Below are 55230 nucleotides of genomic sequence, written 5' to 3'. Positions count from 1 at the left end.
ACATCGGCCTGATGGTGATCGGCGTGCTGCTGGGCATTCTGGTCGGCGTGTTGCCCGGCCTCGGCGCCCCCAACGGTGTGGCGCTGTTGCTGCCACTGACGTTCACCATGTCGCCGGTGTCGGCGATCATTCTGCTGTCGTGCATGTATTGGGGTGCGCTGTTTGGTGGCTCGATCACCTCGATCCTGTTCAACATCCCCGGTGAGCCCTCATCGGTGGCGACGACGTTTGACGGCTACCCGATGGCCCGCGAAGGTCGCGCCGCCGAGGCCCTGACCGCTGCGTTCAGTTCGGCACTGCTCGGCGCGCTGGCCGGGGTGTTGTTGCTGACTTTCCTCTCGACCAAGATTGCCGCGTTCGCCATGTCATTCAGTTCACCCGAGTTCTTCGCGGTGTACCTGTTGGCGTTCTGCACTTTCATCGGCATGAGCAAGAACCCGCCGCTGAAAACCGTGGTGGCGATGATGATCGGTTTCGCCATGGCGGCGGTCGGCATGGACACTGTGTCCGGCAACCTGAGATTGACGTTTGATCAACCGATCTTGATGACCGGCATCAGCTTCGAAGTGGCGGTGATTGGTCTGTTCGGTATCGGCGAAATCCTCTGCACGGTCGAGGAAGGCCTGGTATTCCGTGGCGAACATGCGCGCATCACGCCGATGGTGATCTTGCGTACGTGGGCCAAGTTGCCGCGCTACTGGTGGACCATCGTGCGCAGCACCCTGGTCGGTTGCTGGATGGGCATTACGCCTGGCGGGCCGACCGCTGCCTCGTTCATGAGCTACAGCCTGGCGCGGCGTTTCTCGAAAAACCGCGACAACTTCGGCAAGGGTGAACTGGAAGGCGTGATCGCCCCGGAAACTGCCGACCACGCGGCCGGCACCAGCGCGCTGTTGCCAATGCTGACCCTGGGCATTCCCGGCTCGGCCACGGCGGCGGTGATGCTCGGCGGTTTGATGATCTGGGGCCTGCACCCCGGCCCGACGCTGTTCGTCGAGCAGCATGATTTTGTCTGGGGCCTGATCGCCAGTATGTACCTGGGCAACGTGGTGAGTCTGATCGTAGTGTTGGCCACCGTGCCGCTGTTCGCCTCGATCCTGCGCATTCCGTTCTCGATCATCGCGCCGATCATCATTATGGTCTGCGCCATCGGTGCCTACTCGGTGCACAACTCGTTCTTCGACGTGGTGCTGATGCTGGGCTTCGGCGCGCTGGGTTATCTGTTCAAGAAACTCGGCTACCCGATCGCGCCGCTGGTACTGGCTGCTGTGCTGGGCGACAAGGCCGAAGACGCGTTCCGTCAGTCGATGCTGTTCTCTGACGGGCACCTCGGGATCTTCTGGTCCAACCCATTGGTGGGCAGCCTGACCACGGCAGCGCTGCTGATGCTGTTCTGGCCGCTGATTTCCAAGGCCTTGGCAACGTTGATGGGCCTGCGCAAACCTCACGTCGCCAAGCCAAAATCGGTGCTGTGACACGCAATGCTGGCAACGCCTGACATTTGTTGTCAGGCTTGCCGCAGTCCCTTTTGCGAGCACGGCCCAATGTCCCGAATTCCTGATGCCAACGTGATCCACAGTCGACTGCGTCTGCGCCAATTGCGGCTGATGCTGGCACTCCAGGAATTCGGCTCGTTGCGCCGCGCCGCCGACCACATCGGCATGACCCAACCGGCCGCCACCAAGATGCTGCACGAGGCTGAGGATTTGCTCGGCGTCGAGCTCTTCGAACGTCTGCCTCGGGGCATGCGCTCTACCCCGTTCGGGGAAACCGTCATCTACTACGCACGCATGGTGTTTGCCGAACTCAGCGGCATGCGCGAAGAGCTGGTGGCGCTGCAATCGGGCAACCTCGGCCGAGTCGCCGTCGGCGCCATTCCGGCGCTGGCCTCGGGGCTGTTGACCCGCACCATCGCCACGTTGAAGCAAAGCCATCCACGCTTGTCCATGAGCATTCAGGTCGATACCAGCGACGTGCTGGTGCAGGCGCTGTTGCAAGATCAACTGGACATCGTGCTGGGCCGGATTCCGCCCGGTGCCCGAGCCGAAGAACTGCTTTTCGACAGCCTTGGTGAAGAAGAACTGTGCGTGATTGCCGGTGCGCAAAATCCGCTGGCGCAGGAGAAGCATCTGGGTTGGGCGGAATTGCAGAACATGACTTGGGTACTGCAACAGCAGCCAAGCCCGATGCGCGCGATCATCAATCAGGTGTTCCACAATGCGCGGGTCGACATCCCCAACAGCATCGTCGAAACCACTTCGATCATGACCCTGCTCTCATTGATTCAGCAGACCGATATGCTCGGTGTCACCCCGGTGTCGGTGGTCGAGGATTATCCCGGCCGTGATCTGCTGGCGGTGTTGCCGATCAAGTTCGAAGCACGACTGCCGCCGTACGGGCTGATCACTCGCCGCCATCGCATTCAATCCTCGGCGATGCAGGCGTTCATGAACTCGGTGCGCGCCGAACATGCGCTGACAAAATAAAACGGTTCTTCACGGATAACGCAAAACCTGTAGGAGCCGGCTTGCTGGCTCCTACAAGGGTGGCGAGTTTTAACCGGTTTTACGGAACACGAACACCAGACCGACGATGATCAGCAACATGCCGAGGATGCTCAACATCGCGAGGCGATTGCCGAAAATCAGGTAGTCCATGACTGCCGTCACCGCTGGCACCAGGTAAAACAGACTGGTGACATTCACCAGATTGCCCCGGGCGATCAAGCGGTAAAGCAACAACGTCGCCAGCACCGACACCACCAGCCCCATCCACAACACCGGCACGATAAAACCACTGCTGTGCTCGAAGTGGAACGGCTGGAACGGCACGAAAATCCCGCACAGCAACAGCCCGGCCAGATACTGCACCGGCAACGTGCCGAGAGGATTATCGGTGATGCGTTTCTGCATGATCGAGCCAAACGTCATGCTCGCCAGCGCCAGCAGACCGAAGAGCATCCCGGCAAGCGACATGCCGGCCAGACCGATGCCCTGGTAGACCACCATGATCAACCCGGTCAGCCCCAGCAACAGGCCGAAGATCCGGCTGGCCGAGCGCTGACGCTCCATGATCACCACTGTGAGAATCGGTTGCACGCCCATGATCGTCGCCATCACCCCCGGCGTCACTTTCAGGTCGAGGGCCAGCAGATAAAAAATCTGATAAGCCCCCAGCAACACCACACCCGTGGCCATCGCATACAACATCGGCTTGCCGCCCTTGGGCAACTTCAGCTTGAGCAACGGCACCAGCAGGATCAAACCGCACAAAGCGATGGCGAAGCGAATCAGCAGAAACGCAAACGGCGACGCATGGGCCAGGCCCCATTTGGAGAAAATCGCCCCGCTGCTCCACAGCAAAACGAACAGGCTCGTGGACGCCGCCGCGAGCGCGGATTTTTTCGTAAGGACAAACATGAATACCACCTGTAGTCAGGCAAAAAGCCAACTCAGCCGAAGCTGAAATTCAGTCGTTTTGTTTAGATGGGCGCAGGTAACAGCAGAAATCGCTGATCAGCCCGAAACGCCAACACCCGGCGGCGAGACCACCGCGCACACTGGCGTGCGACTGACAGGAGGGGGGTAATGACTGATCTGCCCCGGCTGCTGATTCCCGCACGGCACGACGCCAGCGTTGATCGCTGAATCGACTACCGCGTTGACGAGGGATGCAGGCATTGGGTTGATCTTTTCTTGAGGGATAAAAAAGTGAGTCCTGAAACTCACTGCGCGCTGACTATAACCAGCGCTCGACACATATTGCAATGAGTTGATTGAACTCGCCGCAGACCTGTAGGAGCCGGCTTGCTGGCGATAGCGCAATGTCTGCGATATCAAGGTTGATGGTTCGGCCGCGATCGCTGGCAAGCCAGCTCCTACAGATCTCACCCAAACAACCAACACCCCAACAACGTCAGTACCGCCACCGCCAGCACTGGACGCAAGACTCGGTAGGCCTTGGAGTTACGACGCTTCCACTGCTTCACCACATCGCTGACCTTGTCGCTGAATTTTTTGCTCCAGGCGTAAGCCTGATTGATCCCGCCAACGGGTTCGTCATCGAGGTTCTGCGGGGCGGTGGCGCGGCCCAGAAGATCGCTGATCCAGCGGTTGATGCCCGTCATCAAGCGGTTGCTCAGTGGCCGCTCAATGTCGCAGAACAGGATCACCCGCGTCTTGTCAGTTTCGTTCTTGACCCAGTGCACGTAGGTTTCATCGAACATCACATCTTCACCGTCGCGCCAGGCGTAAACCTGACCGTCGACGAAGATGCGGCAATCGTCGGAATTGGGTGTCGACAGGCCCAGGTGATAACGCAGGGAACCGGCAAAGGGATCGCGATGGGGATTGAGGTGGCTGTTGCCCGGCAGCAGCGCGAACATGGCGCCGCGGACTTTGGGAATACGGCTGAGCAGGGCCACGGTGTTCGGGCACAGGAGATCTGCCGAGGGCAGCGATTTGTCATACCACTTGAGGTAAAAACGCTTCCAGCCTTTCTTGAAGAAAGAACCGAAACCGGCGTCATTGTTCTTCTCGGCGGCGCGGATGTAGCCCTCGTCGAACAGGTGCATCGCTTCCTCGCGAATGACCTGCCAATTGTCCTTGAGCACGTCCAGTTCAGGGAACTTGCTACGGTCCAGATAGGGTTTCGAAGGTACCTCGGAAAACAGGTACATCAGAGCGTTATAGGGTGCGAACAGCGCCGAATGGTTAACGAATTGACGCAGGACCGGCAAACGCGCCTTGCCACGCAAATGCACGTAGAGGGTACTGCCGAGAAACAGCAGCAACAGCGACGCCTTGGCGACAAATGAAAAGGTCATCAACAACTCCTTGGCAGTAGACTCTTTGCACAACGCCATTTACCCGACGTCGCAGGCGGCATGATAAATACTGCCAACCCATGAAAAAACTGCCTGTCTCAGCATTCACTCTTAACGGTTGTGCAATAAAGCACTGATTAACACAGCGGTCCTGAACGCCGGCTGACCCGAATCAAACTCGCCGTGGTGGGAGGATTTACCCCCCCTCCACTCTCTTTCCAAAAGAAGCTGTTACTGCTGATTCTCCTGGTCGGTAAACAGATCGCTGAACAGCATGCTCGACAGGTAGCGCTCACCAGAATCCGGCAAAATCACCACAATGGTCTTGCCCTGCATCTCCGGGGTCTCCGCCAGGCGTACCGCCACCGCCATCGCCGCACCGCAGGAAATACCGCACAAAATGCCTTCTTCCTGCATCAAGCGCAGAGCCATGGCCTTGGACTCCTCGTCGCTGACCAACTCCACGCGGTCGACGATCGACAGATCCAGATTTTTCGGCACAAACCCGGCGCCGATGCCCTGGATCTTGTGCGGGCTCGGCTTGATCTCTTGACCGGCCAACGCCTGGGTGATCACCGGCGACACCACTGGCTCCACCGCCACCGAGATAATCGGTTTACCCTGGGTATTCTTGATGTACCGCGAAACGCCGGTAATGGTTCCGCCTGTGCCGACGCCTGCCACCAGGACGTCAACAGCACCATCGGTGTCATTCCAGATTTCCGGCCCGGTGGTTTTTTCATGGATGGCGGGGTTGGCCGGGTTATCGAACTGTGCCGGCATGAAATATTTCGAAGGATCGCTGGCAACTATTTCGCCCGCCTTCTCGATGGCGCCTTTCATGCCCTTGGCCGGCTCGGTCAACACCAGCTCAGCACCCAGCGCCTTGAGCACTTTACGGCGCTCGATGCTCATGGACGCCGGCATGGTCAGCATCAATTTATAGCCACGCGCGGCGGCCACAAAGGCCAGGCCAATGCCGGTATTGCCGGAGGTCGGTTCGACGATGGTCATGCCAGGCTTGAGTTTGCCGGTGCTTTCGGCGTCCCAGATCATGTTGGCGCCGATCCGGCACTTGACGGAATAACCCGGGTTGCGCCCTTCGATCTTGGCCAGGATGGTCACACCGCGCGGGGCGATACGGTTGATCTGCACCAGCGGTGTATTGCCGATGGAATGGGCGTTGTCAGCGTAAATGCGGCTCATGGCTGGGTCCTTACTACAGCATTTAATAAGCGCACAAAGGTATGCCTGTTACCGTTAGGCGTCCAGTCAGGTCGAACGTCCGGAGCCCCGCGCAGTCAATGGCTTTAGAACGCCAGAGATTTGCCACCATGAAACGTCGATACAGCTGGCCCCTATGGACCTTCGCCGGCCTCGTTGTGCTGCTGATTGCCCTGCACTTCGCGCTGCCCTACCTGGTCCGCGATTACCTCAATGACCGATTGGCGGACATGGGCGACTACCGCGGTCAGATCACCGATGTGGACCTGGCGCTGTGGCGTGGGGCCTACAAAATCAACGGCCTGAAAATCGTCAAAGTCGACGGCAAGGTGCCGGTGCCGTTCGTCAATGCGCCGTTGATCGATCTCTCGGTCAGTTGGCACTCGCTGTGGTACGACCACGCGGTCGTAGCCGAGGTGCGGTTCGTCAATCCCGAAGTGAACTTCGTCGACGGTGGCGCCAACAAGAAAAACTCCCAAACCGGTCAAGGCACCGACTGGCGTGCCCAATTGGGCAAATTGCTGCCGATCACGTTGAACGAAGTAAAGATCGATGACGGCAAGATCACCTTTCGAAACTTCAACTCCAAACCGCCCGTGAACATGAACGCCACCAAGGTCAACGCCAGCATTTACAACCTGACCAACGTAGTCGATACCGAAGGCAAACGCGACGCGCGCTTCGAAGGCAAAGCCCTGCTGCTGGGGCACGCGCCTCTGGAAACCACAGCAACCTTCGATCCGCTGAGCAACTTCGAGGATTTCGAATTCCGCCTGCGAGCCAGGGACATCGAGCTCAAACGCATGAACGACTTTGCCTCGGCCTACGGCAAATTCGACTTCAATGCCGGCCATGGCGACGTGGTAATCGAAGCACAGGCCAAAAAGGCGAAATTAACCGGCTACATCAAACCGCTGCTCAAAGACGTCGACGTGTTCAACTGGCAGCAGGACGTGGAAAACAAGGACAAAGGGATTTTTCGTTCCATATGGGAAGCCATCGTCGGTGGCTCCGAAACGGTATTGAAAAATCAGGGCAAGAACCAGTTTGCCACCCGCGTCGAACTGAGCGGCAACGTACATCGGCAAGATATCAGCGCGTTCCAGGCGTTTTTGCAGATTTTACGCAATGGTTTCATCCAGGCCTTCAATGCGCGTTATGAACGACCCAAGCCAGATGCCGGTTAACGTTTGCGCGTGACGGTGTAGCGGCCGGAGTCCTCGGCCGCGCGTGGCTGCTTCGTTTGCTGTTGCAGAAAGTCCCAGCCAAGGCAGGCCAGGGCAAGTGATCGGGGCACCGCTTCGCGACCGCTGCTGTACCGGCTGATGCTGCGGGCACTGACCCCCAATGCCTCGGCCGCCTGGTTGAGGGGCAATCCAGTACGAGCACGCCAGTCAATGAAGATTCGGGTGTTTTCATCCGAAGAGTTTTGCGCGAGTGCATCCAGGTACAAAGTGTCGGCGCCAATCTGAATGTCCAGCTCTGGCCACTCCACACACCAGCCATCATCACCGAGCGTCGCATCATTGAATGCGTTTCCCTGTAATGGCTGCAACCCTGGAAAGGTCTCAAGATCGCGGCTCAGGTCGAGCGTCAGTTGCTGGCCGTCGATAAAGGTCAGCGCCAGCCGGTGATTCGGCAATGCCCGCACCGCCGACAGCCGTGGTCGTTTCATGGGTAACATCGTTTCCAATCCTCCAGCAATTGCGTCTGGTGGGCCCTGACCCATTCCAGTGCTTCCTTGATAATCAGCGGCGGTGCCTTGCCTACCATCACTTCGACGGTTTCCAGGCTCAACATGACGTCCAGCCCGCCACCGGTCAGGTGTACATGGGGCGGCGGATGATCCTTCTCGCGCAACTGAATGCGGTACGTATCGCGAAATCGATATTTAGTAGACATGCCCGGCAAGCTATCGCCAAAATGGCGATATCTCAATACTGGCCAGCCGCCGAAACCAAGTCAAGATGTGACGCCCCATTCAGAGACTGAATAAGCCGTCTGCGTTCACAGTCGACCGGGCAGCGCGTTATAGTCGGGTACTACAATTATTGCGCCCCGCCCTGCCTCGTTCAGGTCGGCGTTACCGTTCGAGGATTAGCAGATGAAGTTCGAAGGCACCCAGGCCTACGTCGCCACCGATGACCTGAAGCTGGCAGTCAACGCCGCCATTACCTTGGAACGGCCATTGCTGGTCAAGGGTGAGCCGGGCACCGGCAAGACCATGCTCGCCGAGCAACTGGCCGAATCCTTTGGCGCCAAGCTGATCACCTGGCACATCAAATCCACCACCAAGGCGCATCAGGGTCTTTACGAGTACGACGCGGTCAGCCGCCTGCGTGATTCGCAACTGGGGACGGAAAAGGTCCACGACGTTCGCAACTATCTGAAAAAGGGCAAGCTCTGGGAAGCGTTCGAATCCGAAGAGCGGGTGATTCTGCTGATCGACGAAATCGACAAGGCCGACATCGAGTTCCCTAACGACCTGTTGCAAGAACTCGACAAGATGGAGTTCTACGTTTACGAGATCGATGAGACCATCAAGGCCAAGAAACGCCCGATCATCATCATTACCTCCAACAACGAAAAAGAGCTGCCAGACGCCTTCCTGCGCCGCTGCTTCTTCCACTACATCGCCTTCCCCGACCGCACCACCCTGCAGAAAATCGTCGACGTGCACTACCCGGACATCAAGAAAGACCTGGTCAGCGAAGCGCTGGACGTGTTCTTCGACGTGCGCAAGGTGCCGGGCCTGAAGAAAAAGCCTTCTACGTCCGAGCTGGTGGACTGGCTAAAGCTGCTGATGGCCGACAACATCGGCGAAGCGGTGCTGCGTGAACGCGATCCGACCAAAGCCATTCCTCCGCTGGCCGGTGCGCTGGTGAAGAACGAACAGGACGTGCAACTGCTTGAGCGCCTGGCGTTCATGAGCCGTCGCGGCAGTCGTTGATCATCCGGGGCAAATACCATGCTGCTCAACCTGTTCAATGAAATGCGCGCAGCCAAGGTGCCGGTCTCGGTACGCGAGCTGCTGGACCTGATCAACGCGCTGAAACAGCGCGTGACCTTCGCCGACATGGACGAGTTTTACTACTTGTCCCGGGCGATCCTGGTGAAGGACGAAAAGCATTTCGACAAGTTCGACCGGGCCTTTGGTGCTTACTTCAACGGCCTGGAAAAACTCGACGATCACTTGCAGGCCCTGATCCCCGAAGACTGGCTGCGCAAAGAATTCGAGCGCTCGCTGACCGACGAAGAGCGGGCGGCGATTCAGTCGCTCGGCGGGCTGGACAAGCTGATCGAAGAGTTCAAGAAACGCCTGGAAGAACAGAAGGAGCGCCACGCCGGCGGCAACAAGTGGATCGGCACCGGTGGCACCAGCCCGTTCGGTTCCGGCGGTTTCAACCCGGAGGGCATTCGGGTCGGCGATGCCGGCAAGCGCCAGGGCAAAGCGGTCAAGGTCTGGGATCAGCGCGAATACAAAAACCTCGACGATTCAGTGGAACTGGGCACGCGCAACATCAAGGTCGCCTTGCGGCGATTGCGCAAGTTTGCCCGCCAGGGTGCGGCGGAAGAACTGGACATCGATGGCACCATCGACCACACCGCCAAAGATGCCGGGTTGCTGAACATCCAGATGCGTCCAGAGCGGCGCAACACCGTGAAGCTGTTGCTGCTGTTCGACATCGGCGGCTCGATGGACGCCCATGTGAAAATTTGCGAGGAGTTGTTCTCAGCCTGCAAGACCGAGTTCAAGCATCTGGAATATTTCTACTTCCACAACTTCATTTATGAATCGGTGTGGAAGAACAACATGCGCCGCACCTCCGAGCGCACGTCGACCCAGGACCTGTTGCATAAATACGGCGCCGACTACAAAGTGATTTTTATCGGTGACGCCGCCATGGCGCCCTACGAAATCACCCAGGCCGGCGGCAGCGTCGAGCACTGGAACGAAGAAGCAGGTTACGTGTGGATGCAGCGGTTCAAGGAGAAGTACAAGAAGCTCATCTGGATCAACCCGTATCCGAAGGACACTTGGGGCTATACCTCGTCGACCAATATTGTGCGGGATTTGATTGATGACCAGATGTATCCGCTGACCCTTCGCGGTTTGGAGGAAGGGATGCGGTTTCTTTCCAAATAACACACTGAACCTGTGGCGAGGGAGCTTGCTCCCGCTGGGTTGCGAAGCGACCCCTTTTCTCAAAAAAATGGGACTGCTGCGCAGTCCAGCGGGAGCAAGCCCCCTCGCCACAGTTAAAAGCGCTGTAGATATTCGACGTGCTCCCGATGCGCCACTTCCTGCACCACCGGCCGTAACCGCACCTGCGCCCCCGGCAGACACTGCGCCAGCCGCGCCAATGCCAACGGCGTCAACGCTCCCAACCGTGGATAACCGCCAATGGTCTGCCGGTCATTGAGCAACACAATCGGTTGCCCGTCCGGTGGCACCTGCACCGCACCCAGCGGAATCCCCTCGGAAATCATCGGTTTGCCCTGGTACTGCAAGGGCGTGCCCAACAGACGAATGCCCATTCGGTCGGCGCGGCTGTCGAGGCTCCACACGCTGTTGAACGCGTCGAACAGACTTTGCCCGCTGAACTCGCCGATCTGCGCACCGAGCACCACGTCCAACGGTTCGTTGAGGTTCAGAACCGGTCGCTGCTCTGACGACAACTCCCGCAACAACATGACCGAATTCCCCGAATAACCCAGCGACTCGCCCCTGCCCAGCGCTCGGCCCATCCCGTCCAGTCCACCAAGCTCTTCACGCACTACCGTCGAGCTACTGCCCAATACCCTCGGCGCATCGAAGCCACCCGGCGCGGCCAGATAAGCGCGGGCGCCGAGCAATGGCTGGGTGAATTGCAATCGCTGGCCCTTATGCAGCCTGAAACTGCGCCACGGAGCCAGCGGCTCGCCGTTCACCTGCGCGCCAAGATCCGCCCCCGCCAGCGCCAGCACGCAATCGTCTTCGGCCACGACACTGAACCCGCCCAGGGTGATTTCGATCACCGGCGCATCCAGTCCATTACCCAGCAACCAATTAGCCCACGACATCGAACGCCAATCGGCCGCGCCGCCCTGGGTCACGCCCAGATGCCGCACGCCGAAACGACCGGCATCCTGCAACAGGCACAACGGCGTACTCGCTTCAATCGTCAGTCGGCTCATGCCTGCGCCTCCAATGGCGTGTCGTCGCCGCCCAGGTTGATGAACTCGGCATGGCCGATCGCTTCGAAACGCACGGTGTCACCCGGTTGCATCAGGCTGTAGCCGTCGCGGTGGCGGTCGAACAATTTGGCTGGCGTTCTGCCGATCAGGTTCCAGCCGCCCGGAGAAACCACCGGATAGGCCGCCGTTTGCCGCTCAGCGATGCCGACGCTGCCAGCGGCGACCCTCTTGCGCGGTGTGTTCAGACGCGGTGCGGCCAGCACTTCTTCCACTAAACCCATGAACGCGAACCCCGGCGCAAAGCCCAAGGCGAACACCTGATATTCACGCTCGCAGTGCCGACGGATCACCTCCGCCACCGCCAAGCCGCTGCGCTGCGACAACAGGTTCAGCTCCGGCCCGACGCTCAAGTCGTACCAGACCGGCAGCACATGACATTTGCCACCTGTGCGTGCATTGGGCGATAGATCGATTAACGCTTCAGCGATTAATTCCCGAGCCTGGACCGGGCTCAACGCGGTCAGGTCGTAATGCACCATCAACGTGGTGTAAGACGGCACCAAATCGATCAAATGCTCACCGAATGCAGCCCGCAGACTTTCGCTGGCAGCAAGCATCCAAGGCATGTTGGCTTCGGCAATTTCATCGAACAGACGCACCATCAGGCAATCGAGCGCGACCACTTCTACCCGCAGTTTCATGACGCGCTCTGCTGATTCAGGGCTTCACGAATGCGCTGCACGGCGGCCACCGAGCTGGTGTTGTCGCCGTGCACGCACAGGGTGTTGGCCTGCAAATGCAAGGCGCTGCCATCGCTGGCGGTAAGGTGATCGCCACGGGCAATGATCAGCGCCTGCTCGATGATTTTTTCCGGATCGTGATGCACCGCCCCCGGCAATTGACGCGACACCAGCATGCCGGCGCTGTCGTAGGCGCGGTCGGCGAAGGCTTCGAACCACAACGTCACACCGTACTCCTCGCCCAACTGCTGCGCGGCGCTGTTGTCGCGGGTGGCCATCAGCATCAACGGCAAGCTGCGGTCATAGGACGCCACGGCTTGCAGCACCGCACGCAATTGCGCCGGGTTGGCCATCATGTCGTTGTACATCGCACCGTGGGGTTTAACGTAGCTGACGCGCCCGCCCTGGGCCCGGCAAATACCGTCTAGGGCGCCGATCTGGTAATGCAGAATGTCCTGAAGTTCCTGGGTGGAATAAGCCATGGAACGACGGCCAAATCCCACCAGATCCTGATACGCCGGGTGCGCACCAATCTGCACGCCGTGGCTGAGGGCCAGGCTGACGGTCTTGCGCATGATGCTCGGGTCGCCGGCATGGAAACCGCAGGCGATGTTGGCGCAATCGATGAAGGGCATGACCTCGGCGTCCAGACCCATGGTCCAGTTGCCGAAGCTCTCGCCGATGTCGCAGTTCAGTAGCAGGCGGCTCACGATGAACACTCCTGTAGGCTTTATTCTTTTTAGCTGCGGGACACATCCGTAGGACATGCCCGCAGGTTATCAGTTACTGGGCGTCGAGTTGCTTGCCACGGGTTTCCGGCAGGCTAAGCGCCGCGAGGATGACCACGCCGTAGGAAACCGCCGCAAAGGCACCGATTCCTACACTCAGCGGCACTGTCTGGCTGAGCAGGCCGATTAACAGCGGGAACAACGCCGCCAGCGCCCGACCGATGTTGTAGCAGAAACCCTGGCCCGAACCGCGAATGCGCGTAGGGAACAATTCGGTCAGAAACGCACCCATGCCGCTGAAGATGCCCGAGGCGAAGAAGCCCAGCGGAAAGCCCAGCCACAGCATCACGCCGTTACTGACTGGCAGTTGGGTGTACAGCAAGACGATGGTGAACGAACCCACCGCGAACAGGATGAAGTTCTTTTTGCGCCCGAGGATGTCGGTCAAATAGGCGCTGATGACGTAGCCGACGTAGGAACCAATGATCACCATCGCCAGATAACCGCCGGTGCCGAGTACGCTCAAACCGCGTTCGTTCTTCAGAAAAGTCGGCAACCAGGACGTGATCGCGTAATAGCCGCCCAATGCGCCAGTGGTCAGCAACGAAGCGCGAATCGTGGTGAAGAGCATGCCAGGGGCGAAGATCTCGTAGAACTTCGACGGGTTGCTCGGTTCCTGCCTGGCTTTGGCTTCGCGGTAGATTTCCGGGTCTTTCACCAGGCGGCGCACGAAGATCACGAAAATCGCCGGCACGATGCCGAGGATGAACAGTGCGCGCCAGGCGTCTTCCGGCGGCATGATCGAGAACAGCAGCGCATACAGGATCGCCGTCAGTCCCCAGCCCAGCGCCCAACCCGATTGCACCATACCCACGGCCTTGCCACGGTCCTGAGCGCGAATGACTTCGCCGATCAGCACCGCGCCGGCCGTCCACTCACCGCCGAAGCCGAAGCCCATCAATGTGCGCGCGATCAGCAGCTGCTCGTAGTTTTGCGCGAAACCGCAGAGGAAGGTGAAGAAGGCAAACCACAGCACCGTCAGTTGCAAGGTGCGCACGCGACCGATGCGGTCAGAGAGAATCCCCGCCACCCAACCACCGATGGCCGAAGCGATCAGCGTGCTGGTATGAATCAGCCCGGCCTGGCCGGTGGTGATGCCCCACATGGCAATCAGGGTTGGCACCACGAAGCTGAGCATCTGGGTGTCCATGCCGTCCAGGCCATAGCCGATCTTGCAGCTCCAGAAGGTGCGGCGTTCCTGCTGATTGATATTGCGATACCAGTCGAAAGGTCCCGGGCGAGCCGAGGCTTTCGGAATGAAGGGGGTGTCGGGCGCACTCATGGCAAATCTCCGCGCTGATTTTATTGGTATTGTTCTGAGCCCCGACGACGCCTATCGTGGGAACCGGATGGCCTGATTCTTGGGCGCCTGCCCCCGCTGCGTCCAACTAATAAAAACCCGCCTTAGGCATAAGAAATCTTTATCCCATGAACCTGAAGTTTCTCGAGACCTTCGTCTGGGTCGCACGACTCAAGAGTTTTCGCCTGACCGCCGACAAGCTATTCACCACCCAGGCGTCGATTTCCAGCCGCATCGCCGTGCTCGAAAGCGAGCTCGGGGTGAAGTTGTTTTTGCGTGACTCACGCGGCGTGAGCCTGACGCCGGAAGGCTTGAAAGTGCTCGATTACGCCGAGCAGATGATGGACACCATGCAGGCGCTCAAGCAGTCGATCGAGACCCGTTCGAGCAAGACCGGTCGCGTGCGCATCGGCGTGATGGACACGGTGATCCATACCTGGCTGAGTCCGCTGGTGGCGCAGATGACCGATCACTACCCGCTGGTGGAAATCGAGCTGGTGGCCGATACCTCGCTGAACCTCTGCGATCAGCTGCAAAAAGGCTTTCTCGATGTGATCCTGCAAACCGACCTGCTGCGCCAGGAAAGCGTGCGCAGCCTGGAACTGGCCAGCCACCCGATGGGCTGGATCGTCGCCAGCAATTCCCTGTACAACCGTGAGTATTCGGGCATCGCCGACCTGGCGAATGAGCGGATCATCACTTACTCGAAAAACTCCCATCCGCACCAGGAAGTGCTCGCCTTGATGCAGGCCAACGGTGTCATGGCGCCGCGATTGAACTGCGTGAATTCGGTGTCGGCAATTACCCGGTTGCTGCGTGACGGCTTCGGCATCGGCGCGCTACCGCCGGTGCTGGTGGCCGAGGAACTGGCGCGTGGCGAGTTGACCTTGCTGGACATCGAGCAACGACCACCGAATTTGCAGGTGGTGGTGTCGTGGCGGGTAGGCGCGGAATGGGTCGAGGAGATTGTGGCGTTGTGTCAGCAGGTGCTGGAGGGGTATGCGCGCAGGGTGGGTGAGGGTTACATCGTTTTGAATCGTTGAAGCAAGACCAAAAGATCGCAGCCTTCGGCAGCTCCTACAGGGGAACGCGTCGGGGGCGGATCCCTGTAGGAGCTGCCGAAGGCTGCGATCTTTTGATGTTGATCTTACAACCCGCGCAAATCCCGCTCTTCAATCGGCCGGCTCTGGCGCAAACGCTTGCCGCCCAACACCACCCAGTCGATCAAGCGGAACAGGCATTCAATCCCGAACGACAGCAGTAACGCCCCGCTCATGCCCCAGACCATCGCTTCCGGCGTCAGCAGGATCTGGTAGCTGTAGCCATTCCAGGTTTCCTTGCGGATGTCCGGATCGGCGGCCAACACCACTTGCAGCACGCGGATGTACCACGGCCCCTGCATCGCCTGGAATTGCTTGTCCAACGCGACCTGACGAGTCAGCAGGTTACTCAGGCTGTCGGCGTCGCTACGGAAAATCGGGTCTTCGCTGGCGCGATAATGCGCCACCAGTGCCTGCATATCGCCCTTGAAGAACTGATTGGCGGTGCCTTGAAAACCGCTGAGGCTGGTCTGCGCTTCAATCAAATGCGCTTCGACCCGCTTGGCGTAGTCGTTGATGAACCCCGGCACCTGGACACCGATCAACAGGCCCGCCGCGAACAACACCAGCCGTAGATAACTGAGCAACATGGAGGAGAATCCTTATTCGGTCTTGCCCTGGCTGACGCATTCGCCGCGTCGCCACAGGCTCCATTGGCCCGGTTCGTAGCGGGTCCAGGTTTCGTTTTCGGTCAAGGGTTCGGTAGCGATCACCGTGACCACGTCGTTGGGCGTGGTTTCGGCCTGGAAGTCGACGATCACATCGACATCCTTCAAGCGGGCCGGGCCGAACGGGGCGCGGCGGGTGATCTGCGCCAGTTTGGTCGAGCAGTAGCAGAACAGCCAGTCGCCGTCGCTGAGCAGGCAGTTGAACACGCCCTTGCTGCGGTATTCGGCGCAGGCGGCCACCAGGTCCGGCAGCAGTTCTTCGACCTCGACCGGCTCGGGGAAGGCCGCGCGCACGCGGTTGAGCAAGTCGCAGAACGCCGCTTCGCTGTCGGTATCGCCAACGGGGCGGTAGAAACTGGCGGTCGGTTGAAAGTCCGCCAATTGACCGTTATGAGCGAAACACCAGTTACGGCCCCACAGCTCGCGCACGAACGGATGGGTGTTGGAGAGACAGACTTTGCCGACGTTGGCCTGGCGAATGTGCCCGATCACCACTTCACTCTTGATCGGATAGCGCTGCACCAGGTTGGCGACTTCCGACTCGCAGCTTGCCGCCGGGTCCTGGAACAAACGCAGGCCACGGCCCTCATAGAAGGCAATGCCCCAACCATCACGGTGCGGACCGGTACGGCCGCCACGCTGCATCAGCCCGGTGAAGCTGAACACGATGTCGGTCGGCACATTGGCGCTCATGCCCAATAACTCACACATGCTCGGAATCTCGCTTCAAGCCAGGGGCAACGTTACAAACGCGGTTCGACGCGCATACGCTGGGGATTGCTCGGCACAGGCGGACGTCCGTAACGATCATCACCGGTACCACCGAAAAGATGCTCTTCTTCCTCCGCTTCTTCGGCACGGGCGGCGGCCTTGGCAGCGGCGGCCTGTTCCTTGCGCGCATTGGCTTTGCGTTCGATCGGAAAGCGGATCGCCACGAACACCAGGTAAATGCCGAAAGCGATCATGCCGTACATGAACAGATCGGAAATCGCCCGCCATGCGTTGTTGCCAACCTTGAACAACAGGTCGAGGGCGGTGATGGCAATGGCCGGGGCGACCTTTTCTTTCACAGGGTCAATGATGGTCGGCGAAAACAGCAGCACCGCCACCAGCAAACGCAGTGGCTCACGCAGCCAACGCCACATCCAGCGGGTGATACGCATCCACACCAACAGGCAGCCCAAAGCGGCAAAGGCGTAGAGGCCCCAAGCGATCAGATAGTCGTTCTCGGTCATGGTGTCCATGGCAAGGCAGGCAAAGAGGCGCTTATAGTAACGACTTTTCGCACGTCAGGCTTGCCCAATGGCATCGGTCAAGACGCAGCCCTGTAGGAGCAAGCTTGCTCGCGATGAGGTCGGCACATTCAGCATCAATGTTGACAGTCGGGCCGCCATCGCGAGCAAGCTTGCTCCTACAGGCTCTGCACAGGCCAGCGGTCTGCGAAGCCCCCTATTCCGTACATTGTTCGAGAGCCCTCCATGTCCCTATCCGCCAACGTTTCCGACGCCCCAATCGCCCACAAGGCCGAAGGCTGCGACCCGTATGCCTGGCTTCAGGAGCGCGACACCGCTGCGGTGCTCGACTACCTGAAGGCTGAAAACAGCTATCAGGAGGCGCAAACCGCCGATCAGGCCGAATTGCGCGAAACCCTGTTCGAAGAGATCAAGGGCCGGATTCTCGAAACCGACCTGTCCCTGCCCTCGCCGTGGGGGCCCTATCTGTATTACACGCGCACCACGGCGGGTGACGAATACGCTCGTCACTACCGCTGCCCACGTCCGGCAGACGACAGCCTGACCCTCGATGAAAGCCGCGAACAACTGCTGCTGGACCCGAACGCGCTGGCCAACGGCGGTTTCTTCTCACTTGGTGCGTTCAGCATCAGCCCGGACCACCAGCGCCTGGCCTACAGCATCGACTCCTCGGGCGATGAGATTTACACGCTGTTCGTGAAGGAATTGTCCGACGGTCGTATCAGCGAACTGGAATTCCAGGACTGTGACGGCAGCATGACCTGGGCCAATGACAGCCTGACCCTGTTTTTCGGCGAGCTGGACGACACCCATCGCCCGCACAAGCTGTACCGCTATCGCCTCGATGGCACGGCGGCCGAAGAAGTGTTCCATGAGACTGACGGCCGCTTCTTCATGCATTGCTACCGCTCAAGTTCCGAGCAGCAACTGCTGCTATCCCTGGGCAGCAAGACCACCAGCGAAGTCTGGGTGCTCGACGCCAACCAGCCGCAACAAGCCTTTACCTGCATCGCGCCACGGGTCGAGGACCATGAGTACGACGTCGACCACGGCGCGCTCGACGGCGAGTGGACCTGGTTCATTCGCACCAACCGCGACGGTATCAACTTTGCCCTGTACACCGCAGTCGATACCGGCGTGGCGCCAATCGAGGCAGAGTGGCAGAACCTGATCCCCCACAGCGACACGGTGATGATCGACGGCATGAGCCTGAATGCCGGCGCCATGACCCTGAGCCTGCGGGAAGGTGGTCTGCCGATCATCGAAGTCCATCCGCAAGACCTGCCGAGCTACCGGGTACAGCTACCGGATGCAGCGTATAGCCTGCACGTGCAAAACAGCCTGGAGTTCGTCAGCGACAGGATTCGCCTGCGCTACGAAGCGTTGAACCGTCCGGCGCAAATCCGCCAATTGCTGCTGACCAACGGCGAACAGAAAGTCCTCAAGGAAACCCCGGTACTCGGCCCGTTCGACGCCGATGCCTATGTCAGCCAACGTCTGTGGGCGACGGCGCCCGACGGCACGCAAGTGCCGATCAGCCTTGTGGTCAAACGCGAAGCTCTCGGTAAGCCGACGCCACTTTATCTGTACGGTTATGGCGCCTATGGCGAAAGCCTCGACCCTTGGTTCTCCCATGCACGCCTCAGCCTGCTGGATCGCGGCATGGCGTTCGCCATCGCGCACGTGCGTGGCGGCGGAGAACTGGGCGAAGCCTGGTATCGCGCCGGCAAGCAGGAGCACAAACACAACACCTTCAGCGATTTCATTGCCTGCGCCGAACACCTGATCACCAACGGTTTCACCAGCGCGCCACAACTGGCGATCAGCGGCGGCAGTGCCGGCGGCCTGCTGATCGGTGCGGTGCTTAACCAGCGGCCGGAGCTGTTCGGCGCGGCGATTGCCGAAGTTCCGTTCGTCGACGTACTCAACACCATGCTCGACCCGGACCTGCCTCTGACCATTACTGAATACGACGAGTGGGGCAACCCTGAAGAGCCGGATGTCTATGATCGGATCAAGGCCTACGCACCGTACGAAAACGTCACCGCACAAGCCTATCCGGCGACCTTGGTGATCGCCGGCTACAACGACAGCCGCGTGCAATATTGGGAAGCGGCAAAATGGGTGGCCAAATTGCGCGCGACCAAAACCGACACCAACCCCCTGCTGCTCAAGACCGAACTGGGCGCCGGGCATGGCGGTATGAGTGGCCGATATCAAGGATTGCGTGACGTAGCACTCGAATATGCATTTTTGTTCAAGGTATTGGGCGTTGCCTGAGGAACTTGGCTTGGTCCTCCGGTCTTAACTCCGGACACCAGTGGCCGATACAACGCTGCACCCTGTAGGAGTCGCCGCAGGCTGCGATCTTTTGATCTTGAAAATTAAAGTCAAAAGATCGCAGCCTTCGGCAGCTCCTACAGGGGTTTGCGGTAAATCCGGATCAGAACCAGACAACAAAAAGACCGCACGACATGTCAGAACCGACCTTCCTGAACAACGAAATCCGCGACTGGCTGATGGACTGCGGCCTGTTCAATCAGCTGCTGCCGGCCGACTTTGCCGCCGCTTCGGGCTACTTCAGCATCAGCACCATTGCCCAGGGCGAAGAAATTTTCCACGAGGGTGATGCCGGCAGCTTCATGTGCATCATCCATACCGGCCAGGTGGCGGTGCAAAAAACCACCAGCGACGGGCAACGGGTGACCATCGCCACGTTGCGCAGTGGCCGCTCGTTCGGCGAAATGGCCGTGCTCGATGGCGAACGCCGATCGGCCAGTTGCGTCGCCGCGAGCAACTGCCAACTGCTCAACCTGGGCAAGGATTCGCTGGAAAAGATGCTCAACGACGCCCCGAAAATCGCCGCAAAGATTATCCGCGCACTCGCCGTCTCGCTGTCCAAACGCTTGCGCATGGCCGACGGGCAATTGCTCGCGCAGCAGGTTTAACCGCCGGGCGATTTAACTTTCGGTGGATTCTGCTCGATGCCCGGCACCGGTTGATCCTTGGTGGGCGGGCTTGGTCGCTCGATCGGCACCAACGGCGGACCGCCACTGCCGGGGCCGACTCTGGGCAATGGGGCGGGGCTGATTTGCGGATACGGCGTTGGCGTCGCGGTGCCAGGCGAGCCTGGCGTCAGCGCGGGGCTCACGGGAATGCTTTGTAACTGTTGGGCCTGCGCTGCAGTTATCGAGAGCGCGGCCCAGGCAATGACCGTTAGAATGGTGCGCTTCATCAATGGCTCCGTTGGCCTTGTTGTCTGTTGCAGGCTACTCCCAACTGCGTCCGTTTGCCTTCCCCTCTGCTGCCAATTTTTCTTCAAGTGAGTCCCATGAAACGTTTCGTTCTGCTCGACACCGCCCCAATTCCCGAGAACGGCGGTGCCCTGTGCCTGTTCGAATACGGTGAGGATTTCGTCATCAAGATCCAGGGCGGCGACGGCGGGCAGCTGATGAACACACGCATGCACGGCTCCGAAGACGCCTTGGCCGAGATCCCCTGCCGCAAGGTCGCCGGTCGCCCGAACTCACGGGTATTGATCGGCGGCCTGGGCATGGGATTCACCCTCGCCTCCGCGCTCAAGCACCTGGGCAAGACCGCTGAAGTGGTGGTCGCCGAACTGGTGCCAGGCGTGGTGGAGTGGAACCGTGGACCGTTAGGCGAAAAGTCCGGCAACCCGCTGCTCGACCCGCGTACCGTGATTCGCATGGATGACGTGGCCAAGGTTCTGCAAGCCGAGCCGCAGGGTTTCGATGCGATCATGCTCGACGTCGACAACGGCCCCGAAGGCCTGACTCAGCGGGCCAACAGCTGGCTCTACTCCGCCGGTGGCCTGAGTGCCTGCGCCAAAGCCCTGCGACCGAAAGGCGTGCTGGCGGTCTGGTCGGCCAGCGCGGACCGGCAGTTTTCCGACAAACTGAAAAAAGCCGGGTTCAAGGCCGAGGAAGTGCAAGTCTTCGCCCACGGCAACAAGGGCACCCGCCACACCATCTGGATTGCCGAGAAGCTCAAGGGCTGAGCTAAACTCACTGCATAACCGTCATTAGTCTTTTTACAAAGGTGAACCCATGAGTTCGTCCACCCCGACCAACACCTCGAAGCTGGACCGCATCCTCGCCGACAATCAGCGCGACAAGGAAATGGGCTACCGCGACAAAGCCCTGAAAATGTACCCGCATGTGTGCGGCCGCTGCGCCCGTGAATTCTCCGGCAAGCGCCTGAGCGAACTGACCGTGCACCACCGCGATCACAACCACGACAACAATCCGCAGGACGGTTCGAACTGGGAACTGTTGTGCCTGTATTGCCACGACAACGAACACTCGCGTTACACCGACCAGCAGTATTTCGGCGAAGGCTCGCTGAGCACCCCGAAAATCGCCAAGGCGACGCACAACCCGTTTGCCGCGTTGGCCGGGCTGATGAAAAAAGAAGACTGAATCCCCACCGGACCTGTAGGAGCAAGCTTGCTCGCGATGGCGATTACACAGGCAACCTCTGTGTTGCCTGACAGTCCGCTATCGCGAGCAAGCTTGCTCCTACAGCATTTGGTGCGGCAAGTACTGACACCGGACGGCGACAATCTGCCGCCATCGGCAAACAGCTCCCCTCTTCACGCGCGTTAAAAAGCGTCCTGACCGTTACAAATCCCCGCCTCGCCCGCCACTCTCCCTGATGGCACTGTTCTTGCCATGTATCAACGTCAATACACTGAGCCAGTCAAAGTCTTGACCGCTCATGTCGTCCCTAAACCGCATCGCACATGGACAGGCCCGAGTCATGAACGTCAACTCATCCTTCAACAGCGCCGCCATCCTGGCCTATTACAACTCCGCCGAGGCCAAGGCTAAACCCGCGGCCAGCGAAACCGAGCAGACGGCTGGCAAAAGCAAAAACGACGATTCACTCAGCCTCTCCAAAACAGCCGCTGACTACAGCGGTTCGATTGCCGGCAACGCGCCATTTTTCCCGGTACGTCCAGGCATGAGCGCCGATGCCCTGGTGCTGGGTGTTACCCAGCCGGGCGCGGTCTCCAGCTCAGCGGGCAAAACCTTTGCCGAAGTGGCCACGGATGCGCGCAAACGGATGGATGAAAAATACGCGCAGATGAAGGCCGGCGATAAGCCTTACAGCGGCAGTGTCGAAGACCGCAATGCGCTGATGGGTGACCTGGATCGACGCTCGCTCAACGCCGTCGCGACCAATGAAGGCGGACTGTTCTCCAAGGATGAACAGGACGCAGCAAAAGCACTGATGCAGCAGCAGGCTCGTCTGGCGTCGGGCTACTACAGCGGCCCCGACGATCAGAAGAAGAACTGGAAAGACCCGTTCGCCAATGACCCGGTCGGTCGGGCCAAGGCGGCGATGAACTTTCTCGAAAACATGAGCCCGGAAGAAAAGAACACACCGCAGTGGTTGTCCCAGCACATGACGCTGCAAGATGCGCTGGATCAGTACGCCAATGGCGGCAAGGATTCCACTGAAAAAAAATCCGGCCATTTCCATAACCTGGCTGAAATTCTGGCCGGCGTCGTAACCGACCCGGACGCCAGCAAAAACCCGGAAAACGACAAGATCAACAACGCCGGGAATGCCCTGGTGGACCGGATCAAGGCCCTCACGCCGGCGACGCAGTGACCTGGTCGCCGAATCTGCGGCCCGCCCGCAAACCCCGTATAATCGCGCTTTTTTCCTGAAAGGCGCTTCGCTCGTGGCAGACAAACGGTACAGCTGCATTGGTTTGTATAACCCCAAATCACCGGAGAACGTCGGTTCGGTGATGCGCGCCGCTGGCTGTTATGGCGTGGCGTCGGTGTTCTACACCGGTAAGCGCTATGAGCGCGCCGCCGATTTCGTCACCGATACCAAGCGCGTCCACTACGACATCCCGCTGATCGGCATTGACGACCTGAAGAAAATCCTGCCGCTCAATTGCGTTCCCGTCGCCGTCGAACTGGTGGAAGGTGCGCGCCCGCTGCCCGAGTACACTCATCCGGACCGCGCGCTGTACATCTTCGGCCCGGAAGACGGTTCGCTGGACAAAGAGATTCGCGACTGGTGCGAAGACGTGGTTTACATCCCGACCACCGGCTGCATGAACCTGGCCGCCACGGTCAACGTCGTGCTGTACGACCGCATGGCCAAGGGCCTGAACACCCGCTCGGGGCCGAAATTCCGCTGAAACGTCGCACATCCGATGGAACAAGCCGGCCGCCTCGGCAGTCAGCTTAACTATTGACACTGAAGCAGCCTTTCCTGCCTGGAGACAGATCATGAGCGAACTCAAACGCGTAGAGCGCATCGAATCCACCCCGTTCCAGTCCCACAGCGATCAGAACGTTCATGGCTGGGAGCGCATCGGTTCCCTGGCTGGTGGCGTGGTGATGGTGGGCAAAGGCCTGCGTCGCGGTGGCATTTTCGGATTGATTCAGGTGGCGATCGGCGGCGTTGCCCTGGCACGCGGCATCACCGGGCATAGCTCGGCGAAAAGCCTGCTGGAAAAAAGTCGTCAGGACATGGACAACGTGCGGGCGAAGATTCAACGGGCGGGTGAAGAGTTGGGCCGATTGAAGGCCAATGCCGAGGCGGCGACCAACACCGCAACCGTGACCGGCAATGATTCGTTGAAATCGCCGAAAACCGGGGTTTGATCCGAAAGATATGTTGAGGCGTAAGGCCTCATCGCTGGCAAGCCAGCTCCCACAGGTTTCGTGGTGATCGCAAGATTTGTGAACGACACGAGACCTGTAGGAGCTGCCGAAGGCTGCGATCTTTTGATCTTTACCTTTACTGAAGCAACTCGGTATCAAGGACTTTGGAAGACTCGCCAATCACGCTCTCACTCAGCTGCACGAATTCCTTGGTATCAACACTCCCCAGATGCATCGCCCCGCGTAACACGTCATCCAGCGAACGCTTGTTTCGCGTCTTCAGGCGAATCTCGCGATCCAGCTCCTGCAACAACACCACCGCTTTCGAAACCTGTGCCGGGCTGACCTGCTCACCGCGCAGGGTCGTGACTTTCTGACTGTCCTTCGCCAACCGAGTCTGCAAACTCTCATAGCGCTCGTCACTCATGCCACCGGCACGGCGCACCAGTTCGATGGCGTAATACTCGGCAAACCCTTCGCTGATCCAGTCGCTTCGATGCGTATCGTTGATCCGCCCGAACACTTGAGCCAACTCCCGCACCAGCGCACTGCTGCCGCTTTCGCTGACCAGCGGCAGACGCGTGTTCAGGTAGATCGACTCCCGCGACGCCAGGCTGCCACGCCACATCGGATCGTTGGCACCGACAATCAGCAACTTGGTCGGATGACGAGGAAACACCGCTTGTACCTGCGGCCAGACAAAGGTCAGCAGCGTCAGCACGTCCATGCGCCGCATGCCCTGACCGCGCGGCGAAGCGACGGTGACTTCGGTCTCGCCCAAGCGTGTTCGACGACTGCCCAAATGCCCGGCGAGCATCCAGCCCGTGGGTCGGTCGAACAGTCGGGAAACGTTGTCGATGCGGAACTTGTTCTTGCCGATTCGCGGCCAGGCGGTTTCGACGCTTTTCCAGCCGCTGGGCAATTCGAATTCGAGGCGTGATACCAGTTCGATGCCGTCCTGCTGATCGAGTCTGGCTGGCGGCACCAGGTCTTCGCCACGCATCAGCGCCCAGCTCGGGGTCATGCGAGTGTCGAAGCTGCCGCTCTTGCGCCCGTGGCTGATGCGCACGCGGTACGTCAGGCTGGCCTTGTCGGCGGCTGGTCGCCATACACCGCGGGCTGGCTTGCCCGGTGCCAGTTGCCAATCGCCATCGGCCTTGAAATCGCTGTAATGGCTGCCGTCGCCGAGGTCGAAGTCCAGGCTGCGGACCGCCGAGCCCTGGGCCAGGGTCAGGCGAACCTCAGCCTGATCGCTTTGCGGCAACAGGCGTACGTGGTAATCCAGATCGACCTTTTTTGCCGCCCATACGGGCGAATTCAGGGCCAACAACCCAACAACCAACGCCAGCCGCCATCCCACAGCCATACACACTCCTAGTGTGGCGAGCGAGCTTGCTCGCGCCGGGCTGCGAAGCAGCCTCAAATTCTTTTAGTCACGCCCTATTTTTTTGTGCTGCGCACTCAAGCGGGAGCAAGCTCCCTCGCCATCTATAAGATAGCGATGGAAATTAACCCGCCCGGAAAATCAAATGATCTTCCCAATCATCTTCCGGCACGCTGCCTTCGGCGAGCATGCGCCCGGACTGGGAAATGCGTTCGTGATGCACCGCATCGCGGTCACCGCAGACCAGGTGATGCCACAGCGGCAGATCCTTGCCCTCACTGACCAGACGATAACCGCAGGTCGGTGGCAGCCACTTGAACTCATCAGCCTTGCCCGGCGTGAGCTGGATGCAGTCCGGTACGAAGTCGCGACGATTAGGGTAATCGGTGCACTGACAGGTTTTCAGGTCCAGCAGTTTGCAGGCGATACGCGTGTAATAGACGCTGTTGTCGTCTTCATCCTCGAGCTTTTGCAGGCAGCACAGGCCACAACCGTCGCACAGCGATTCCCATTCCTCCGGATCGAGTTGATCGAGGGTTTTGCGTATCCAGAACGGTTCGACTTTGGCGGCCATGGCTCGAGCATCAACATCAGGTGGTGAAAAGGCCGCCAGTCTAGTGCGCCAGGCCCCGTGGGCCAAGCATTGGCGACTGCCGGTAGAGCGGTACTTGTCAGTTGTGGCGCCGCCAAGTAGCTTTGCCAGTCGCAAGGAGCCAGACCTGCGTGCCATTAACGCTCAACCGCGTTGCATTCCGGTGAACCGCCACGGCTCTCGACAGACCTCACCGCTCAGCTCAACTGCGCCCGCAGGTTTCAGACGTTTCTCACTTTCATACGTAGCAAGGAATCTCTTGATGAGTGCAAACCCACGCGTTGCCGATTACGCCATCCATCCACAGTTCACCGATCGCTGGTCGCCCCGCGCCTTCACCGGTGAAGCCATTCCGGTCGAGACCCTGCTGAGTTTCTTTGAAGCCGCGCGCTGGGCGCCGTCCGCGTACAACTCGCAACCTTGGCGCTTTCTCTACGCGCGTCGCGATACGCCGAACTGGGAGCGTTACCTCGGTCTGCTGAACGAATTCAACCGCAGCTGGGCGCAACACGCCTCGGCCCTGGTGATCGTGGTGTCGAAAACCACCTTCGCGGCACCTGGCGCTACCGAAGAAACTCCAGCCTTGTGGCACACCTTTGACACCGGTTCGGCTTGGGGCCATCTGGCGTTGCAAGCCAGCATCAGCGGCTGGCACACCCACGGCATGGCCGGTTTCGATCAGGAACTGACCCGCAAGGAGCTGAACATTCCTGGGGGCTATGCGCTGCACGCCGCCGTGGCGATCGGCAAACTGGGCGACAAGTCGACACTGGCGGACTACCTGCAAGCCCGTGAAGAGCCGAGCCCGCGTCGGCCGTTGAGCGAACTCGCTGCTGAAGGCGATTTCACCCTCTAAAATGCAAAAGATCGCAGCCTTCGGCAGCTCCTACAGGTGTTACATAATCCTGAAGGAGCTGCCGAAGGCTGCGATCTTTTTGTTTCGCCTCAATACCCGCGATCGAAATCCACTTCCCCGCGCAACGCTTCACCCGCCTGATACGCCCGCAGGTTCTCGACAAACAGCTTCACCATCAGCGACGGCGATGTCGGTGCCGAACTATGCCCGGTCAGCAACAGGCCCCAGGCCGTCCAGAATGGATGACGTTGCGGCAGTGGCTCCTGACGGCAGACGTCGATCACCGCGCCCACCAGGTGCCCTTCCTTCAAGGCTTCCACCAGGTCCGCATCAACCACCGCGACACCGCGTCCGACGTTAATGAACAACCCGGTCGGTTTGAATTGCTTGAACAACGCCGCATCGTAGATATCGTGGGTGTTCGGTGTATTTGGCAGCAAGTTGACCACGTAATCCACTTCCCCCACCAAGCGAGGCAAGTCCTCCAGCGAGCCGACTTCGACAAATGGCGCCTGCTCGCGGGCCGAACTGGCGATGCCGTACAACTCGACGCCGAACGGCACCAGGAATTGCGCAACGGTCTGGCCAATGTCACCGGTGCCCACGATCAACACCTTGCGCCCCGCCAGGCTTTGGCCATGACGACTGTCCCACTTGCGCTCGACCTGGCTGACCAGCCGCGCCAGCACTTCCCGCTCGTGACCGAGCATGTAGGTGAGCACGTATTCAGCCATGACCTGACCGAAAATCCCCACCGCGCGGGTCAGCCGATAGTGTCGTGGCAAGCCGTCGGCCAGCAGCGGCGTGATGCCCGCCCAGGTCGATTGCAGCCATTGCGGCTGGTGACCCTGTCGCAGCAAGGTCGCCAGCAGGTCGGGTTGTCCCAGCCACACCGGGCAATCAGCGGCCTGTCGGGCCAGTTCGGCGGAGTCACCGCTGGTCAGCACTTCCAGATCCGGCGCTACTTCGCGCAACAGTTGGGCGTACACAGGGTGGTCGTGCTCAGCAATCAGAACGCGCATGCTACAAACCTTTCGAAAAACAGTGCAGACAGCCACCGACAGAGTATTGCTCTGTCGTCGCGGCCATCGCCAAATCATTCCAGTGTTTCACAACAGCTCTGAACAGAGCCTGTCCAGCGACTACATCGGATCGTTGCGGCGCAGCAACTCTTCCGGCAAGTGCTCGATGTACTCGTCTTCGGCCGGTGGCATTTGCAGGTGGTAGCCCTGCTTATCAAGGTTCTCCAGCACGACGGTGATGTCCTCGCGTGACAGCTTGCGCTCGGGGGACAGCACCAGGTCGAAGGCGTGGATGGCTTTGCCGAAGGCGACCATCAAAGGCTCGGGTACCCGCTCCAGAGCATCGCTCTTGAGCACATACAGGTACATTTCGTTTCTCTTCGAACTGCGGTAGATGGAGCAAATACGTTTCAAGGCTGTTCTCCGGCGGTGGCCAGGCTGTCGAGCAGCGCCTGGCCCATCAATTCGCGGCGCCAGCCACGCAGCGAATCAGGCAATTGGTAGGGACCATTGGGGAAGCCGCTTTTCAGCAGCGCTTCCAGGGTTTTCTTGCGCAGCATCAGCTCCGGCGCGATGTCCAGGCGCTCGGCTTCGGCCTGGCCGATGGCTTTCATCTGTTTGAGCAGTACGGCAGCGTCCACCGGCAATGGCTCCGGCACGGCTGGCGGCCATTGATCTGGCGACACACTGCCAGAGCGCTTGATCAGATCAAGCAGAAATTCGCCGTCCTGACGCACGGTACGCGGGTGCATGTCTTCGATTTTCGCCAACGCACCGAGGTTGTCAGGCTGAGTCCGCGCCAGCGGCCACAGCGAATGCTCGCGGATGATGCGGTTGCGCGGCAGGTCGCGGGCGCGGGCCTCTGTCTCGCGCCAGGCGCAAAGTTCACGCAGCACGGCAAGTTGCGCGCGGGAGAGTTTCCAGGCCAGCTTGGCGTCGCGATAGACCTCATTCGGGTCGATCTCGCGGCGCAGGTTGGCCACCAGCTCGGCACCGTCTTCCAGCACCCAGGCGTATTTGTCGTCAGACAGCTTCGGACGCAGCTTCACGAACACTTCCGCCAGATGCACGGCATCTTCGGCGGCGTAGCTGATCTGGGTCTCGGAAAGCGGACGCTGCAACCAGTCGGAACGGGTTTCGCCCTTGGGCAGGTCGATGCCGAGCACCTCTTGCACCAGACGCGAATAACCCATGGAGAAGCCGAGGTTCAGGTAAGCGGCGGCCAATTGCGTGTCGAACAGCGGCGCCGGCAGGCTGCCGGTCAAGCGCAGCAGGACTTCGAGGTCTTCGCTGCAGGCATGCACGACTTTGACCACCGCCGTGTTTTCCAGCAACGCGGCCAGCGGCTGCCAGTTGTCGATGGTCAGCGGATCAATCAGGTAAGCACGTACGCCATCGCCCACCTGCAGCAGGCCGGCAATCGGATAGAAGGTGTCGACCCGCATGAATTCGGTGTCGAGGGCAACGTAGGGCAGATGCTGCCACTCGGCGCAAAACCGGCCGAGGCTATCGTTGTCGCGAATCCAGTGAATATCGATGGCCACACGGCTCTCCCTTGAAGAATGGCGCGCAGTATATATCGCCCCCGGCGATTTCCGCGCATCCACTGAACAAGAGCTTTAGCGAAAATACCTGCCTGACAAGAAGAATAGTCCGACAAACACGGACTATCCGGGCTTACGCAGCACGTAAACCCGCCTCGGTGCGCATCCAGGAAGGAAATCCTGATGACTCAGCACACGAAAGCCTGCCTGCTTGAACTCGCCCTCAATCTCGGCCTTGCTGGCCAGCGGTCGGCTCGCAACGCCCTGTGCATCGGCACGTCGCCCCTTGAAGCGACCGTCGAGCCGAACGGCCACGATCACCGTATCGCGGCTGACACGATAAAACTCCTCCAACATCGCCAGACGTAGATCAGGGCTGACCATGTGTTGAAACAGCTGCATGCAAAAAATGCAGTCAACTGCGCTTTCTGGCAAGCCGATGGTGAAAGCTGAGCTTTGAAAGGTCCTGATGCGGTTCAACAGGTCTTGTGAATGGTGGGTGCGGGCATGATCGAGAATATCTTGCGACGGATCGGTCGCCAGGATCACCCGGTTCGCATGTTCGGCCAACACTGGCCAGAAGCGCCCTACGCCGCAGGCCACATCAAGAATCAGGCCTGGTTCGCCGGCGGCATTGAGCGCATTGCGCACCAGTTGCTCGTCACGCCAGAACCCCAGTCGCCTGACCAGGCCTTGCGCGCGCGGCTGCAAACAGACGCGAGCGTGTTCCTGGTCGTAGCGCCGGGCAAACTCTTGCTCAATGGCGGATGGGAGTTGGGCATTCATTCTTTGGCCAGTACACCGTCGATCACGGCGCCACGGCAGCCGGCAAACATATCCAGGTCCTGGTTGTAGACCTTGCTGTTGACCTCCAGCAAACCCAGCATCGAATGGAACAGGTTGTCCTGACTCAAGGGTTTTTCGCGGCTCATTTGCAGGCAATGGGTGTCCACCGAGAACGACTTTTGATAGCTGTCGGAGAACCAGGCCAGCATCGCCACATGCTTCTGTTGCTCAGGCGCCAGCATGTAGGGCGTGCCATGGAGGAACAGGTTGTATTCACCCAGGGACTCGCCGTGATCCGACAGATACAGCATCGCGGTGTCGACCTTGTCCTGATTGCTGCGCAATACATCGATCAGGGTCGACAACACATGGTCGGTATAGACCAACGTATTGTCATAGCCGTTGACGATACTTTCGCGACTGCAGTTGTTCAGCGCATTACTTTCACAAACAGGGGTAAAGCGTTCGTACTCTTTCGGATATCGCTTGTAATACTCCGGACCGTGGCTACCCATCTGGTGCAACACCAGGACCGTGTCTTTATCCAGGGTATCGATGAAGTGCTGCAAACCTTGCAGAAGGATTTCATCTCGGCATTCACTGTTGGCACACAGCACCGGGTCTTTCAAATTGCTGACATCCTGGAGCGTGACCCGGTCGCAAGTGCCTTTGCAGCCTGACTGGTTGTCACGCCAGATAACATCGAGACCGGCACGCTTGAGCACGTCCAGCAGCCCCTCTTCGTTCTTCGCTTTGCTGGCGTTGTAATCCTTGCGGCCCATGTTGGAGAACATGCAAGGCACCGACACTGCGGTTTCAGTGCCGCAGGAGTGCACATCGGTGAACGCGATCAGACCGGGCTGTTTATCGAGATTTGGCGTGGTGTCGCGGTCGTAACCGAGGATGCCGAAGTTTTCCGCCCGGGCACTTTCACCCACCACCAGAACGGTCAGGGATTTACGACCGTGTGCTTGCCAGACCGGGTTTCTCTCGGCATCTACGCCGACTGCGACAAAAGGCTGTCGTGCCGACGCCACTTGCTCGCGCAGGTAGCCCAACGAAGCACCAATGTAGTTGCTCGGCACTACCATAAGGCGTAACTCATGGTGATTGCGAAACAACGAAGACAGGCCTTGATAATTAACCAGCGCCACCCCGCCAATGACCGCAACCGACGCAACACTCACCAATACTTTACTTACTAACTCACGATGCCAGCGACGATAGTTAATCGAGGTCTTCCACAAAACCAACGACGGCAAAATACCGAGCAGCACAATATAAATAAGCAACTTTATCGACAGTAAATCACGAACTTCTGTGACGTTGGTTTCCGCAAAATTACGCAACATGCCAGCGTCGATCAAAACACCATACTGGCTCATGAAGTACGCCACGCCCGCACTGATCATGAACAGCAGCGTCAAGACCGGCTTCAAGAGCGGCCGGAACGCCAGCAGGGTCAGTACAATGTTGAAGGCCGCGAGGATCATCACCCCGAATGCCACGCGCATGACGATGCCTTTACCGTCACCCGCTGTAATCTCGAACAGGTGTTGCCACAGCACCAAATTGAACGCGATTAATAAAAAGGCACTGGCAATCAATGTCACCCACTCGGGGCGCACGGCTTTGATCTTCAACATGATGAGCGGCTGTTCCTGGAAAGAAGTGCCGCCGGCAAATGTGAAAATTTCATTTACCGCGACAGCACTAACTTTAGGCAGCCAACCATCAATTTTTTGTGAAAAAGAAGCCAACGATTAGTTGGCCTCTTATATCAACATGAAACTTTTAACTTATTTGAGAATGATTCAGTTGTGGTTCAGCCCAGCGCCCATTTGTGCCCCCCTGCAGAAGGGCTGTCGAGTCGTATTTAATTTCTAGATAACCCCACAGATTTTCTGATTTGCCGCCTCCAACCCCGGGGCGCCTAATCGGCACCCTACTTTTCAAGGACCGTAAATGGAAAACATTCGCGCAACCTCCCGCCCTGCCCTCTGGCTCATGCTTAGCATCGTTCTCGTTGCTTTGAACTTGCGCCCCTCCATGGCTGCGGTCGGACCTTTGCTGTCCGCGATTCGTGGCGACATCCCGCTGAGCTTTAGCCTGGCCTCATTGCTGACCATGCTGCCGATAATGGCCATGGGGCTGGCGATGTTCTTCGGGCTTGCAATCAGTCAGCGCCTCGGCTCACAACGCACCGTCATGCTTTCTCTGTTGATCATCGGTATCGCCACAGTATCGCGACTGTTTGTTGATTCGGCGGCCGAACTGATCCTCAGCGCCGTACTCGCTGGTATCGGTATCGCGCTGATCCAGGCGTTGACGCCTGTGCTGATTAAATCCCGCTTCAGCGACAATGTTGCCCTGTGCATGGGACTCTACGTTACATCGATCATGGGCGGCGCAGCCATCGCCGCCTCATTCGCACCGTTAGTGATGGCCCGCACCGGCAGCTGGCGCGTGGGGCTGGCAATCTGGGCAATGCTGGCGGTTTTGGCATTGCTGTTCTGGTGCACCCATCGCGCAGTGACGCCGCAGGGCCCGAAGTCTTCCAGCACCCCATTCTTCTTCGCCAACTCCCGGGCCTGGTTGCTCGCTCTCTTCTTTGGTCTGGGCACGGCTTCCTACACCTGTGTGCTGGCCTGGCTGGCACCGTATTACATGGAAAAAGGCTGGAGCGAACAACACGCCGGATTGCTGCTGGGTTTCTTGACGGCCATGGAAGTATTGTCAGGACTGGTAACTCCCGCCATCGCCAACCGCAGCCGAGACCGACGCCTGGTGTTGGTGGTATTGCTGGCGCTGATCATCGCCGGTTTCTGCGGGTTGACGCTCACGCCGCAACATCTGAGTCTGCTCTGGCCGAGCCTGTTGGGCCTGGGAATTGGCGGCCTGTTTCCAATGAGTCTGATCGTGTCGCTGGATCACGTGGATGATCCCCACCGCGCCGGTGGCCTGACCGCCTTCGTCCAGGGCATCGGTTACATGATCGCCGGTCTCTCGCCGTTGATCGCCGGGATGATCCGCGACCAGCTCGGCAGCTTCGAATGGGCCTGGTGGTCACTCACCGGCGTGATGGTCCTGATGCTGCTCATAGCGTTGCGTTTCAATCCTCGGCACTACGCCCGGCACATTCACTGATCCGGAGCCCTGTCGGAGTCGGCATGTTGCGTTGTTGATATCCTTTTGGCTCATGCTCGGAACGACGCTGAATTACACGCTATGTTCACCTCGTCCCTGCATTCGACTAGGATCATTCGCACAAGATTGCGCACGGTCAGCGCAACGGGCACCGCGAGACGGAATGGATGCTGAACAGCAACACGCTAAGAAAACTGGATATGCAGGACCTCATGGTGTTCGTAGCCGTGTATGAGCAAAACAGTGTCACCGGGGTCTCAGAGACGCTGTGCGTCAGCCAGTCCACCGTAAGCTACTGCCTGAAAAAACTGCGCAGCGGCTTCGAAGACGAACTTTTCATCAACACCCGCACCGGAATGCGCCCCACTTACAAGGCCGGCAGCATGTACCCTAATGTGCTTAAGATTCTCGAAAGCATCAACCTGTGCCACGCCGGCACACCCGCGTTCGATCCGACCTTACAGCCGGCAAAATTCAACATTTGCGCACCGGAATACTTCGAGCAGTTAGTCCTGCCGCGAATTTTGAAGAACTTCGCGTTAGCCGACCTGCCGGTGATGATCAATGTGCACAAGCTGGAAACCGACATCCCGGCTGAAGCACTACGTGATGGCAGCTTCGACCTCGTGATCGGCTTCGGTCCCAACTTTCATCGCAGCCATGGCGACTTCAACTCGCGAATACTACTTGAAGATGATCTGGTCTGCGTCTTTGACAAACGCGCCACACCGCGCGAACCGCGCTTGAGCCTGCAAACCTTTACCGAGCGCCGGCATGTGTTCCCGACGCCCTGGACATCCAACACCAACATGGTCGACGGCTGGTTGGCGCAACAAGCCCGGCAACGGCAGATCGTCGCGCGAGCCAACAGCTACAGTGCGGCACTCAAATTGATCACCGGCACCGACTTCGCCCTCACCCTGCCCCGGCGCATCCAGCGATTGCTGGCCAATGAGGCAGTCTTCGATCACCGCGAAGCGCCCAATAGCCTGCCGGGATTCACCCTCGACATGCAATGGAGCCAAGATCAGGACAGCGCCAACACCTGGTTGCGCGAACAAGTACTCAAAGCCTGCGCCGAGCCGGAAATCTGAAACTCAGACGCCGATGGCGGTCTTGGCGTAAGACTCTCGATCAATGTCGAGGATCTCCACACACAACTGGACTTCAACGCCTGCCGGCCATGCACAGAGATCCTGCACCACCGCCAGCAGGCTTTCCGACAGCTGCTTTTTGATCTGCGACGAGCGCCCGCTCAACACTGCCAGCTTCACATGCACGAACCCCCGCTCCGCCAAAGCGGTACCGACCTTGAACGTTTCGACCTTCACCGCACGACTCTTGATGTCGGATTCAGCACCGAACTGGCCGGAGCCCACCAGCGCATTATTGAGTCGCAGCAACGCCACATCGGCATTCAGATCAGGCAGGTTGACGGTGTATTCCAAATGCAGGTGAGGCATGGCGTAACTCCTGTAGGTCGGCGGAAAAATTCGTACATACATTATTGGGGCAGAGACAACAGATTGCGCTCTCCCATGAACGTTTCAATTCGTGAACGCAACCAGCGTTCGGCGGGGTCGCTGTCGGCGTGGCTGAGCCACACCATCGACAGTTCCAGTGTCTGGGTCTTGAACGGAAACGGCTCCATGAACAGCTGACCCGATGCTGCCATCGCCTGGGCGGTGTAATCCGGCAGGCTGGCAATCAGATCGGTCCCGGCCAGCAATGCCGGCAGCGAACTGTACTGCGGCACCGAGAGCACCACCTGCCGCGAACGACCGATTTGCGCCAGCCACTCATCAGCAAAACCACTGACGTTGGCGATGTGCGACACCAGCACATGCGGGCGCGAGCAATATTCATCGACCGTCAACGGCGTATCGGAGGCATCGGCTCGCAACACACTTGGGTAGATGTGCCGCAGCAACTTGCGCTTGGCATTCGCTGGCAGACCGCGAGTCTGGCTGATACCGACCGTTATGTCTCCAGATGCCAACAAATCGGGAATCCGCCAGTAATCGACGTTCTGCACCACGAATACCACTTTCGGTGCTTCCTGGCGCAGCGCGCGTAGCAGCGGTGGCAGCAACCCATATTCGACGTCGTCAGACATGCCGATACGAAAAGTCATGGTGCTGTTGCTCGGGTCAAAATCGTGGGTCAGGCTCAAGGCCACCGACAACGAATCCAGTGCCGGCGACAGGTAGCGGAAGATCTCTTCGGCCCTTGCGGTCGGCTCCATGCGGTGACCGACGCGAATGAACAACGGATCATTGAACATCGTACGCAAACGGTTGAGCGCCGAACTGATGGTCGGCTGACCGAGAAACAACTTCTTTGCCACCTTGGTGACATTGCGCTCCAGCATCAGCGTTTCAAACACCACCATCAGGTTGATGTCGGCCTTGCGTAGTTCGTTGCGATTCATCCACCGCCCCCAGTCCCCAATCCTTCTGACAGTTTAGGGAGGTGTCCCAATCGGCGTCTATGCAACCCGAGCGAATAGCCGCAACACATTGCATTAATCGTCCGATTGGAACAAAGCTGCTGACCCGAAGCCTAGATCTCCTTGACAGGGGTCAGATCGCACGTCCCCTTGATCAGGCTGATGGCATGCACGCAGCCAGACTTGTTGACGTATGCCTCTCCGCTGGCAACCGTTTCATGATTTCCCGCCCGCAAACGCCATCTCCATTGGCCTTTGCCGGTCAGAACGGTGCCACGGGTTTGCCTGTAAATCTCAAAATACATTGCTCGCTCCTTGCGATGGCTGAATACGGCAGATCAGTGACCTGCGATAGCCAGAGTAGATGAGGTTTTTTCGGGGAGATGTAATCGAGTGTCAGGGAATATTTCAGGGAAAAGGCCTTGAATCGCGGGCGGAGCAATGAATTCGGGGTGAGGTAAATTGAGCGACTGGGAGGAGTAACTTTTCCCATGAACAGACAAACTTTTCGCACCGCGGGTCGCGGCTATATCTGACGCACACCCACCCACTGGTAAAACCCGAACAAACAAAAAAGCCCCGCAGCTTATTCAGCTACGGGGCTTTTTCTATGTAATGGCGGAGAGATAGGGATTCGAACCCTAGGTACCGGTGAAGGTACAACGGATTTCGAATCCGTCCCATTCGGCCACTCTGGCATCTCTCCAACGGCGCGCATCATAACAACACTTTTGCCGGAAGCGAACCCCCTAAGCGAAATTTTTCCGTGCTTTCAGATGCTTGCGTCGATTAAAGCGGTACGCCCAGACGATTCGCGACTTCTTCGTAGGCTTCGATGACGTCACCGAGGCCCTGACGGAAGCGGTCCTTGTCCATTTTCTTCTTGGTGGCCTTGTCCCACAGACGGCAGCCGTCCGGGCTGAATTCGTCGCCCAGGACGATAGAGCCGTCGTGGAACACGCCGAATTCCAGTTTGAAGTCGACCAGCAACAGGCCGGCGTCATCGAACAGTTTGCTCAGCACTTCGTTGACCTTGAGCGACAGTTCTTTCATACGAACCAGTTGCTCGGCGGTGCCCCAACCGAATGCCACGACGTGGGATTCGTTGATGAACGGGTCGCCCTTGGCGTCGTCCTTCAGGAACAGTTCGAAGGTGTAAGGGTTGAGCTTCATGCCCTCTTCAACACCCAGACGCTTGACCAGGCTGCCGGCGGCGTAGTTACGCACGACGCATTCAACCGGGATCATGTCCAGCTTCTTGACCAGGCACTCGTTGTCGCCCAGCAGCTTGTCGAATTGGGTCGGCACGCCGGCCGCTTCGAGTTTCTGCATGATGAAGGCGTTGAACTTGTTGTTCACCATGCCTTTGCGATCGAGCTGTTCGATGCGCTTGCCGTCGAACGCCGAGGTGTCGTTGCGAAACAGCAGGATCAAACGGTTAGCGTCGTCGGTCTTGTAAACCGACTTGGCTTTGCCGCGGTAGAGTTCTTCACGTTTTTCCATGATGGGCTCCGCTTGCTAAGTAGATGGGCTAGGCGATGTGTCGCCAGTCGAGCCCTGAATCTTGATCGGCCAGTTGCAGCCAGTCCGGGTCGCACCCGAGGGTGTCGACAAAACATTGCCGGGCCAGCTGCGGCAGGTTGTTCTTGCTGCTCAGATGGGCCAGGACCAAATGTTGCAGGCCTTGCCAGCCCAACTCGGACACCAGGAATGCCGCCTGGTGGTTGTTCAAATGTCCCAGTTCACCGCCTACCCGCTGCTTCAGGAAGTACGGGTAGTGACCGCGAGCCAGCATGTCACGGCAATGGTTGGCTTCGATCATCAATGCATCGAGATCCCGATAGCCATCCAGCACCTTGTTGCAATACGAACCCAGGTCGGTCAACAGGCCGAAACGCCGTTCACCGTCACTGAAGACATATTGCGTCGGCTCCTGTGCGTCGTGGGCCACGGCAATGACACCGATGCTCAAGTTGCCGACTTGCAGTTGCTCGCCGCCGGCCAGAAAGCCTGCGGGTTCGATCGGTTTGCGCATCCCGCGCAGGGTGCCGCGACTGAGGTAGACAGGCAGATTGTAGCGCCGAGACAGCAAACCCACGCCATGCACGTGGTCGGCATGTTCGTGGGTCACGAGTATCGCGCTCAACTGCGCAGGGTTTACACCCAGGCGCAGCAGGCGTTTTTCGGTTTCCCGCAGGGAGAAACCACAATCCACCAGCACATACGTATCAGCGCTGGCTATCAGCGTGCCGTTCCCTTGGCTACCGCTGCCGAGAACGGCAAAACGCATGTGATCAGCCCAGGTTGTCCTGAATCACGCTCAACACTTTGCGCGCCACGTCAGCCGGCGCCACGGTGTTGATGTTTTTCTCGACGGTGACCTGAACGCTCTCGCCTACCTTGCTCAGGCGGACCTGATAACGCTCGGCACGGGCTTCAACTTCTTCCTTGTTCGGCGCACTGCCAAACAGGCTGCTGAAGAAACCTGGCTTGTCGTCCTTCTTCTCGGCTTTTTCCGCCAGGTTGATGTAGTACAGGCCCAGGCTGCGGTTGATATCTTCAACGCGCCATTCGCCCTGTTCCAGCGCACGACCGACGCTCGACCAGGCACGATCCAGGTCCGAACCGACGTTCAGCACAGGGTTGCCGCTGCCGTCTTCGCTCAGGCTGACACGGTTTGGCGTATCGAAATCACGGGAAGCCAGCATGGAGACTGAACCGCCCTTCTCCGAGATGCGGCTCATGCTTGCGAGCATGTCGTCAACCAGCGCAGCGTCCAGGCCAGTGTTGACCGAACGATTGGTGAAAGCGACGTCAGCGGTGCTGCCGGCAGGACGCTCGGCGGTGACCACGTAAATCTCACTGGTATTGCGTTGCACGCCCGGCTCGACACGTACCCGAGCACGGATTTCGCCGTCAGAGGCGACACCGGCCGCGCTCAGGCGCTTGGCCATCGCTGCGGACAGTTCGTCGGAATGCTGCCAGGTCGTGGTGAACTCGCCGGTTTGCGGGCGCTGCTCGTCCAGACGGAAGCCGTTGTCCTGGAAGAACTGAACGGCCACTGGCCAGGCTTCGGCCGGTGGGTTCTGCGCCAGAATCGAGCGCGAATCGCCACTTTTCTGCAGGGTGTATGGGCTCGCATCTGCGGTAGCCGTCAACGGCAGCGGCCGCGGAACGACGTATTCGCCCTTGGCGGTGTCATCAGCCACGTTGCGCGGAATCGGCAGCAGCGGATCCAGACGCTTGGCAGTGGTGATATCCGGTGGCAGTTGCATCGGTGCAGTCTGTTGCGCTTCCAGGTAATCGCTACCGCGGTCACGGAAATAACCTTCCGGGCCCCAGATCCATCCGCAGCCACTGGTGCTGGAGATAATCAAGGCAAGTGCGGAAAGTCCGGCCATTCGCTTCATGCGTTGTACTTCCTCAATTAAACCAGGACGCCGGACTGGCGCATGGCCTGTCGCAGCGGTTCGTGACATTCGGCGCTGAGCCAGGTGAGCGGCAGACGGATACCGTCCGGCATCAAGCCCATTTCATGCAGCGCCCATTTCACGGGAATAGGGTTGGATTCGATAAACAGGGTTTTATTGAGCGGCATCAGCTTTTCGTGAATGGCACGGGCCTTGTCGGCTTCACCATTCAGCGCAGCGATGCACAGGTCGGCCATTTCGCGCGGAGCGACGTTGGCGGTGACCGAGATGTTGCCTTTGCCACCCAGCAGGATCAGCTCGACAGCCGTGGCGTCGTCCCCGGAAAGCACCAGGAAATCCTTGCTGACGCCATCGATGATGGCCTTGGCACGGCTCAGGTCGCCGGTGGCTTCCTTGATACCGATGATGTTTTTAACGGTCGACAGACGGATCACGGTCTCGGCCTGCATGTCGCAAGCGGTGCGACCTGGCACGTTGTAGAGGATCTGCGGAATGTCGACAGCTTCGGCGATTGTCTTGAAGTGCTGGTACAAGCCTTCCTGGGTCGGCTTGTTGTAGTACGGCGTGACCAGCAGGCAGGCATCGGCGCCGGCGGTCTTCGCGTTGGTGGTCAGTTCGATGGCTTCGCGGGTCGAGTTGGCGCCGGTACCGGCGATCACCGGGATGCGACCATTGACCTGTTTCACTACGCGACGGATGACTTCGATGTGTTCGCTCACATCAAGAGTCGCCGATTCACCTGTAGTGCCGACCGCCACGATGGCGTGGGTGCCGTTTTGCAGGTGAAAGTCCACCAGTTTGCTCAGGCTGTCCCAGTCGAGACGACCCTGTGCATCCATAGGTGTGACCAGTGCCACCATACTGCCCGCAATCATGCAACCGCTCCTGCCGGAAAAAGAGAGCCGTAATGGTACTGGCGCCAAGATGCTTGTACAAGCGAAGTACTGCGCTGCCGCCATTCCCCTTGGCGCTGCTTTTCGCTACCCTTCAGACTTTGATCGGTACTGACAAGCTCGTACGTCGGGTTTCAGCCTCCATTTTCGGCATCACAAGCCCCGATCCAGCGTTGCCACCCCTCGCTCCTGCCATTGTGGAGCACGTCGCAACCTGCGCCTCGGGTTTTCTGAATTCGCATCCGCAGGCTCGCCCCCGGCTAAACTGGCCGACAGAAGTATCGACCGCTCATCGCTTTAGGAATGCTGCATGTCCACCCCCACAGTTCGCGAACAATTCCTTGTCATCAGTGCCCTCGGCGCCAACCCCATGGAGCTGACTAACGTCCTGTGCCGCGCCAGCCATGAAAATCGCTGCGCCGTGGTTACTTCTCGCCTGACGCGTCATGGCGAGTGCAGTGCGTTGGTCCTCGAAATTTCCGGCAGCTGGGACGCCTTGGCGCGTCTGGAAGGCAGCCTGCCCGTGCTGGCCAAACGGCACGCATTCACTGTCAACGTGGTGCGCAGCGCCGCGCTGGAGAACCGTCCTCAGGCTCTGCCTTATGTTGCCTATGTCAGCTCGGCCTACCGCTCGGACATCATCAACGAGCTGTGTCAGTTCTTCATGGACCACAACGTCGAGCTGGAAAACCTGACCTGCGATACCTATCAGGCTCCCCAAACCGGCGGCACCATGCTCAACGCCACGTTCACCGTGACCTTGCCTGCCGGCGTGCAAATCAGCTGGTTGCGCGATCAGTTCCTGGACTTCGCCGATGCGTTGAACCTGGATGCCCTGATTGAACCATGGCGCCCACAGAACCCAATGTAAGGAAGCTTTCATGGCCGTTGCCATCGACCAACCGGTTGCCGATTTCGAAGCACCCGCCACCAGCGGGCAAACCGTTAGCCTCGCGAGCCTCAAAGGCAAGCAAGTGGTGATCTACTTCTATCCGAAGGACAGTACGCCGGGTTGCACGACACAGGGTCAGGGCTTTCGCGATCAGCTGGAAGCTTTCAAAGTGGCAAACACTGAAGTCTTCGGTGTGTCGCGTGACAGCCTGAAATCCCACGAGAACTTCAAGGCCAAGCAGGCATTTACCTTCGAGCTGATCAGCGACAAGGAAGAAGCGCTTTGCCAATTGTTCGATGTGATCAAGCTGAAGAAGCTTTATGGCAAGGAATACATGGGCGTTGATCGCAGCACGTTCCTGATCGACAAGGATGGCGTGCTGCGCCAGGAATGGCGTGGTGTGAAAGTGCCGGGACATGTTGACGCTGTTTTGGCGGCGGCTCAGGCCCTGAATAAAGGTTAAGCCTTAAAAGATCGCAGCCTTCCGCAGCTCCTACAGAAGGCTGTGATCTTTTTACACTCTAAAGCAGCGGCGCCACTATCGGTTCCTTGCGCGGCCAAGCATCGAGCACAGCCTTGAATAGCGTCGCCAGGGGAATCGCAAAAAACACTCCCCAAAAGCCCCATAACCCGCCAAACAACAGCACCGCACAAATAATCGCCACCGGATGCAGGTTGACCGCTTCCGAGAACAACAGCGGCACCAACACGTTGCCGTCCAGCGTCTGAATGATCCCGTAAACCGCCATCAAATAGATGAACTGATCGCTCCAGCCCCACTGAAACAGCGCAATCAGGAGCACCGGTACGGTCACCACCACGGCCCCGACGTAGGGCACCACCACCGACACCCCGACCAGCAACGCCAGTAGCGCCGCGTAGTTGAGTTCCAACACGACGAAAGCGATATACGTCACGCCACCGCAGATGAAAATCTCGATGACCTTGCCGCGAATGTAATTGGCGATCTGCCGGTTCATTTCATGGGCGACGCGGGTGATCAGCGCCCGCTCACGGGGCAAATATCCGCGCACCCATTCCCCGATCATTTGCCGATCCTTGAGGAAGAAAAACACCAGGATCGGCACCAACACCAGATAAATCATGATGTTCACCAGCAGCGGCAAACTCGACAGCGAGAACGTCAGCGCCCATTGGCCGAACTTGCCGATCTCGCCCCGCGCCACTTCAATGGCCTGCAGCACCTGCTCATCGGAAACCAGATGCGGATAGCGTTCAGGTAATAACAGCAGCAGCGACTGCCACTTGGCGAGCATGCCCGGCAATTCGTTGAACAGCGTGATCAATTGATGCCAGAGCAACGGCACCACGACCACGATGAACACCAGCAACAACCCCATGAACAGGGCAAAGACCAGCCCCACCGCCGCCCCACCCGGCACCCGCATGCGTTCAAGGGTCACTACCAGCCCCTGCATCAGATACGCCAGCACCATCCCTGCCAACACCGGCGCAAGCATGCCGCCCAGCGTCAACACGGCCGTGAACGCCAGGAACAGCAGGACTGCCAGAACCACGGCTTCTTCATCAGAGAAGTAGCGCTGAATCCAGTCGCGTAACACTTTGAACATCAATAATCCTTATGAACAAACGCAGCAGGTTTCAGGCTTTTTTCAACCAGTAACGGTAAACGCCCGCCTCATCTTCTTCGCGAAGCAGCGTATGACCCGCCAATCGGGCAAAGGTGCGGAAGTCACGCTGCGAACCCGCATCCGTTGCGATGACCTTGAGCACCGCACCACTGGCCAGGCGATTGAGTTCCATCTTGGCCTTGAGCAACGGCAACGGACAATTCAGGCCGCTGGCGTCCAGCTCAACGTCATGGGCTAAAGCGTCGGTCATTGCATAACTCCGGGTCGGGTGGTTGAGTTGCTTAGAATATCTGGTCGCAAGGCTGGTGTCCGGCTACAGTAAGGTCTTTGTCGACTAAGGCTTTGTGCATGACATTTTTGCGCCCTACCCTGCTGACGCTCGCTTGCCTGCTCGCCTCACCGGGCTTTGCCGACGACCTGCCGTCACTCGGCGACGCCAGCTCTGCCATTGTCTCGCCGCAACAGGAATATCAATTGGGCCGCGCATGGCTGGCGCTGTTGCGCAGCCAGGTAGCGCAGCTCAACGATCCGCAGCTCAAGGACTATGTCGAATCCAGCGTTTATCGACTGGTAGAAACCAGTCAGGTCAACGACAGGCGCCTGGAGTTCATCCTGATCAACAGCCCTCAGCTCAACGCCTTTGCGGCACCGGGCGGGATTGTCGGGGTAAACGGCGGCCTGTTCCTTAACGCCCAGACCGAAGGCGAATATGCCTCGGTACTGGCGCACGAATTGGCTCACTTGTCGCAACGTCACTTTGCCCGTGGCGTTGAAGCCCAACAGCGCATGCAAGTGCCAATGATGGCCGCATTGCTGGCCGGGATCGTGATTGCAGCGGCCGGTGGTGGCGATGCCGGGATCGCCGCCATTGCGGGTACGCAGGCAGCGGCCATTCAGGAACAGCGACGGTTCTCCCGCCAGAATGAACAAGAAGCCGACCGCATCGGCATCGTCAACCTGGAAAAGGCCGGTTACGACCCGCGCTCGATGCCCACCATGTTTGAACGTTTGGGGCGTCAATACCGCTTTGATGCCAAGCCACCGGAATTCCTGCTGACTCACCCGGTCACCGAATCGCGTATTGCTGACACCCGCAACCGAGCCGAACAGGCCCCACAGGGTGGCATCGAAGACACCCTGCGCTATCAGCTGATTCGCGCACGGGTCCAACTGATCTATGAAGAAACGCCTGGGCTGGGCGCCAAACGTTTCCGCGCCCTACTGGATGAAAACCCGAAAAGCGATGTTGCTCGCTATGGCCTGGCGATCGCCCAGATCAAGGGCGGCCAACTGAACGAAGCACGGGAAAACCTCAAGTTGCTGCTGGCCAAGGCGCCAAACGAGATCATCTACAACCTCGCGCAGGTCGATCTCGACATTACCAACAACCGGCTGCCGGACGCACAAGCCCGTGTTGACCGGATGCTGACCCAGTACCCCGGCAACTACCCGCTGAACCAGGTGCGTGTCGACCTGTTGCTGAAACAGAATCGCGCCGCCGATGCTGAAAAGGCCCTCGAAGGCTTGCTCAAATCACGCCCGGACGATCCGGACGTTTGGTATCAGGTCGCAGAAACTCGCGGCCTGTCGGGCAACATCATCGGCTTGCATCAGGCGCGCGCCGAATATTTCGCGCTGGTGGGCGACTATCGTCAGGCCATCCAGCAACTGGATTTTGCCAAGCGCAAGGCGGGCAGCAACTTCCCGTTGTCGTCACGTATCGATGCCCGCCAGCGAGAGCTGATGGAGCAGGAGCGCATGATCAAGGACATGATGGGCTGATCGGCTCCTCAAACAAAAAGCAGACATAAAAAAACCGCCTCTTTCGAGGCGGTTTTTTATTTAGCCAACAACCGGACTATTCGGCCAGTTTGAAGGTGATGAAGCTAGCACGGCCTTGACGCAATACTCGCATCGACACCGAGCGATTCTTCGGCAACGACTTGGCGATATCCGTGAATTGTTTGGTGGATTCGATCGCCTGATTGTTCAGGTGAGTGATCACATCACCAGGCTGCAAGCCGATCATCGAAGCAGGACCGTCCTGAACTTCCTTGATCACCACGCCACCTTTGAGGTCGTAGGTTTTCTTTTGCTCTTCGGTCAGCTCCGCCACGGAAACACCCAGGCGATTGCTGCTGCGCTCGGCACTGGATTTTGGCAAGGAGTCCAGCTCTTTGCCTTCTTCCGGAATAGCGCCGACCGTCAGCTCGACATTCTGACGTTTACCTTCACGAATCACTTCCAGATTGGCTTTCGAGCCAGCCTTCAATGCGCCCACAAGGTGCGGCAGGTCAGCGGACATGACGATCGGTTGACCGTTCATGGTCAGAATCACGTCACCGACTTGCAGCCCGCCCTTGGCAGCCGGACCGTCATCCTGGATCTGCGCGACCAGCGCGCCCGCCGGTTTTTCCAGACCGAACGACTCGGCCAGATCCTTGTTAACTTCCTGGATCACGACACCCAACCAGCCACGGCTGACTTTTCCACCACTTTTCAGCTGATTGGAAACGTCCATGGCCACGTCGATAGGAATAGCGAACGATACGCCCATGAAGCCACCGGAACGGGTGTAGATCTGCGAGTTGATACCCACCACTTCACCATTCAGGTTGAACAGCGGACCGCCGGAATTACCTGGGTTGATCGGCACGTCAGTCTGGATGAACGGCACATAGTTTTCATTCGGCAGGCTGCGACCGACGGCGCTGACGATGCCTTGAGTCACCGTGTGATCAAAGCCGAATGGCGACCCGATTGCTACGACCCACTGGCCAGCTTTCAGATCCTGGGATTTGCCGAGCTTCAACACCGGTAGATCCTTGCCTTCGATTTTCAGCAGTGCGACGTCGGAACGCGGGTCGGTACCCACCAGCTTCGCTTTCATTTCACTGCGATCGGCCAGACGCACGAGAATTTCGTCGGCATCGGCGATCACATGGTTATTGGTCAGGATGTAGCCATCAGACGAGATGATGAAACCTGAACCCAGGGAGGTTGCTTCACGCTGACGATCACCACGAGGCGAGCGTGATTGCGGCGGCATGCCTCGTTCGAAGAACTCGCGCAGCATCGGCGGCAAACCTTCGAGATCAGGCATCTGCTCGCTGACTTTACGGTCCGGCAGTTTTTGCGTGGTACTGATGTTGACCACCGCAGGCGATGCCTGCTCGACCAACTGAGTGAAGTCAGGCAATTCGACCGCTTGAACAGCGACCGCCTGACCGAGCACGAACACGGTGGCAAGAATGGAGAGGTAAGATTTCAAGCGTGGTATCGACATACGGCTCCCGTTACGACGAGCATGGTTAAGCGATATGGATCAAGGAACACCGGGAAAGATACGCCGGTATTTTTGTTCCGGGAACAACAAACAAGGCCAGAGCCGAGGGGCTCTGACCTATAAAAAATTTTGGGGATTTTTGCAAACTGAAATGCTCACGAAACATTTCGACTGGAGCTCACTGCGTGGTTGCAGCGGCATTATTACGCATGGAGAGCGCAATTCGTTCAGCGGTGCCTGCCGGAATTTCGCCGACCACCGTGACCATCATTTCACCTTGCGGTGTGGTCAAGCGCCGGGAGACAGCAACGGTTGGCCCCAACTGAGTGCGGGTATCGGTGACGGAGGCACCGTTCAAAGGCTCCAGGAACACCGAAAACCGAGCCAGACCATCGTCATACATCAAGCTGTTGACCTGGGTTTTGGTCTCTGGATCCTTGCGTGCCGTACTGCTGGTCAGCTCGAAACCGGGTGGGAGCCAGTCCGAATGCCAAACCTGAGCGGTTTTGACCGCAGAAGCCTTGTCACTTTCTAGGTTGACCGCCTTGCAATCGGCGCCGGGCTGCAAGCTGGCATCAGAAGGAACGTTTGCGGTATCCAGTTGCGTGAACTGGAATCGCTCCAGCAATTGCCCTTTGTCATTCAGCAGCAACGACTTGAGAGGCAGGCCGGTTTCTTTATCCAGATGCAGCTCAAACCCGTAGCGGTGTTGGTCACGAGGGGTTAGCGAAACGATCACTGCAGGTCGACCAGCCACACGCGACTTGCCAATAACGGCAAGGTCATACCAATTCTTGAGCTTTTGCGGATCAAGTGCACGTGCCGAGGAGCTGGGAGAATCGCCAAGCCCCGCGATCAGAATGCCGCTGACGCATTGAGTATGCCCATCAACGCGTACGACTTCCTGTGCTGAGCCATCGAGCTGGAGTAAACGCTCGCGGACCTTGCCATCCTGGACACGGTGCCAGATGTTATGGGTAGAAAAACTACCGTTACGCTCGTAGACGAAGGTACCAAAAAAGCTTTGCTGTTGCTCGGCCTTGCCCAGACGGGTCAACCAGTCCTGGGCTTCGTCGGCGTGGGCTGGAACAACGAACCAGCCACTGAGCAGAAGCGTAAGTAGAGGTATGGCGCGCATGATCCTCCTTAACGGTTTTCCAGGCTTGCTGCACGAGCGTAAGGCAGAGCGCTCTCAGTACCTTTCAGTGCAGCCTGTTGAGCATGTTGGCGCAAGTAACCTGGCAGACGCTGATCGTGCCAGCCTGGCTGACCTTGCAAAACGCCGTTGGCCATAGGACCAGTGGCTTCCGAACTCTCATTGTAGCCTGCCAAAACAGCCGGGCCTTTAACTTGAGGAGCCGCCAGATTTTGTTGGCTGGATTGCTGTGCCAATTCGACACCAGCGATCTCGTCCTGGTTGTACAGACGAACACCTGCCAGTACGGCAACCGTTACCGAAGCAGCCACCGCCAGACGACCCAGGCTACGCCATGGACCACGGGAGACTTTTGCCGGCACAGCTTCGTCAGCCAGAGCCGCAGAGACTGCCGCTGCGATATCCAGACGTGGAAGCAACAGATCCTTGTGCATCACTGCCCGAGCGATTTGATAACGAGCCCAGGTTTCACGGGTTTCAACATCGTCGCAGGCACTCAGTACCCGACGCAGTTCCAATTCGTCCGCTTCGTTATCCATCACTGCGGACAGCGATTCCTGCAGGGCTTCACGACTCATGGCGTTCCTCTCTTGGCTGTCGCCGCTGTCTCTAGTTTTCCTGCAACAACGGCTGCAGGGCTTTATCGATGGCCTCCCGGGCGCGGAAGATCCGGGAGCGCACGGTGCCAACCGGACATTGCATGACGCTCGCAATGTCCTCGTAACTCAGACCATCGAATTCACGTAAAGTTAACGCCGTACGCAAATCTTCTGGCAGTTGCTGAATGGTTCGATGGACGGTGCCTTCGATCTCATCCCGCAGCAAAGCTCGTTCTGGCGACTCGAGATCCTTGAGGCCATGATCGCCATCGTAGAACTCTGCATCCTCGGAACTGACATCGCTATCCGGCGGCCGACGGCCGCGTGAAACCAGATAGTTTTTCGCCGTGTTGATGGCGATACGGTAAAGCCACGTATAAAACGCGCTGTCTCCGCGAAAATTTCCAAGCGCGCGGTACGCCTTGATGAAGGCTTCCTGCGCCACGTCCTGGGCTTCATGGGTGTCGTGCACGAAACGCACGATCAACCCGAGAATTTTGTGCTGGTATTTCAGCACTAGCAGATCGAAAGCACGCTTGTCGCCGCGCTGAACGCGTTCGACCAGTTGCTGATCCTCTTCCTGGGTTAGCATGAACACTCCTCGATAAGCTCGGAGGAGGCTTGCATAACTAAACGACCGGACTTGCAAACATAGACTCGGGCTTTTCGCAAAAGTTCTCCCCCTCCAGGCAAGTTTCCTGCGGGCTCTGATTCGGCACGCACGAAAAGCGCAGCGCGAGATGACTCGGCTGCGCGAATAATCTTGTCATCAGATTCGCTGATAGGATCCAACCGCAGATCCTGCCTGAACCCGACACTGTTCCTTGACTCAGGCAACCGTCTATTGATCTTGGGCCTTTGGCAAAAGTTCCAAATATTTATAGCTGCCTGAAACCGACATTGTGCAACCTTGAATAGAAAAAGACTGTTAAATCCACGATACAGTCTCCTGGTCACCGAAACGGCCGAAAAAACATCCGACGAAGCGTCAGATGTTTTCTGTCACGGTAGTTTCACAATGCCATATGGGCTCGGGTATTGTGCCGCTCCCCCCCTCTATATACTAGTGGGCTGTGCGGTTGCCGGACTCGCCCTGTCCAGATGTCTGGCGCCTACCCCGACCCGGGTCGCTTTGAGCGGAATCCTGAAATGAGCCAACAGTTTCAACACGATGTTCTGGTAATCGGCAGCGGCGCTGCAGGCTTGAGCCTTGCGCTGACCTTGCCCGGTCATTTGCGTATCGCCGTATTGAGCAAAGGCGACCTCGCCAACGGCTCGACTTTCTGGGCCCAGGGCGGTGTCGCTGCCGTCCTGGATGACACCGACACCGTCGAATCCCACGTCGATGACACCCTCAATGCCGGCGGCGGCTTGTGCCACGAAGACGCGGTACGCTTTACCGTAGAGCACAGTAAAGAGGCAATTCAATGGCTGATCGACCAGGGCGTTCCGTTTACCCGCGATGAACAGTCCGGCACCGAAGACGGTGGATTCGAGTTTCACCTGACCCGCGAGGGCGGTCACAGCCATCGCCGCATCATCCATGCCGCCGATGCCACCGGCGCTGCTATTTTCAGAACGCTGCTCGATCAGGCCAAACTGCGGCCGAACATCGAGCTTCTGGAACAGCGAGTCGCGGTCGACCTGATTACCGAAAAGCGCTTGGGGCTGGAAGGCGATCGCTGCCTCGGCGCCTATGTACTCAATCGCGGCACCGGCGAAGTCGATACCTACGGCGCCCGCTTTGTGATTCTTGCGTCCGGCGGCGCGGCCAAGGTCTACCTCTATACCAGCAACCCGGATGGCGCCTGCGGTGACGGCATCGCCATGGCCTGGCGTTCGGGTTGCCGGGTGGCGAACCTGGAGTTCAACCAGTTTCACCCCACCTGCCTGTATCACCCGCAAGCCAAGAGCTTCCTGATTACCGAAGCCCTGCGCGGCGAAGGTGCACACCTGAAGCTGCCCAATGGCGAGCGCTTCATGCAGCGCTTCGACCCGAGGGCAGAACTGGCCCCCCGGGATATCGTCGCCCGCGCCATCGACCATGAAATGAAGCGACTGGGCGTCGATTGCGTCTATCTGGACATCAGCCACAAATCCGAAGAGTTCATCAAGACGCACTTCCCGACGGTGTATGAACGCTGCCTCGAGTTTTCCATCGACATCACCAAGCAGCCGATCCCGGTGGTTCCGGCGGCGCACTACACCTGTGGCGGCGTGATGGTCGATCAGCAGGGTCGCACCGACGTGCCGGGGCTGTACGCCATCGGTGAAACCAGCTTCACCGGCCTGCACGGCGCCAACCGCATGGCCAGCAACTCATTGCTGGAGTGCTTCGTTTACGCGCGCTCGGCGGCGGCGGACATCGTGGAGCAATTGCCACAGGTTTCAGCGCCTGTCGCCCTGCCCGTCTGGGATGCGAGCCAGGTGACCGACTCCGATGAAGACGTGATCATTGCGCACAACTGGGATGAACTGCGCCGCTTCATGTGGGACTACGTGGGTATCGTGCGCACCAACAAGCGCCTGCAACGAGCCCAGCACCGAGTGCGCTTGTTGCTCGACGAAATCGACGAGTTCTACAGTAACTACAAGGTCAGCCGGGATTTGATCGAACTGCGCAACCTGGCTCAAGTGGCCGAGTTGATGATCCGCTCAGCGATGGAGCGCAAGGAGAGTCGTGGCCTGCATTACACCCTCGATTATCCGAAAATGCTGCCGGTAGCCCTGGACACTATTCTGGTGCCGTCCACCTACGCCGACTGAACTTGAGCCGGACCCGCAGGCGTCGGTGAACATCCGCCGCCTGCGAATCCCGGGGCACGCATATGGCCCTGACCCGACGCTCGCCACGCAAACGAAAACGCAGCACCACGATCAATGGCAGCGCCAGGCTGTCAGGGCGCAACTGCGCCGGTTGCCATCCCCCCGCCCGATTCCATAACTGCCAGCCATCGGCGTCGCGGCGCAAACCGCAAAACGCCTGCGGGTGCGTCAGCATGATCTGACGAGGCACCGCCCAAACGCCATGCAGCAGGCAGCAACCAGCGCCGAGCAGACTGGCCCAAAGCGGTATGGAGAGAAGAAACAGCGCACCCAGCGCGAACAGCTGGGCCAGCAGATACGCCGCCAGCAACTGCCGTGAGGCATGCCAGCGGTATTCGCAACCCTTACTTGGGCTGGACACGATCCAGAATCATGCGAACCATGCGTTGAAGTTCCGGATCTTCCGATTCGGCACGTTCCATGAACCAGCCGAACATGTCCTGATCTTCGCATTCGAGCAATCGGACGTATAAGTCGCGATCAAGCTGGTTGAGGTGCGGGTAGACCTCTTTCACAAACGGCACCAGCAACACGTCAAGCTCAAGCATGCCGCGGCGGCTGTGCCAGTAGAGGCGGTTCAGTTCAACATCTTCGACCATGGAGCGCTCCTCAAATAGGCCGCAAGTATACAGCCCCGCGCCTCGTCGAACAGTCGGCTTTGGTCGGGCACATGTGATCCTTTGTGAACTACCCATTTCAAAGGCACACCCTTATCATGTCCGCCAGACTCTTTACCCTGCGATGACCCATGGCCGATTCTGCTTTTTTCTGCACGCTGTCTCATGAAGGTGTTCTGGCGGTCCGCGGTGCGGACGCCGGCAAGTTCCTGCAAGGCCAGTTGACCTGCAACCTCAATTACCTGAGCGATACCCAGGCCGGCCTCGGCGCGCGCTGCACACAGAAGGGCCGGATGCAGTCGAGCTTCCGCATTCTGCTCGAAGGCGATGGCGTGCTCATGGCCATGGCCAGCGAGCTGCTGGAACCGCAGCTGGCAGACCTGAAAAAATACGCCGTGTTCTCCAAGTCCAAACTGACCGATGAAAGCACTGCCTGGGTCCGTTTCGGCGTCGACCATGGTGACGCTGCGCTGAACAGCCTCGGCCTGGATCTGCCGGCAGAAATCGACAGCGTAGTGCGCAACGACAGGCTGATCGCTGTTCGTGTTTCGCCTGATCGCGCCGAGCTGTGGGTCACTGCCGATCAGGCCGCAGACATCAAGGGCAAGTTGTCCGCCCTGTTGGCCGAAGGCGATCTGAATCAATGGCTGCTGGGTCAGATCCGCGCAGGGATCGGCCAGGTCATGCCGAACACTCGCGAGCTGTTCATCCCGCAGATGCTCAACCTGCAAGCCGTGGGTGGCGTGAGTTTCAAAAAAGGCTGCTACACCGGCCAGGAAATCGTCGCGCGGATGCAGTACCTGGGCAAACTCAAGCGCCGTTTGTATCGCCTGCAACTGGGTGCCAGCGAACTGCCTGAACCCGGCACTCAGCTGTTTTCCCCGAGCCACGGCAGCTCAATCGGTGAAGTGGTACTGGCCGCCCGCACCGAGCAAAACATTGAACTGCTGGCCGTATTGCAAGCCGAAGCTGCAGAGGCAGGCGACATTCACGTCGGCGCGCTCGACGGCCCTGCCCTGCACTTGCTCGACCTGCCTTACCAATTGGACCGCGACCGCGAGATCCAGCGCTGACAGCAGTACATTGTTGCGACACCTAGAGAAATTAAATGAGTGAGCTGGCGGAAAAGGTCCAACAGGATTTGGTTGAGGCCATCGATAACGATGACCTGGTTCTGCCAACATTACCGGAAGTGGCTTTGCAGATTCGCAAGGCTGCTGAAGATCCGGAAATCAGTATCAGCACCCTGAGCAAAGTGATCGGCCGCGATGCCGCGCTGTCGGCGCGCCTGATCAAAGTGGTCAACAGCCCCTTGTTGCGCGCGACTCAGGAAGTGACCGAACTGCACACCGCGATCACCCGCCTGGGCATCAACTACAGCAGCAACCTGGCGATCGGCCTGGTCATGGAACAAATCTTCCATGCCCGTTCCGAAGTGGTTGAACAGAAAATGCGCGAAGTCTGGCGCAAAAGCCTGGAAATCGCCGGCGTCAGCTATGCGCTCTGCCGCAACTACACCCAACTCAAGCCCGATCAAGCGGCGCTCGGCGGGTTGGTGCATCAGATTGGCGTACTACCGATCCTGACCTATGCCGAAGACCACTATGAGCTGCTGTCCGACCCGGTCAGTCTCAATCACGTGATCGATCAGATTCACCCGATCCTCGGCGATAAATTGCTCAGGGTCTGGGAGTTTCCGGACCTGCTGGTGCAGGTGCCGCGGCTGTACCTGAACTTCAAGCGAGAGTCCGCGCAGGTCGACTATGTCGATCTGGTGCAAGTGGCCAGCCTGTATTGCCATAAAGACACCGACCACCCGATTTCACGCATTGACCCTTTCAGCGTGCCGTCCTTCAAAAAGCTTGGAATCGATCCTGACAACAAGGCGATGTGTGCCGATCTGGAAGAAACCCGGTCGATGTTTTACTGAGCCTGAGCCAATCCCTGTGGCGAGGGAGCTTGCTCCCGCTCGGCTGCGCAGCAGTCGCAACATTGCCGCATGAGTTTTATCTGGCATACCGAGAGCATGAGTTGGGGCCGCTTCGCAGCCCATCGGGAGCAAGCTCCCTCGCCACAAAAAGCGCTGATCACTCCCCGGCAATAAAACTCACCCGCACCTTCAACCCTGCCTGCTCGCCATCATGCAGGCTGATCTGCGCCAGGTGCGCGCGGCAAATCTCGCCGACAATCGCCAGCCCCAATCCTGATCCGGCCACTTGCTGGTTGCGCCGATAGAAGCGTTCGAACACCCGATCTCGCTCATCAACTGGAATCCCAGGACCATCGTCCTCGACCTCCAGCACCGCCGGTGCCGAGACCCGCAGAATGACGTTGCCACCCGGGGGCGTATGGGCCAGTGCGTTGTCCACCAGATTGCTCAGCAGTTCGTTGAGCAAGGTCGGCTCGCCGCGCATCCACACCGGTTCATCCGCTTCCAGCGCCAGGGCCACGCCGCGCTTATGGGCCAGCGGCGCCATGGCCATGCCCAATTCCCGCGCCAGTTGACTCAGATCGAGCAATTGAGCGCCGCCCTCGGCAATCGCCCGGGCGCCATTTTCGACACGGGCCAGCGAGAGCAATTGATTGGCCAGATGAGTCAAGCGATCGGTGCCTTGGGCGGCGGTTTCCAGCGTGTCGCGCCAGGTTTGCGGTTCGGTTGAGCGCAAGCCCAGTTCGAGACGCGCCTTGAGCGCGGCCAACGGAGTGCGCAGTTCGTGGGCCGCATCGGCGATGAATTGCGCCTGACGCTCGAACTGCCCGCGCAGGCGTTCGGTAAAGTGATTGAGCGCGCTTACCAGCGGCCATAATTCGTGCTGCACTTCCACCAAGGGCAATGGCCGCAGGTCATCCGGCTGACGTTCTTCCACCGCTGTGCGCAAGCGCTCCAATGGGCGCAGTGCCGCGCTGACCGCAAACCACACCATCATCAGTGCCCCGACCGCCAGCATGCCCAGTCGCAACAACGTATCTGCTGCCAGGCTGCGGGCCATGCTGACGCGCGCCTCATCGGTCTCCGCCACGCGGATTTCCGCCATGCCGTTCATGTTCGGTTCGCTGACCGCTTTGAGCAGACTGACCACGCGGACGTTCTGCCCCCGATAAGTCGCGTTATAGAACCGCGCCAGCGCCGGATAATCATCGGTACGCGGCGTCCCCGGGGGTGGGCCCGGCAGGTTTTCGTATCCCGAAATCAGCTTCTGGTTGATGTCATTGACCAGGTAAAAAATCCGCCCGGCGCTGTCGTAGGCGAAGGTGTCGAGGGCCACGTAAGGCACGTCGAGGCTGAGGCTGCCGTCGCGTTCGGAAAGGCCCGCCGCGATGGTGCGTGCCGAAGCGAGCAAAGTTCGGTCATAGGCCGTGTCAGCCGCTTCGCGACCGTTCCAGTACGCGCTCAAACCACTCGCCAGCATCAGCACCACCAGCAACAGCGCGAGGTTCCATAGCAACCGCCAGCGCAGGCTGCTGGGCTTATGCATCGCGGCTTTCCAGCAAGTAGCCGAGGCCGCGGAAGGTCACGATGGCGACAGGTTGACCGTCGAGTTTCTTGCGCAAGCGGTGCACGTAGATTTCGATGGCATCGGGGCTGGCTTCTTCGTCGAGGCCGAAGACCTGGGAGGCCAGTTGTTCCTTGCTCATCACCCGACCTGGACGGGCGATCAACGCTTCGAGCACGGCCTGCTCGCGGGAGGTCAGGGTCAGCAATTCTTCGCCGAGGGTGAAGCGCCGAGTGTCCAGGTCATAGGCCAGCACGCCACAGCGCTGCATGCGTTCACCGCCCAACACGCTGCGGCGCAGCAAGGCTTTCACCCGGGCTTCGAGTTCGGTGAGTTCGAACGGCTTGGCCAGGTAATCGTCGGCGCCGAGGTTCAGGCCATGGACCCGATCCTTGACGTCACTGCGCGCGGTCAACATCAACACCGGCAGGTTTTTGCCCCGTGCGCGCAAGCGCGCCAGCACTTCGAAACCATCCATGCGCGGCAGGCCCACATCGAGGATCGCCATGGCGTATTCCTCGCTGCCCAGCGCCAGGTCGGCGGCCACGCCGTCGTGCAGCACATCCACGGTCAGGCCGGTGCTCTTGAGCGCCTGGGCGACGCTTTCAGCGAGCTGCAGATGGTCTTCGACGAGCAGGACACGCATGGATCTTTACCTCATTCAGGGATGGTCGACGCCATTCTTTGGCGCGGAGTTTACAGCGGCATCCGTTGCTGTGAAGCCCGAAAAACCGTGAAAGCCCGATGAAAGGTTAGCGAAAGGTTCGACCGTTAGAGTCGATCCACGGATGGTTTCAATCGCAGCCATCGATCCTGCTTTGAAATGTAGCTCCCGAAAAACGCCTCGATGCGTTTTCGCCAATAAGAACAATAACGAGGTACTTCGTCATGCTGTCCACCCAGCCCCAGATTTGCCC

The 55230-nt window shown here is 58.9% G+C and carries 60 protein-coding genes and 1 tRNA gene (1 of these 61 only partly in view); 22 read left to right on the top strand and 39 right to left on the bottom strand.

Going from position 1 to position 55230, the window contains the following annotated elements:
- Positions 1-1475 carry the 3' portion of a tripartite tricarboxylate transporter permease gene (locus KGB21_RS21755; protein ID WP_223506677.1) on the top strand. Its footprint begins 55 nt before the window's first position, so only the last 1475 of its 1530 coding nucleotides appear in the window; its start codon lies off the left edge, out of view; its stop codon occupies positions 1473-1475.
- Positions 1476-1544: 69 nt separating this feature from the next.
- Positions 1545-2486: a LysR family transcriptional regulator gene (locus KGB21_RS21750; RefSeq protein ID WP_034150008.1), complete on the top strand. Its 942-nt coding sequence runs from the start codon at positions 1545-1547 to the stop codon at positions 2484-2486.
- Between the two features lie 69 nt (positions 2487-2555).
- Here KGB21_RS21750 and KGB21_RS21745 read toward each other — a convergent pair whose 3' ends face one another.
- From KGB21_RS21745 to cysK, 4 genes are all read right to left on the bottom strand, one after another.
- Entirely contained in the window at positions 2556-3419 is an 864-nt protein-coding gene (locus KGB21_RS21745) for a DMT family transporter (protein WP_034150009.1), read from the bottom strand.
- Between the two features lie 96 nt (positions 3420-3515).
- The gene (locus KGB21_RS21740; protein ID WP_223506676.1) at positions 3516-3680 is read right to left on the bottom strand and encodes a hypothetical protein; all 165 of its coding nucleotides are present in this window, start codon (positions 3678-3680) and stop codon (positions 3516-3518) included.
- Positions 3681-3886: 206 nt separating this feature from the next.
- Positions 3887-4825, bottom strand: coding sequence for an aspartyl/asparaginyl beta-hydroxylase domain-containing protein (locus KGB21_RS21735; protein WP_223506675.1), 939 nt, complete (start codon positions 4823-4825; stop codon positions 3887-3889).
- A 231-nt stretch (positions 4826-5056) separates the two neighbouring features.
- Positions 5057-6031, bottom strand: coding sequence for a cysteine synthase A (cysK, locus tag KGB21_RS21730; RefSeq protein ID WP_034150011.1), 975 nt, complete (start codon positions 6029-6031; stop codon positions 5057-5059).
- 128 nt (positions 6032-6159) lie between these two features.
- On the opposite strand from cysK, the gene KGB21_RS21725 reads away from it, so the two are divergent.
- Entirely contained in the window at positions 6160-7236 is a 1077-nt protein-coding gene (locus KGB21_RS21725) for a DUF748 domain-containing protein (protein WP_223506674.1), read from the top strand.
- Here the strand turns inward: KGB21_RS21725 and KGB21_RS21720 are convergent.
- Together KGB21_RS21720 and KGB21_RS21715 are read right to left on the bottom strand one after the other, a co-directional pair.
- On the bottom strand, positions 7233-7733 hold the full coding sequence (locus KGB21_RS21720; RefSeq protein ID WP_223506673.1) for a DUF2442 domain-containing protein: 501 nt from the start codon (positions 7731-7733) through the stop codon (positions 7233-7235). The genes KGB21_RS21725 and KGB21_RS21720 overlap by 4 nt on opposite strands.
- Entirely contained in the window at positions 7721-7951 is a 231-nt protein-coding gene (locus KGB21_RS21715; protein WP_034150014.1) for a DUF4160 domain-containing protein, read from the bottom strand. The genes KGB21_RS21720 and KGB21_RS21715 overlap by 13 nt, the downstream gene beginning before the upstream one ends.
- Before the next feature lie 202 nt (positions 7952-8153).
- Between KGB21_RS21715 and KGB21_RS21710 the strand changes: the two genes are divergently transcribed.
- Both KGB21_RS21710 and KGB21_RS21705 read left to right on the top strand, forming a co-directional pair.
- On the top strand, positions 8154-8999 hold the full coding sequence (locus KGB21_RS21710) for an AAA family ATPase (RefSeq protein WP_034150015.1): 846 nt from the start codon (positions 8154-8156) through the stop codon (positions 8997-8999).
- A gap of 18 nt (positions 9000-9017) precedes the next feature.
- On the top strand, positions 9018-10196 hold the full coding sequence (locus tag KGB21_RS21705; RefSeq protein WP_027925858.1) for a vWA domain-containing protein: 1179 nt from the start codon (positions 9018-9020) through the stop codon (positions 10194-10196).
- A gap of 113 nt (positions 10197-10309) precedes the next feature.
- Here the strand turns inward: KGB21_RS21705 and KGB21_RS21700 are convergent, their stop codons facing one another.
- From KGB21_RS21700 to KGB21_RS21685, 4 genes are all read right to left on the bottom strand, one after another.
- Entirely contained in the window at positions 10310-11227 is a 918-nt protein-coding gene (locus KGB21_RS21700; protein WP_223506672.1) for a biotin-dependent carboxyltransferase family protein, read from the bottom strand.
- Positions 11224-11928 (bottom strand): 5-oxoprolinase subunit B family protein, encoded by a 705-nt coding sequence (locus tag KGB21_RS21695; protein WP_034150017.1) that lies wholly within the window; start codon positions 11926-11928, stop codon positions 11224-11226. The genes KGB21_RS21700 and KGB21_RS21695 overlap by 4 nt, the downstream gene beginning before the upstream one ends.
- On the bottom strand, positions 11925-12677 hold the full coding sequence (locus tag KGB21_RS21690; RefSeq protein WP_223506671.1) for a 5-oxoprolinase subunit PxpA: 753 nt from the start codon (positions 12675-12677) through the stop codon (positions 11925-11927). Before KGB21_RS21690 ends, KGB21_RS21695 begins: the two co-directional genes overlap by 4 nt.
- 73 nt (positions 12678-12750) lie before the next feature.
- The gene (locus tag KGB21_RS21685; RefSeq protein WP_034150019.1) at positions 12751-14037 is read right to left on the bottom strand and encodes an MFS transporter; all 1287 of its coding nucleotides are present in this window, start codon (positions 14035-14037) and stop codon (positions 12751-12753) included.
- A gap of 146 nt (positions 14038-14183) precedes the next feature.
- Here KGB21_RS21685 and KGB21_RS21680 point away from each other — a divergent pair, with 146 nt between their 5' ends.
- Complete coding sequence (locus KGB21_RS21680; protein WP_034150020.1) at positions 14184-15098, top strand: LysR family transcriptional regulator; 915 nt, start codon at positions 14184-14186, stop codon at positions 15096-15098.
- Between the two features lie 104 nt (positions 15099-15202).
- Here KGB21_RS21680 and KGB21_RS21675 read toward each other — a convergent pair whose 3' ends face one another.
- The 3 genes from KGB21_RS21675 to KGB21_RS21665 are packed head-to-tail and all read right to left on the bottom strand — an operon-like array spanning position 15203 to position 17067.
- A complete protein-coding gene (locus KGB21_RS21675) occupies positions 15203-15745 on the bottom strand; it encodes a DUF2937 family protein (protein ID WP_223506670.1) in 543 nt (180 codons plus the stop codon).
- 12 nt (positions 15746-15757) lie between these two features.
- Complete coding sequence (locus KGB21_RS21670; protein WP_034150022.1) at positions 15758-16534, bottom strand: class II glutamine amidotransferase; 777 nt, start codon at positions 16532-16534, stop codon at positions 15758-15760.
- A 32-nt stretch (positions 16535-16566) separates the two neighbouring features.
- Entirely contained in the window at positions 16567-17067 is a 501-nt protein-coding gene (locus KGB21_RS21665; protein ID WP_223506669.1) for an MFS transporter, read from the bottom strand.
- Positions 17068-17301: 234 nt separating this feature from the next.
- Between KGB21_RS21665 and KGB21_RS21660 the strand changes: the two genes are divergently transcribed.
- Both KGB21_RS21660 and KGB21_RS21655 read left to right on the top strand, forming a co-directional pair.
- Positions 17302-19356: a S9 family peptidase gene (locus tag KGB21_RS21660; protein ID WP_223506668.1), complete on the top strand. Its 2055-nt coding sequence runs from the start codon at positions 17302-17304 to the stop codon at positions 19354-19356.
- Between the two features lie 194 nt (positions 19357-19550).
- A complete protein-coding gene (locus KGB21_RS21655) occupies positions 19551-20024 on the top strand; it encodes a cyclic nucleotide-binding domain-containing protein (protein WP_034150025.1) in 474 nt (157 codons plus the stop codon).
- On the opposite strand, the gene KGB21_RS21650 is transcribed toward KGB21_RS21655, so the two are convergent.
- The gene (locus tag KGB21_RS21650; RefSeq protein WP_080758060.1) at positions 20021-20311 is read right to left on the bottom strand and encodes a hypothetical protein; all 291 of its coding nucleotides are present in this window, start codon (positions 20309-20311) and stop codon (positions 20021-20023) included. The genes KGB21_RS21655 and KGB21_RS21650 overlap by 4 nt on opposite strands.
- 96 nt (positions 20312-20407) lie before the next feature.
- Between KGB21_RS21650 and KGB21_RS21645 the strand changes: the two genes are divergently transcribed.
- The 5 genes from KGB21_RS21645 (at position 20408) to KGB21_RS21625 (ending at position 23726) form a co-directional block, all read left to right on the top strand.
- The gene (locus KGB21_RS21645) at positions 20408-21094 is read left to right on the top strand and encodes a spermidine synthase (RefSeq protein ID WP_034150026.1); all 687 of its coding nucleotides are present in this window, start codon (positions 20408-20410) and stop codon (positions 21092-21094) included.
- Positions 21095-21143: 49 nt separating this feature from the next.
- On the top strand, positions 21144-21515 hold the full coding sequence (locus KGB21_RS21640; RefSeq protein ID WP_007944009.1) for a YajD family HNH nuclease: 372 nt from the start codon (positions 21144-21146) through the stop codon (positions 21513-21515).
- A 340-nt stretch (positions 21516-21855) separates the two neighbouring features.
- Positions 21856-22713 carry a hypothetical protein gene (locus tag KGB21_RS21635; protein WP_223506667.1) on the top strand — a complete coding sequence of 286 codons (858 nt, stop codon included), beginning with the start codon at positions 21856-21858 and terminating at the stop codon, positions 22711-22713.
- Positions 22714-22786: 73 nt separating this feature from the next.
- The gene (locus KGB21_RS21630; protein WP_007911337.1) at positions 22787-23257 is read left to right on the top strand and encodes an RNA methyltransferase; all 471 of its coding nucleotides are present in this window, start codon (positions 22787-22789) and stop codon (positions 23255-23257) included.
- A 91-nt stretch (positions 23258-23348) separates the two neighbouring features.
- A complete protein-coding gene (locus KGB21_RS21625; RefSeq protein WP_223506666.1) occupies positions 23349-23726 on the top strand; it encodes a DUF2892 domain-containing protein in 378 nt (125 codons plus the stop codon).
- A 136-nt stretch (positions 23727-23862) separates the two neighbouring features.
- Here the strand turns inward: KGB21_RS21625 and KGB21_RS21620 are convergent, their stop codons facing one another.
- Together KGB21_RS21620 and KGB21_RS21615 are read right to left on the bottom strand one after the other, a co-directional pair.
- Positions 23863-25092, bottom strand: a complete 1230-nt coding sequence (locus tag KGB21_RS21620) for a hypothetical protein (protein WP_223506665.1) — start codon at positions 25090-25092, stop codon at positions 23863-23865.
- Positions 25093-25234: 142 nt separating this feature from the next.
- Entirely contained in the window at positions 25235-25684 is a 450-nt protein-coding gene (locus KGB21_RS21615; protein WP_034150030.1) for a YcgN family cysteine cluster protein, read from the bottom strand.
- Between the two features lie 280 nt (positions 25685-25964).
- On the opposite strand from KGB21_RS21615, the gene KGB21_RS21610 reads away from it, so the two are divergent.
- Positions 25965-26558, top strand: coding sequence for a nitroreductase family protein (locus KGB21_RS21610; protein ID WP_223506664.1), 594 nt, complete (start codon positions 25965-25967; stop codon positions 26556-26558).
- 89 nt (positions 26559-26647) lie between these two features.
- Here the strand turns inward: KGB21_RS21610 and KGB21_RS21605 are convergent, their stop codons facing one another.
- From KGB21_RS21605 to KGB21_RS21585, 5 genes are all read right to left on the bottom strand, one after another.
- The gene (locus tag KGB21_RS21605) at positions 26648-27580 is read right to left on the bottom strand and encodes a D-2-hydroxyacid dehydrogenase (protein WP_034150032.1); all 933 of its coding nucleotides are present in this window, start codon (positions 27578-27580) and stop codon (positions 26648-26650) included.
- Between the two features lie 120 nt (positions 27581-27700).
- Positions 27701-27994 (bottom strand): YcgL domain-containing protein, encoded by a 294-nt coding sequence (locus KGB21_RS21600; RefSeq protein WP_223506663.1) that lies wholly within the window; start codon positions 27992-27994, stop codon positions 27701-27703.
- The gene (rnd, locus tag KGB21_RS21595; protein WP_223506662.1) at positions 27991-29124 is read right to left on the bottom strand and encodes a ribonuclease D; all 1134 of its coding nucleotides are present in this window, start codon (positions 29122-29124) and stop codon (positions 27991-27993) included. Before rnd ends, KGB21_RS21600 begins: the two co-directional genes overlap by 4 nt.
- Positions 29125-29247: 123 nt before the next feature.
- Complete coding sequence (locus KGB21_RS21590) at positions 29248-29910, bottom strand: class I SAM-dependent methyltransferase (protein ID WP_223506661.1); 663 nt, start codon at positions 29908-29910, stop codon at positions 29248-29250.
- A complete protein-coding gene (locus tag KGB21_RS21585) occupies positions 29907-31556 on the bottom strand; it encodes a phosphoethanolamine transferase (protein ID WP_223506660.1) in 1650 nt (549 codons plus the stop codon). The genes KGB21_RS21590 and KGB21_RS21585 overlap by 4 nt, the downstream gene beginning before the upstream one ends.
- 319 nt (positions 31557-31875) lie before the next feature.
- On the opposite strand from KGB21_RS21585, the gene KGB21_RS21580 reads away from it, so the two are divergent.
- Both KGB21_RS21580 and KGB21_RS21575 read left to right on the top strand, forming a co-directional pair.
- Positions 31876-33057, top strand: coding sequence for a cyanate transporter (locus tag KGB21_RS21580; RefSeq protein ID WP_223506659.1), 1182 nt, complete (start codon positions 31876-31878; stop codon positions 33055-33057).
- Between the two features lie 167 nt (positions 33058-33224).
- On the top strand, positions 33225-34151 hold the full coding sequence (locus KGB21_RS21575) for a LysR family transcriptional regulator (RefSeq protein ID WP_223506658.1): 927 nt from the start codon (positions 33225-33227) through the stop codon (positions 34149-34151).
- A 3-nt stretch (positions 34152-34154) separates the two neighbouring features.
- Here the strand turns inward: KGB21_RS21575 and KGB21_RS21570 are convergent, their stop codons facing one another.
- The 8 genes from KGB21_RS21570 to dapA form a co-directional block, all read right to left on the bottom strand.
- A complete protein-coding gene (locus KGB21_RS21570; RefSeq protein WP_223506657.1) occupies positions 34155-34520 on the bottom strand; it encodes a 5-carboxymethyl-2-hydroxymuconate Delta-isomerase in 366 nt (121 codons plus the stop codon).
- A 41-nt stretch (positions 34521-34561) separates the two neighbouring features.
- Positions 34562-35488, bottom strand: a complete 927-nt coding sequence (locus KGB21_RS21565; RefSeq protein ID WP_223506656.1) for a LysR substrate-binding domain-containing protein — start codon at positions 35486-35488, stop codon at positions 34562-34564.
- Positions 35489-35619: 131 nt separating this feature from the next.
- The gene (locus tag KGB21_RS21560; RefSeq protein WP_223506655.1) at positions 35620-35811 is read right to left on the bottom strand and encodes a YegP family protein; all 192 of its coding nucleotides are present in this window, start codon (positions 35809-35811) and stop codon (positions 35620-35622) included.
- A gap of 311 nt (positions 35812-36122) precedes the next feature.
- Positions 36123-36212, bottom strand: a tRNA-Ser gene (locus tag KGB21_RS21555).
- Between the two features lie 83 nt (positions 36213-36295).
- Positions 36296-37009, bottom strand: coding sequence for a phosphoribosylaminoimidazolesuccinocarboxamide synthase (purC, locus tag KGB21_RS21550; protein ID WP_034150052.1), 714 nt, complete (start codon positions 37007-37009; stop codon positions 36296-36298).
- 28 nt (positions 37010-37037) lie between these two features.
- Positions 37038-37796, bottom strand: a complete 759-nt coding sequence (locus KGB21_RS21545) for an MBL fold metallo-hydrolase (RefSeq protein WP_223506654.1) — start codon at positions 37794-37796, stop codon at positions 37038-37040.
- 4 nt (positions 37797-37800) lie between these two features.
- Positions 37801-38916: an outer membrane protein assembly factor BamC gene (gene bamC / locus KGB21_RS21540; RefSeq protein ID WP_223506653.1), complete on the bottom strand. Its 1116-nt coding sequence runs from the start codon at positions 38914-38916 to the stop codon at positions 37801-37803.
- A 17-nt stretch (positions 38917-38933) separates the two neighbouring features.
- Entirely contained in the window at positions 38934-39812 is an 879-nt protein-coding gene (gene dapA / locus KGB21_RS21535) for a 4-hydroxy-tetrahydrodipicolinate synthase (protein WP_034150055.1), read from the bottom strand.
- A 328-nt stretch (positions 39813-40140) separates the two neighbouring features.
- Here dapA and KGB21_RS21530 point away from each other — a divergent pair, with 328 nt between their 5' ends.
- Complete coding sequence (locus KGB21_RS21530) at positions 40141-40701, top strand: glycine cleavage system protein R (protein ID WP_007979776.1); 561 nt, start codon at positions 40141-40143, stop codon at positions 40699-40701.
- Positions 40702-40711: 10 nt separating this feature from the next.
- Complete coding sequence (locus KGB21_RS21525; RefSeq protein WP_223506652.1) at positions 40712-41185, top strand: peroxiredoxin; 474 nt, start codon at positions 40712-40714, stop codon at positions 41183-41185.
- Positions 41186-41243: 58 nt separating this feature from the next.
- Here KGB21_RS21525 and KGB21_RS21520 read toward each other — a convergent pair whose 3' ends face one another.
- Both KGB21_RS21520 and KGB21_RS21515 read right to left on the bottom strand, forming a co-directional pair.
- A complete protein-coding gene (locus KGB21_RS21520; protein WP_034150057.1) occupies positions 41244-42314 on the bottom strand; it encodes an AI-2E family transporter in 1071 nt (356 codons plus the stop codon).
- A gap of 31 nt (positions 42315-42345) precedes the next feature.
- Positions 42346-42585 carry a sulfurtransferase TusA family protein gene (locus KGB21_RS21515; RefSeq protein WP_034150058.1) on the bottom strand — a complete coding sequence of 80 codons (240 nt, stop codon included), beginning with the start codon at positions 42583-42585 and terminating at the stop codon, positions 42346-42348.
- A 98-nt stretch (positions 42586-42683) separates the two neighbouring features.
- Between KGB21_RS21515 and KGB21_RS21510 the strand changes: the two genes are divergently transcribed.
- Positions 42684-44117 carry a M48 family metalloprotease gene (locus KGB21_RS21510; protein WP_034150059.1) on the top strand — a complete coding sequence of 478 codons (1434 nt, stop codon included), beginning with the start codon at positions 42684-42686 and terminating at the stop codon, positions 44115-44117.
- Between the two features lie 76 nt (positions 44118-44193).
- On the opposite strand, the gene KGB21_RS21505 is transcribed toward KGB21_RS21510, so the two are convergent.
- The 4 genes from KGB21_RS21505 to rpoE form a co-directional block, all read right to left on the bottom strand.
- On the bottom strand, positions 44194-45621 hold the full coding sequence (locus KGB21_RS21505) for a DegQ family serine endoprotease (protein ID WP_223506651.1): 1428 nt from the start codon (positions 45619-45621) through the stop codon (positions 44194-44196).
- Positions 45622-45799: 178 nt separating this feature from the next.
- Positions 45800-46759: a MucB/RseB C-terminal domain-containing protein gene (locus KGB21_RS21500; RefSeq protein ID WP_034150061.1), complete on the bottom strand. Its 960-nt coding sequence runs from the start codon at positions 46757-46759 to the stop codon at positions 45800-45802.
- Positions 46760-46767: 8 nt separating this feature from the next.
- Positions 46768-47355 (bottom strand): sigma-E factor negative regulatory protein, encoded by a 588-nt coding sequence (locus tag KGB21_RS21495; RefSeq protein ID WP_034150062.1) that lies wholly within the window; start codon positions 47353-47355, stop codon positions 46768-46770.
- Between the two features lie 31 nt (positions 47356-47386).
- Positions 47387-47968 carry an RNA polymerase sigma factor RpoE gene (rpoE, locus tag KGB21_RS21490; RefSeq protein ID WP_003172477.1) on the bottom strand — a complete coding sequence of 194 codons (582 nt, stop codon included), beginning with the start codon at positions 47966-47968 and terminating at the stop codon, positions 47387-47389.
- Between the two features lie 557 nt (positions 47969-48525).
- On the opposite strand from rpoE, the gene nadB reads away from it, so the two are divergent.
- Entirely contained in the window at positions 48526-50142 is a 1617-nt protein-coding gene (nadB, locus tag KGB21_RS21485; protein ID WP_223506650.1) for an L-aspartate oxidase, read from the top strand.
- Here the strand turns inward: nadB and KGB21_RS21480 are convergent.
- Entirely contained in the window at positions 50111-50563 is a 453-nt protein-coding gene (locus KGB21_RS21480; protein WP_223506649.1) for a protein YgfX, read from the bottom strand. The two genes, nadB and KGB21_RS21480, sit on opposite strands and share 32 nt — an antisense overlap.
- Complete coding sequence (locus KGB21_RS21475; protein WP_034150065.1) at positions 50547-50801, bottom strand: succinate dehydrogenase assembly factor 2; 255 nt, start codon at positions 50799-50801, stop codon at positions 50547-50549. Before KGB21_RS21475 ends, KGB21_RS21480 begins: the two co-directional genes overlap by 17 nt.
- 149 nt (positions 50802-50950) lie before the next feature.
- Between KGB21_RS21475 and KGB21_RS21470 the strand changes: the two genes are divergently transcribed.
- Together KGB21_RS21470 and KGB21_RS21465 are read left to right on the top strand one after the other, a co-directional pair.
- Entirely contained in the window at positions 50951-51892 is a 942-nt protein-coding gene (locus tag KGB21_RS21470) for a YgfZ/GcvT domain-containing protein (RefSeq protein WP_223506648.1), read from the top strand.
- A gap of 35 nt (positions 51893-51927) precedes the next feature.
- Positions 51928-52749, top strand: a complete 822-nt coding sequence (locus KGB21_RS21465) for an HDOD domain-containing protein (RefSeq protein WP_034150067.1) — start codon at positions 51928-51930, stop codon at positions 52747-52749.
- A 157-nt stretch (positions 52750-52906) separates the two neighbouring features.
- Here the strand turns inward: KGB21_RS21465 and KGB21_RS21460 are convergent, their stop codons facing one another.
- A complete protein-coding gene (locus tag KGB21_RS21460; RefSeq protein WP_223506647.1) occupies positions 52907-54295 on the bottom strand; it encodes a sensor histidine kinase in 1389 nt (462 codons plus the stop codon).
- Complete coding sequence (locus KGB21_RS21455; protein WP_034150069.1) at positions 54288-54959, bottom strand: response regulator; 672 nt, start codon at positions 54957-54959, stop codon at positions 54288-54290. The genes KGB21_RS21460 and KGB21_RS21455 overlap by 8 nt, the downstream gene beginning before the upstream one ends.
- Positions 54960-55230: the final 271 nt, after the last annotated feature.

The organism is Pseudomonas sp. GL-RE-29 (assembly GCF_019947275.1).
GTDB classification, from domain to species: domain Bacteria; phylum Pseudomonadota; class Gammaproteobacteria; order Pseudomonadales; family Pseudomonadaceae; genus Aquipseudomonas; species Aquipseudomonas fluorescens_A.
Note: the sequence above shows the minus strand (reverse complement) of the source record. Positions and strands in the feature narration are given on the sequence as shown.

Coding starts and splice junctions, on each gene's coding strand:
- KGB21_RS21750 (WP_034150008.1), top strand. CDS start 1,545: ATGTCCCGAATTCCTGATGCCAACGTGATCCACAGTCGACTGCGTCTG.
- KGB21_RS21745 (WP_034150009.1), bottom strand. CDS start 3,419: ATGTTTGTCCTTACGAAAAAATCCGCGCTCGCGGCGGCGTCCACGAGC.
- KGB21_RS21740 (WP_223506676.1), bottom strand. CDS start 3,680: ATGCCTGCATCCCTCGTCAACGCGGTAGTCGATTCAGCGATCAACGCT.
- KGB21_RS21735 (WP_223506675.1), bottom strand. CDS start 4,825: ATGACCTTTTCATTTGTCGCCAAGGCGTCGCTGTTGCTGCTGTTTCTC.
- cysK (WP_034150011.1), bottom strand. CDS start 6,031: ATGAGCCGCATTTACGCTGACAACGCCCATTCCATCGGCAATACACCG.
- KGB21_RS21725 (WP_223506674.1), top strand. CDS start 6,160: ATGAAACGTCGATACAGCTGGCCCCTATGGACCTTCGCCGGCCTCGTT.
- KGB21_RS21720 (WP_223506673.1), bottom strand. CDS start 7,733: ATGTTACCCATGAAACGACCACGGCTGTCGGCGGTGCGGGCATTGCCG.
- KGB21_RS21715 (WP_034150014.1), bottom strand. CDS start 7,951: ATGTCTACTAAATATCGATTTCGCGATACGTACCGCATTCAGTTGCGC.
- KGB21_RS21710 (WP_034150015.1), top strand. CDS start 8,154: ATGAAGTTCGAAGGCACCCAGGCCTACGTCGCCACCGATGACCTGAAG.
- KGB21_RS21705 (WP_027925858.1), top strand. CDS start 9,018: ATGCTGCTCAACCTGTTCAATGAAATGCGCGCAGCCAAGGTGCCGGTC.
- KGB21_RS21700 (WP_223506672.1), bottom strand. CDS start 11,227: ATGAGCCGACTGACGATTGAAGCGAGTACGCCGTTGTGCCTGTTGCAG.
- KGB21_RS21695 (WP_034150017.1), bottom strand. CDS start 11,928: ATGAAACTGCGGGTAGAAGTGGTCGCGCTCGATTGCCTGATGGTGCGT.
- KGB21_RS21685 (WP_034150019.1), bottom strand. CDS start 14,037: ATGAGTGCGCCCGACACCCCCTTCATTCCGAAAGCCTCGGCTCGCCCG.
- KGB21_RS21680 (WP_034150020.1), top strand. CDS start 14,184: ATGAACCTGAAGTTTCTCGAGACCTTCGTCTGGGTCGCACGACTCAAG.
- KGB21_RS21675 (WP_223506670.1), bottom strand. CDS start 15,745: ATGTTGCTCAGTTATCTACGGCTGGTGTTGTTCGCGGCGGGCCTGTTG.
- KGB21_RS21670 (WP_034150022.1), bottom strand. CDS start 16,534: ATGTGTGAGTTATTGGGCATGAGCGCCAATGTGCCGACCGACATCGTG.
- KGB21_RS21665 (WP_223506669.1), bottom strand. CDS start 17,067: ATGGACACCATGACCGAGAACGACTATCTGATCGCTTGGGGCCTCTAC.
- KGB21_RS21660 (WP_223506668.1), top strand. CDS start 17,302: ATGTCCCTATCCGCCAACGTTTCCGACGCCCCAATCGCCCACAAGGCC.
- KGB21_RS21655 (WP_034150025.1), top strand. CDS start 19,551: ATGTCAGAACCGACCTTCCTGAACAACGAAATCCGCGACTGGCTGATG.
- KGB21_RS21650 (WP_080758060.1), bottom strand. CDS start 20,311: ATGAAGCGCACCATTCTAACGGTCATTGCCTGGGCCGCGCTCTCGATA.
- KGB21_RS21645 (WP_034150026.1), top strand. CDS start 20,408: ATGAAACGTTTCGTTCTGCTCGACACCGCCCCAATTCCCGAGAACGGC.
- KGB21_RS21640 (WP_007944009.1), top strand. CDS start 21,144: ATGAGTTCGTCCACCCCGACCAACACCTCGAAGCTGGACCGCATCCTC.
- KGB21_RS21635 (WP_223506667.1), top strand. CDS start 21,856: ATGAACGTCAACTCATCCTTCAACAGCGCCGCCATCCTGGCCTATTAC.
- KGB21_RS21625 (WP_223506666.1), top strand. CDS start 23,349: ATGAGCGAACTCAAACGCGTAGAGCGCATCGAATCCACCCCGTTCCAG.
- KGB21_RS21620 (WP_223506665.1), bottom strand. CDS start 25,092: ATGGCTGTGGGATGGCGGCTGGCGTTGGTTGTTGGGTTGTTGGCCCTG.
- KGB21_RS21615 (WP_034150030.1), bottom strand. CDS start 25,684: ATGGCCGCCAAAGTCGAACCGTTCTGGATACGCAAAACCCTCGATCAA.
- KGB21_RS21610 (WP_223506664.1), top strand. CDS start 25,965: ATGAGTGCAAACCCACGCGTTGCCGATTACGCCATCCATCCACAGTTC.
- KGB21_RS21605 (WP_034150032.1), bottom strand. CDS start 27,580: ATGCGCGTTCTGATTGCTGAGCACGACCACCCTGTGTACGCCCAACTG.
- KGB21_RS21590 (WP_223506661.1), bottom strand. CDS start 29,910: ATGAATGCCCAACTCCCATCCGCCATTGAGCAAGAGTTTGCCCGGCGC.
- KGB21_RS21585 (WP_223506660.1), bottom strand. CDS start 31,556: ATGTTGAAGATCAAAGCCGTGCGCCCCGAGTGGGTGACATTGATTGCC.
- KGB21_RS21580 (WP_223506659.1), top strand. CDS start 31,876: ATGGAAAACATTCGCGCAACCTCCCGCCCTGCCCTCTGGCTCATGCTT.
- KGB21_RS21575 (WP_223506658.1), top strand. CDS start 33,225: ATGCTGAACAGCAACACGCTAAGAAAACTGGATATGCAGGACCTCATG.
- KGB21_RS21570 (WP_223506657.1), bottom strand. CDS start 34,520: ATGCCTCACCTGCATTTGGAATACACCGTCAACCTGCCTGATCTGAAT.
- KGB21_RS21565 (WP_223506656.1), bottom strand. CDS start 35,488: ATGAATCGCAACGAACTACGCAAGGCCGACATCAACCTGATGGTGGTG.
- KGB21_RS21560 (WP_223506655.1), bottom strand. CDS start 35,811: ATGTATTTTGAGATTTACAGGCAAACCCGTGGCACCGTTCTGACCGGC.
- purC (WP_034150052.1), bottom strand. CDS start 37,009: ATGGAAAAACGTGAAGAACTCTACCGCGGCAAAGCCAAGTCGGTTTAC.
- KGB21_RS21545 (WP_223506654.1), bottom strand. CDS start 37,796: ATGCGTTTTGCCGTTCTCGGCAGCGGTAGCCAAGGGAACGGCACGCTG.
- bamC (WP_223506653.1), bottom strand. CDS start 38,916: ATGAAGCGAATGGCCGGACTTTCCGCACTTGCCTTGATTATCTCCAGC.
- dapA (WP_034150055.1), bottom strand. CDS start 39,812: ATGATTGCGGGCAGTATGGTGGCACTGGTCACACCTATGGATGCACAG.
- KGB21_RS21530 (WP_007979776.1), top strand. CDS start 40,141: ATGTCCACCCCCACAGTTCGCGAACAATTCCTTGTCATCAGTGCCCTC.
- KGB21_RS21525 (WP_223506652.1), top strand. CDS start 40,712: ATGGCCGTTGCCATCGACCAACCGGTTGCCGATTTCGAAGCACCCGCC.
- KGB21_RS21520 (WP_034150057.1), bottom strand. CDS start 42,314: ATGTTCAAAGTGTTACGCGACTGGATTCAGCGCTACTTCTCTGATGAA.
- KGB21_RS21515 (WP_034150058.1), bottom strand. CDS start 42,585: ATGACCGACGCTTTAGCCCATGACGTTGAGCTGGACGCCAGCGGCCTG.
- KGB21_RS21510 (WP_034150059.1), top strand. CDS start 42,684: ATGACATTTTTGCGCCCTACCCTGCTGACGCTCGCTTGCCTGCTCGCC.
- KGB21_RS21505 (WP_223506651.1), bottom strand. CDS start 45,621: ATGTCGATACCACGCTTGAAATCTTACCTCTCCATTCTTGCCACCGTG.
- KGB21_RS21500 (WP_034150061.1), bottom strand. CDS start 46,759: ATGCGCGCCATACCTCTACTTACGCTTCTGCTCAGTGGCTGGTTCGTT.
- KGB21_RS21495 (WP_034150062.1), bottom strand. CDS start 47,355: ATGAGTCGTGAAGCCCTGCAGGAATCGCTGTCCGCAGTGATGGATAAC.
- rpoE (WP_003172477.1), bottom strand. CDS start 47,968: ATGCTAACCCAGGAAGAGGATCAGCAACTGGTCGAACGCGTTCAGCGC.
- nadB (WP_223506650.1), top strand. CDS start 48,526: ATGAGCCAACAGTTTCAACACGATGTTCTGGTAATCGGCAGCGGCGCT.
- KGB21_RS21475 (WP_034150065.1), bottom strand. CDS start 50,801: ATGGTCGAAGATGTTGAACTGAACCGCCTCTACTGGCACAGCCGCCGC.
- KGB21_RS21470 (WP_223506648.1), top strand. CDS start 50,951: ATGGCCGATTCTGCTTTTTTCTGCACGCTGTCTCATGAAGGTGTTCTG.
- KGB21_RS21465 (WP_034150067.1), top strand. CDS start 51,928: ATGAGTGAGCTGGCGGAAAAGGTCCAACAGGATTTGGTTGAGGCCATC.
- KGB21_RS21460 (WP_223506647.1), bottom strand. CDS start 54,295: ATGCATAAGCCCAGCAGCCTGCGCTGGCGGTTGCTATGGAACCTCGCG.
- KGB21_RS21455 (WP_034150069.1), bottom strand. CDS start 54,959: ATGCGTGTCCTGCTCGTCGAAGACCATCTGCAGCTCGCTGAAAGCGTC.